The sequence below is a fragment of the Streptomyces sp. NPDC034049 genome, from assembly GCF_055575575.1.
In genome coordinates this window covers 1-56,368 of record NZ_JBVISJ010000001.1, presented here as the reverse complement: position 1 = coordinate 56,368, position 56,368 = coordinate 1, and the positions used below count along the sequence as shown (strand labels likewise).

54 protein-coding genes (1 of these 54 cut by a window edge) are annotated in these 56,368 nt (G+C 71.8%); 28 read left to right on the top strand and 26 right to left on the bottom strand.

The genetic code is table 11. The annotated features are described in order from the left end of the window. Both ACZ52C_RS00270 and ACZ52C_RS00265 read left to right on the top strand, forming a co-directional pair. Positions 1–1,322, top strand: partial view of an MFS transporter gene (locus ACZ52C_RS00270; RefSeq protein WP_469072663.1) — the 3' portion only. Its footprint begins 157 nt before the window's first position; the window shows 1,322 of its 1,479 coding nt (coding positions 158–1,479); its start codon lies beyond the left edge, outside the window; its stop codon occupies positions 1,320–1,322. 184 nt (positions 1,323–1,506) lie between these two features. Then, complete coding sequence (locus ACZ52C_RS00265) at positions 1,507–1,722, top strand: hypothetical protein (RefSeq protein ID WP_469072662.1); 216 nt, start codon at positions 1,507–1,509, stop codon at positions 1,720–1,722. Between the two features lie 18 nt (positions 1,723–1,740). On the opposite strand, the gene ACZ52C_RS00260 is transcribed toward ACZ52C_RS00265, so the two are convergent. Further along, entirely contained in the window at positions 1,741–2,145 is a 405-nt protein-coding gene (locus ACZ52C_RS00260; RefSeq protein ID WP_469072661.1) for an SRPBCC family protein, read from the bottom strand. Between the two features lie 16 nt (positions 2,146–2,161). Then, the gene (locus ACZ52C_RS00255; RefSeq protein ID WP_469072660.1) at positions 2,162–2,830 is read right to left on the bottom strand and encodes a CGNR zinc finger domain-containing protein; all 669 of its coding nucleotides are present in this window, start codon (positions 2,828–2,830) and stop codon (positions 2,162–2,164) included. A 21-nt stretch (positions 2,831–2,851) separates the two neighbouring features. Here ACZ52C_RS00255 and ACZ52C_RS00250 point away from each other — a divergent pair, with 21 nt between their 5' ends. After that, positions 2,852–3,316 carry a VOC family protein gene (locus ACZ52C_RS00250; protein WP_045557448.1) on the top strand — a complete coding sequence of 155 codons (465 nt, stop codon included), beginning with the start codon at positions 2,852–2,854 and terminating at the stop codon, positions 3,314–3,316. A gap of 37 nt (positions 3,317–3,353) precedes the next feature. On the opposite strand, the gene ACZ52C_RS00245 is transcribed toward ACZ52C_RS00250, so the two are convergent. The 3 genes from ACZ52C_RS00245 to ACZ52C_RS00235 form a co-directional block, all read right to left on the bottom strand. Beyond that, the gene (locus ACZ52C_RS00245; RefSeq protein WP_469072659.1) at positions 3,354–3,944 is read right to left on the bottom strand and encodes a TetR/AcrR family transcriptional regulator; all 591 of its coding nucleotides are present in this window, start codon (positions 3,942–3,944) and stop codon (positions 3,354–3,356) included. 26 nt (positions 3,945–3,970) lie between these two features. Continuing rightward, on the bottom strand, positions 3,971–4,975 hold the full coding sequence (locus tag ACZ52C_RS00240) for an aldo/keto reductase (protein WP_469073390.1): 1,005 nt from the start codon (positions 4,973–4,975) through the stop codon (positions 3,971–3,973). A gap of 83 nt (positions 4,976–5,058) precedes the next feature. Continuing rightward, positions 5,059–6,063 carry a DUF4394 domain-containing protein gene (locus ACZ52C_RS00235; protein WP_469072658.1) on the bottom strand — a complete coding sequence of 335 codons (1,005 nt, stop codon included), beginning with the start codon at positions 6,061–6,063 and terminating at the stop codon, positions 5,059–5,061. A gap of 246 nt (positions 6,064–6,309) precedes the next feature. Here ACZ52C_RS00235 and ACZ52C_RS00230 point away from each other — a divergent pair, with 246 nt between their 5' ends. Then, on the top strand, positions 6,310–7,422 hold the full coding sequence (locus ACZ52C_RS00230; protein WP_469072657.1) for an endonuclease/exonuclease/phosphatase family protein: 1,113 nt from the start codon (positions 6,310–6,312) through the stop codon (positions 7,420–7,422). A gap of 125 nt (positions 7,423–7,547) precedes the next feature. Here ACZ52C_RS00230 and ACZ52C_RS00225 read toward each other — a convergent pair whose 3' ends face one another. Continuing rightward, positions 7,548–8,930 carry a glycine--tRNA ligase gene (locus ACZ52C_RS00225; RefSeq protein WP_469072656.1) on the bottom strand — a complete coding sequence of 461 codons (1,383 nt, stop codon included), beginning with the start codon at positions 8,928–8,930 and terminating at the stop codon, positions 7,548–7,550. Between the two features lie 215 nt (positions 8,931–9,145). Here ACZ52C_RS00225 and ACZ52C_RS00220 point away from each other — a divergent pair, with 215 nt between their 5' ends. The 4 genes from ACZ52C_RS00220 to ACZ52C_RS00205 all read left to right on the top strand — a co-directional run bounded on the left by ACZ52C_RS00220 (position 9,146) and on the right by ACZ52C_RS00205 (position 12,347). Continuing rightward, complete coding sequence (locus ACZ52C_RS00220; RefSeq protein WP_469072655.1) at positions 9,146–10,108, top strand: metal ABC transporter substrate-binding protein; 963 nt, start codon at positions 9,146–9,148, stop codon at positions 10,106–10,108. A gap of 28 nt (positions 10,109–10,136) precedes the next feature. After that, on the top strand, positions 10,137–10,904 hold the full coding sequence (locus tag ACZ52C_RS00215; protein WP_469072654.1) for a metal ABC transporter ATP-binding protein: 768 nt from the start codon (positions 10,137–10,139) through the stop codon (positions 10,902–10,904). A gap of 13 nt (positions 10,905–10,917) precedes the next feature. Next, a complete protein-coding gene (locus ACZ52C_RS00210; RefSeq protein ID WP_469072653.1) occupies positions 10,918–11,862 on the top strand; it encodes a metal ABC transporter permease in 945 nt (314 codons plus the stop codon). 71 nt (positions 11,863–11,933) lie between these two features. After that, on the top strand, positions 11,934–12,347 hold the full coding sequence (locus tag ACZ52C_RS00205) for a Fur family transcriptional regulator (protein WP_469072652.1): 414 nt from the start codon (positions 11,934–11,936) through the stop codon (positions 12,345–12,347). Between the two features lie 150 nt (positions 12,348–12,497). On the opposite strand, the gene ACZ52C_RS00200 is transcribed toward ACZ52C_RS00205, so the two are convergent. The 4 genes from ACZ52C_RS00200 to ACZ52C_RS00185 form a co-directional block, all read right to left on the bottom strand. Next, positions 12,498–13,022, bottom strand: coding sequence for a YcxB family protein (locus tag ACZ52C_RS00200; RefSeq protein ID WP_192332576.1), 525 nt, complete (start codon positions 13,020–13,022; stop codon positions 12,498–12,500). Positions 13,023–13,025: 3 nt separating this feature from the next. After that, entirely contained in the window at positions 13,026–13,874 is an 849-nt protein-coding gene (locus tag ACZ52C_RS00195; RefSeq protein ID WP_469072651.1) for an isoprenyl transferase, read from the bottom strand. A 42-nt stretch (positions 13,875–13,916) separates the two neighbouring features. Continuing rightward, complete coding sequence (gene recO, locus ACZ52C_RS00190) at positions 13,917–14,666, bottom strand: DNA repair protein RecO (protein ID WP_045557459.1); 750 nt, start codon at positions 14,664–14,666, stop codon at positions 13,917–13,919. A 183-nt stretch (positions 14,667–14,849) separates the two neighbouring features. Next, complete coding sequence (locus tag ACZ52C_RS00185) at positions 14,850–15,080, bottom strand: hypothetical protein (RefSeq protein WP_060884773.1); 231 nt, start codon at positions 15,078–15,080, stop codon at positions 14,850–14,852. A 298-nt stretch (positions 15,081–15,378) separates the two neighbouring features. Between ACZ52C_RS00185 and ACZ52C_RS00180 the strand changes: the two genes are divergently transcribed. The 3 genes from ACZ52C_RS00180 to ACZ52C_RS00170 all read left to right on the top strand — a co-directional run bounded on the left by ACZ52C_RS00180 (position 15,379) and on the right by ACZ52C_RS00170 (position 20,428). Continuing rightward, entirely contained in the window at positions 15,379–15,990 is a 612-nt protein-coding gene (locus ACZ52C_RS00180) for an HD domain-containing protein (protein WP_469072650.1), read from the top strand. 231 nt (positions 15,991–16,221) lie between these two features. Continuing rightward, positions 16,222–19,350 carry an AfsR/SARP family transcriptional regulator gene (locus tag ACZ52C_RS00175; protein ID WP_469072649.1) on the top strand — a complete coding sequence of 1,043 codons (3,129 nt, stop codon included), beginning with the start codon at positions 16,222–16,224 and terminating at the stop codon, positions 19,348–19,350. 421 nt (positions 19,351–19,771) lie between these two features. Then, on the top strand, positions 19,772–20,428 hold the full coding sequence (locus ACZ52C_RS00170; protein ID WP_469072648.1) for a M15 family metallopeptidase: 657 nt from the start codon (positions 19,772–19,774) through the stop codon (positions 20,426–20,428). A 186-nt stretch (positions 20,429–20,614) separates the two neighbouring features. Here ACZ52C_RS00170 and ACZ52C_RS00165 read toward each other — a convergent pair whose 3' ends face one another. Next, on the bottom strand, positions 20,615–20,956 hold the full coding sequence (locus ACZ52C_RS00165) for a hypothetical protein (RefSeq protein ID WP_469072647.1): 342 nt from the start codon (positions 20,954–20,956) through the stop codon (positions 20,615–20,617). A 76-nt stretch (positions 20,957–21,032) separates the two neighbouring features. Here ACZ52C_RS00165 and ACZ52C_RS00160 point away from each other — a divergent pair, with 76 nt between their 5' ends. Further along, entirely contained in the window at positions 21,033–21,356 is a 324-nt protein-coding gene (locus ACZ52C_RS00160) for a hypothetical protein (protein WP_469072646.1), read from the top strand. A 124-nt stretch (positions 21,357–21,480) separates the two neighbouring features. Here ACZ52C_RS00160 and ACZ52C_RS00155 read toward each other — a convergent pair whose 3' ends face one another. Both ACZ52C_RS00155 and ACZ52C_RS00150 read right to left on the bottom strand, forming a co-directional pair. Further along, entirely contained in the window at positions 21,481–21,921 is a 441-nt protein-coding gene (locus ACZ52C_RS00155; RefSeq protein ID WP_469072645.1) for a phosphatase domain-containing protein, read from the bottom strand. Between the two features lie 3 nt (positions 21,922–21,924). Continuing rightward, positions 21,925–22,665, bottom strand: coding sequence for a FadR/GntR family transcriptional regulator (locus ACZ52C_RS00150; RefSeq protein WP_469073389.1), 741 nt, complete (start codon positions 22,663–22,665; stop codon positions 21,925–21,927). Between the two features lie 283 nt (positions 22,666–22,948). Here ACZ52C_RS00150 and ACZ52C_RS00145 point away from each other — a divergent pair, with 283 nt between their 5' ends. Genes ACZ52C_RS00145 through ACZ52C_RS00125 form a run of 5 tightly spaced genes read left to right on the top strand, consistent with a single transcriptional unit; the run spans position 22,949 to position 29,597 of the window. After that, positions 22,949–24,577 carry an ABC transporter substrate-binding protein gene (locus ACZ52C_RS00145; protein WP_469072644.1) on the top strand — a complete coding sequence of 543 codons (1,629 nt, stop codon included), beginning with the start codon at positions 22,949–22,951 and terminating at the stop codon, positions 24,575–24,577. A 1-nt stretch (position 24,578) separates the two neighbouring features. Then, positions 24,579–25,538 carry an ABC transporter permease gene (locus tag ACZ52C_RS00140; protein ID WP_469072643.1) on the top strand — a complete coding sequence of 320 codons (960 nt, stop codon included), beginning with the start codon at positions 24,579–24,581 and terminating at the stop codon, positions 25,536–25,538. 56 nt (positions 25,539–25,594) lie between these two features. Beyond that, a complete protein-coding gene (locus ACZ52C_RS00135; protein WP_469072642.1) occupies positions 25,595–27,601 on the top strand; it encodes a dipeptide/oligopeptide/nickel ABC transporter permease/ATP-binding protein in 2,007 nt (668 codons plus the stop codon). Continuing rightward, the gene (locus tag ACZ52C_RS00130; protein ID WP_469072641.1) at positions 27,598–28,635 is read left to right on the top strand and encodes an oligopeptide/dipeptide ABC transporter ATP-binding protein; all 1,038 of its coding nucleotides are present in this window, start codon (positions 27,598–27,600) and stop codon (positions 28,633–28,635) included. Before ACZ52C_RS00135 ends, ACZ52C_RS00130 begins: the two co-directional genes overlap by 4 nt. A gap of 26 nt (positions 28,636–28,661) precedes the next feature. Further along, positions 28,662–29,597, top strand: coding sequence for a dihydrodipicolinate synthase family protein (locus tag ACZ52C_RS00125; RefSeq protein ID WP_469072640.1), 936 nt, complete (start codon positions 28,662–28,664; stop codon positions 29,595–29,597). Positions 29,598–29,625: 28 nt separating this feature from the next. Here ACZ52C_RS00125 and ACZ52C_RS00120 read toward each other — a convergent pair whose 3' ends face one another. The 3 genes from ACZ52C_RS00120 to leuA all read right to left on the bottom strand — a co-directional run bounded on the left by ACZ52C_RS00120 (position 29,626) and on the right by leuA (position 33,323). Beyond that, complete coding sequence (locus tag ACZ52C_RS00120; protein ID WP_469072639.1) at positions 29,626–30,396, bottom strand: hypothetical protein; 771 nt, start codon at positions 30,394–30,396, stop codon at positions 29,626–29,628. Positions 30,397–30,650: 254 nt separating this feature from the next. Continuing rightward, on the bottom strand, positions 30,651–31,382 hold the full coding sequence (locus ACZ52C_RS00115; protein ID WP_469072638.1) for a TerB family tellurite resistance protein: 732 nt from the start codon (positions 31,380–31,382) through the stop codon (positions 30,651–30,653). A 219-nt stretch (positions 31,383–31,601) separates the two neighbouring features. After that, complete coding sequence (leuA, locus tag ACZ52C_RS00110) at positions 31,602–33,323, bottom strand: 2-isopropylmalate synthase (protein WP_469072637.1); 1,722 nt, start codon at positions 33,321–33,323, stop codon at positions 31,602–31,604. 417 nt (positions 33,324–33,740) lie between these two features. Here leuA and ACZ52C_RS00105 point away from each other — a divergent pair, with 417 nt between their 5' ends. The 5 genes from ACZ52C_RS00105 to ACZ52C_RS00085 all read left to right on the top strand — a co-directional run bounded on the left by ACZ52C_RS00105 (position 33,741) and on the right by ACZ52C_RS00085 (position 39,938). Then, positions 33,741–34,811, top strand: coding sequence for a M4 family metallopeptidase (locus ACZ52C_RS00105; protein ID WP_469072636.1), 1,071 nt, complete (start codon positions 33,741–33,743; stop codon positions 34,809–34,811). Between the two features lie 59 nt (positions 34,812–34,870). Next, complete coding sequence (locus ACZ52C_RS00100) at positions 34,871–35,137, top strand: protealysin inhibitor emfourin (RefSeq protein ID WP_469072635.1); 267 nt, start codon at positions 34,871–34,873, stop codon at positions 35,135–35,137. A gap of 88 nt (positions 35,138–35,225) precedes the next feature. Then, positions 35,226–36,560, top strand: a complete 1,335-nt coding sequence (locus ACZ52C_RS00095) for a GH1 family beta-glucosidase (RefSeq protein ID WP_469072634.1) — start codon at positions 35,226–35,228, stop codon at positions 36,558–36,560. Then, complete coding sequence (locus tag ACZ52C_RS00090) at positions 36,557–37,807, top strand: MFS transporter (RefSeq protein ID WP_469072633.1); 1,251 nt, start codon at positions 36,557–36,559, stop codon at positions 37,805–37,807. The genes ACZ52C_RS00095 and ACZ52C_RS00090 overlap by 4 nt, the downstream gene beginning before the upstream one ends. Positions 37,808–37,997: 190 nt before the next feature. After that, positions 37,998–39,938, top strand: coding sequence for a protein-arginine deiminase domain-containing protein (locus tag ACZ52C_RS00085; RefSeq protein ID WP_469072632.1), 1,941 nt, complete (start codon positions 37,998–38,000; stop codon positions 39,936–39,938). Between the two features lie 69 nt (positions 39,939–40,007). On the opposite strand, the gene ACZ52C_RS00080 is transcribed toward ACZ52C_RS00085, so the two are convergent. After that, a complete protein-coding gene (locus ACZ52C_RS00080; RefSeq protein ID WP_469072631.1) occupies positions 40,008–40,745 on the bottom strand; it encodes a bleomycin resistance protein in 738 nt (245 codons plus the stop codon). A 91-nt stretch (positions 40,746–40,836) separates the two neighbouring features. Next, positions 40,837–41,799 (bottom strand): GTPase Era, encoded by a 963-nt coding sequence (gene era, locus ACZ52C_RS00075; RefSeq protein WP_329899410.1) that lies wholly within the window; start codon positions 41,797–41,799, stop codon positions 40,837–40,839. 154 nt (positions 41,800–41,953) lie between these two features. Between era and ACZ52C_RS00070 the strand changes: the two genes are divergently transcribed. Then, a complete protein-coding gene (locus ACZ52C_RS00070; protein WP_469072630.1) occupies positions 41,954–43,285 on the top strand; it encodes an ammonium transporter in 1,332 nt (443 codons plus the stop codon). Positions 43,286–43,288: 3 nt separating this feature from the next. Beyond that, a complete protein-coding gene (locus ACZ52C_RS00065; RefSeq protein WP_469072629.1) occupies positions 43,289–43,627 on the top strand; it encodes a P-II family nitrogen regulator in 339 nt (112 codons plus the stop codon). Between the two features lie 71 nt (positions 43,628–43,698). Here ACZ52C_RS00065 and ACZ52C_RS00060 read toward each other — a convergent pair whose 3' ends face one another. Then, positions 43,699–44,175, bottom strand: a complete 477-nt coding sequence (locus ACZ52C_RS00060) for a hypothetical protein (RefSeq protein ID WP_469072628.1) — start codon at positions 44,173–44,175, stop codon at positions 43,699–43,701. 425 nt (positions 44,176–44,600) lie between these two features. Here ACZ52C_RS00060 and ACZ52C_RS00055 point away from each other — a divergent pair, with 425 nt between their 5' ends. Next, a complete protein-coding gene (locus ACZ52C_RS00055) occupies positions 44,601–46,181 on the top strand; it encodes an oxidoreductase (RefSeq protein WP_469072627.1) in 1,581 nt (526 codons plus the stop codon). Between the two features lie 17 nt (positions 46,182–46,198). Here the strand turns inward: ACZ52C_RS00055 and ACZ52C_RS00050 are convergent, their stop codons facing one another. The 6 genes from ACZ52C_RS00050 to ACZ52C_RS00025 form a co-directional block, all read right to left on the bottom strand. Then, on the bottom strand, positions 46,199–46,558 hold the full coding sequence (locus ACZ52C_RS00050; protein ID WP_469072626.1) for a cytidine deaminase: 360 nt from the start codon (positions 46,556–46,558) through the stop codon (positions 46,199–46,201). 49 nt (positions 46,559–46,607) lie between these two features. Next, entirely contained in the window at positions 46,608–46,967 is a 360-nt protein-coding gene (locus ACZ52C_RS00045) for an MmcQ/YjbR family DNA-binding protein (RefSeq protein ID WP_469072625.1), read from the bottom strand. Then, the gene (locus ACZ52C_RS00040; RefSeq protein ID WP_469072624.1) at positions 46,964–48,271 is read right to left on the bottom strand and encodes a hemolysin family protein; all 1,308 of its coding nucleotides are present in this window, start codon (positions 48,269–48,271) and stop codon (positions 46,964–46,966) included. The genes ACZ52C_RS00045 and ACZ52C_RS00040 overlap by 4 nt, the downstream gene beginning before the upstream one ends. After that, on the bottom strand, positions 48,268–48,765 hold the full coding sequence (ybeY, locus tag ACZ52C_RS00035) for an rRNA maturation RNase YbeY (RefSeq protein ID WP_469072623.1): 498 nt from the start codon (positions 48,763–48,765) through the stop codon (positions 48,268–48,270). Before ybeY ends, ACZ52C_RS00040 begins: the two co-directional genes overlap by 4 nt. Before the next feature lie 14 nt (positions 48,766–48,779). Next, positions 48,780–49,850 (bottom strand): PhoH family protein, encoded by a 1,071-nt coding sequence (locus tag ACZ52C_RS00030; protein ID WP_469072622.1) that lies wholly within the window; start codon positions 49,848–49,850, stop codon positions 48,780–48,782. 182 nt (positions 49,851–50,032) lie between these two features. Beyond that, complete coding sequence (locus tag ACZ52C_RS00025; RefSeq protein ID WP_469073388.1) at positions 50,033–50,821, bottom strand: IclR family transcriptional regulator; 789 nt, start codon at positions 50,819–50,821, stop codon at positions 50,033–50,035. A 108-nt stretch (positions 50,822–50,929) separates the two neighbouring features. Between ACZ52C_RS00025 and ACZ52C_RS00020 the strand changes: the two genes are divergently transcribed. The 3 genes from ACZ52C_RS00020 to ACZ52C_RS00010 all read left to right on the top strand — a co-directional run bounded on the left by ACZ52C_RS00020 (position 50,930) and on the right by ACZ52C_RS00010 (position 55,192). Continuing rightward, positions 50,930–52,255, top strand: coding sequence for a glucarate dehydratase family protein (locus tag ACZ52C_RS00020; protein WP_469072621.1), 1,326 nt, complete (start codon positions 50,930–50,932; stop codon positions 52,253–52,255). A gap of 251 nt (positions 52,256–52,506) precedes the next feature. After that, positions 52,507–53,616 (top strand): carbohydrate kinase family protein, encoded by a 1,110-nt coding sequence (locus ACZ52C_RS00015; RefSeq protein ID WP_469072620.1) that lies wholly within the window; start codon positions 52,507–52,509, stop codon positions 53,614–53,616. 382 nt (positions 53,617–53,998) lie between these two features. Beyond that, a complete protein-coding gene (locus ACZ52C_RS00010) occupies positions 53,999–55,192 on the top strand; it encodes an MFS transporter (protein ID WP_469072619.1) in 1,194 nt (397 codons plus the stop codon). Positions 55,193–55,219: 27 nt separating this feature from the next. Here the strand turns inward: ACZ52C_RS00010 and ACZ52C_RS00005 are convergent, their stop codons facing one another. Further along, positions 55,220–56,212 (bottom strand): adenosine deaminase, encoded by a 993-nt coding sequence (locus ACZ52C_RS00005; RefSeq protein WP_469072618.1) that lies wholly within the window; start codon positions 56,210–56,212, stop codon positions 55,220–55,222. Positions 56,213–56,368 lie beyond the last annotated feature (156 nt).

Genomic DNA, 56,368 nt, shown 5'->3' with positions numbered 1-56,368 from the left:
TCGACTTCTTCATCGTCAACGTCGCCCTGCCGACGATCGGCCGCGACCTTGCCGCGAGCGAGGCCGTGCTGGAGCTGGTCGTCGCCGGGTACGGGGTCTCGTACGCCGTGCTGCTCGTGCTCGGCGGCCGGCTGGGCGATCTGTTCGGCCGGCGGCGGCTGTTCCTGTGGGGCATGGCCGCCTTCGGCGTGACCTCGCTGGCGTGCGGCCTCGCACCGGACGCCTGGACGCTCGTCGCCGCGCGGGTCGCGCAGGGCGCCGCGTCCGCCGCGATGCTCCCGCAGGTGCTCGCCACCATCCAGTCCGCGACGGCCGGCGCCCGGCGCGCCCGCGCGATGAGCCTCTACGGCGCCACGGCCGGGCTCTCCATGGTGGCCGGGCAGATCCTGGGCGGTGTGCTGGTCTCGGCGGACCTCGCCGGCACCGGCTGGCGTTCCGTCTTCCTGGTCAATGTGCCGGTGGTCGTCCTCGGGCTGTTCCTCACCGCCCGCTCGGTGCCCGAGACCCGCTCGGCCCGTCCCGAGCCGGTGGACGGCCCCGGTACGGTCCTGCTGGCGCTCTCCCTGCTGACCCTGCTGGTCCCGCTCACCGAGGGCCGGGCGGCGGGTTGGCCGCTGTGGACCTGGCTGGGACTGGCCGCGTTCCCGTTCGTCGCGACCGCCTTGTATCTCGTCGAGCGGCGCGCCGACCGTCTGGGCCGTACGCCCCTGGTGCCGCCGAGCCTGTTCCGGCTGCTGTCGCTGCGCCGGGGGCTGGTGATGATCCTGCCGTTCTCGATCGGGTTCAGCGGGTTCATGTTCGTGATCGCGGTGGCGCTGCAGGAGGGCGCCCGGCTCGGGCCGACGGCGGCGGGGCTCGCCCTCTCGCCCATGGCGGTGGTGTTCTTCGTCGTCTCGCTGGCCGGGCCGCGGCTGGTCGCGCGGTACGGCACCCGCGTGGTGACGGCCGGCGGCCTGGTCCAGGGCGTGGGCCTCGCCCTCATCACCCTGGCCGTGGCGCGGGCCTGGCCGGAGCCGGACTGGCCGCTGCTGCTCACCGGCGTGGCGGTCGCGGGCGGTGGCCAGGCGCTGCAACTCCCCATCATCTTCCGGATCGTGCTCTCCGAGGTCCCGCCGGCGCGGGCCGGTGTCGGCAGCGGCGTGATGATCACCACCCAGCAGTCGGCGCTGGCGCTGGGCGTGGCGACGCTCGGCTCGCTGTTCCTCGGGCTGGTACCGGCGCTGGGGATGCGGGACGCGCTGGTGACGACCCTGCTGACCCAACTGGCCGGAGTGGTCCTGACGGTGGGCCTGAGCCTGCGGTTGCCGCGCGCGGTGGGGTGATCCCGGGGCGACGCGTGAGGTAACACCTGGGAGAACTCCTCGGGGGTTCCCTCCTGTTGATGTTGGTCTTGCCGCACACTCCTCACGGACCGCACGGACCGCACGGACCGCACGGAACTACGGACCGCACGGACCACACGGACTTCACGGGCACGGAACCGTGAGGGTGTCGGCTGGAGACGTCATGGCGCAGATCAACACGAGCAGGGTGAGCCGCTGGGACCAGCACGGCCGGGAGCACACCGTGCACGTCCGGCGCTCGGGCGTGCAGCGCACCCTCAACTGCGACACCTGCGGCTGGCGCCAGGGCGCGCAGTTCCTGCCGTGGCTGAAGGCCGAGGAGCACCTCGCCGAGGCCCACCAGGCGACGGTGGACCCGACCAACTCGTCGCCGCTGTAGGTCCTCCGGCCCCTGCCGTCAGGCCAGTCGGTCGAGTTCCTCGGCGACCCGTTCCATCACGCCCTGCCAGTGCGCCCGTTGCCGCTCCCGCTCCTCGGGACCCGCCATGCGCTCCTGGTGGAAGACGAGCACGGACCTGCCGCCGCCGGCCGCCGAGACGGCGACCTGGACGGTCGTGTCGCCGTACGTCACCCGGATACGGTCACCGGGACGATAGCCGCGCACCTCACCCGTGGCGCCCGCGTCGGTCTCGTATCCGGCACCGCGCTCGGGAGTGAGCCGCGCCCCGGCCCCGAGCCACAGCTCCAGCCCGCGCGGCCCGCTGATGAACTCCCAGACGGCCGCGGGTGACTGGGGCAGGGTGCGGGAGACACCGACCTGCCATCCGGCGTCCTTGGTGAGTCCGGTGGATCGAGCGGACATGAGGATCACCCTTTCTCTAGGACTTCTGCCGTACGCGATGGGCGCGGACCTTGTGGCGGTTGCCGCAGTGCTCCATCGAGCACCAGCGGCGGCGGCCCGGGCGTGAGGTGTCGACGTAGAGGAGGTGGCAGCGGTCGCCGGCGCACATCCGGATCCGCTGCGCGTACGGCCCGGTGAGGAGGTCGACGGCGTCGCGGGCGACGGTGGAGAGAAGCTGCGCGCCGGTCGCCGTACCGGCGGCCCAGCCCCGGGTGCCGTCCGGGCCGATCGCCGGGGCGAGCGGGGGCCGGGCCGCGGCGTCGTTGACGAGGTCGAGGTCGGCGGTGTCCGCCGCGGCGATGCCCAGCTCGGGGAGCCCGGCGCCGCCGACGACACGGGAGACGGCCGTACGGGTCAGCGCGTCGCGCAGCCGCCGGGCGTACGCCACGTCGTCCGCCGTGACATGGAGGGCGGGAGGCGTCGGGGTGAGCCGGCACTGTTCGGCCCATTCGACCAGGTCAGCGGGGGTGTGCAGCACCTCGTAGCGGGTCAGGGCGCCGGGGCCGCCGGTGACGAGCAGCTCCAGACACAGGGCGCCCGGATCGAAGCGGTAGACCTTCCCGGAGTGGGACCGGAGCCGGATGCCCTGCGCCGCCGACACTCCCGACACCCCCTGCACAGCCGATGCCCTGGACGTCGAACCCATGTAACCAATATAACCGGTTACATGGCTACGACCACCGCACTGAACTGGAAACTGGTCATCGACACCCGGGACGCCCAGCCCCTGGCCGACTTCTGGGCCGCGGCGCTGGGCTACGAGGTGGAGGACCCGAGCACCCTGATCACCCACCTCCTCGCCACGGGCGACCTCCCGGAGGCGGCCGTGGCCGAGCACGACGGCCACCATGTCTTCCGCGGCTACGCCGCCGTCCGCCACCCCGACGACCCGTACGACCCCTTCACGGGCATCGGCAAGGGCCGCCGGCTGCTCTTCCAGGACGTGCCGGAACCCAAGACGGTCAAGAACCGCCTCCACATCGACGTCCACGCGGGCCCCGACGGCCTGGAGGCCCTGGCGACCCGCCTGGAGACCCTGGGCGCCACCCGCGTCGAGGAGTTCGACCGGGGCCCGGCGGGCCACTGGTGGGTCATGCGCGACCCGGAGGGCAACGAGTTCTGCGTGGCCTAGCCCGCGCCGGTCGGGTGCCCCGGCCGGGGCGCCGGCCTCAGCGGGCGCGCAGGCCCCGCACCAGCAGTTCCACGACCGCCTCGAACTGTGCCTCGATGTCCGGCTGGCGCCAGATGGGGGCGTAGGAGGGGTCGTGGAAGCGGGCCGTGGCGTGGAAGACGGCCCGGGCGGTGCCGGCCGGGTCGGTGGAGGCGAACTCCCCGGAGTCCACGCCGGAGCGGACGATCCGGGTCAACTGGTCGGTCAGGTCGGCGATATGGGCGCCGACCACCTCGCCGTTCTCCTCCGTGAGGACCTGGTACGTGGCGAACAGCTCGGGGTCGTCGCCCGCCTTGCGGCGCTTGGCCTCGAAGAGCGCGGCCAGCCAGGCGCGCAGCCGACCCTCGGGATCGCGGTCCCCTGCGGCGAGGGCGGTCAGGGTGGCCGTCGTCCGGTCGAGCCAGCGCTTGGTCACCGCACCGCGCAGCACCGCCTTCGTCCGGAAGTGGCGGTAGACGCTGCCGTGGCTGACGCCGAGCGCGCGGGCCACGTCGACCACGGTGGCCTTGGCGGGCCCGTGGCGGCGCAGGACCTCCTCGGTCGCTTCGAGGATGCGCTCGGCGGTCAGGGTCTCGGAGGTCGGTGACATGGAGGGAACCGTACCCGGCGGCGGTATCAGCGCTCGCTGTCGAGGTGGGCCAGCTGGGCGGCCGGGTAGCGGTCGCCGGCCGCCGCGTCCGCCGGTACGGCGCTCTCGATCGCCGCGAGGTCGTCCGCGTCGAGGCGCACCTCCAGCGCGCCCAGCGCCTCCGCGAGGCGGTCCCGGCGGCGGGCCCCGACGAGCGGGACGATGTCCTCCCCGCGCGAGAGCACCCAGGCGATCGCGATCTGGGCCACCGACGCCCCCTTCTGGTCGGCGATCTTCCGCAGGGCCTCGACCAGGTCCAGGTTGTGCCGGAGGTTCTCCCCCTGGAAGCGGGGCGAGAGGGCCCGGAAGTCGCCGGGCGCCAGCTGCCGGTCGTGGGTGAAGTGGCCGGAGATCAGCCCACGGGACAGGACGCCGTACGCCGTGACCGCGATGCCCAGTTCGCGCGTGGTCGGCAGGATCTCCCGCTCGATGCCGCGCGAGATGAGGGAGTACTCGATCTGGAGGTCCGCGATCGGGGCCGTGGCGGCGGCGCGGCGGATCGTCTCCGCGCCCACCTCGCTCAGGCCGATGTGGCGGACGTACCCCTTCTCGACCAGTTCGGCGATCGCGCCGACCGTCTCCTCGATCGGCACGTCGGGGTCGACCCGTGCGATCCGGTAGACGTCGATGTGGTCGGTGCCGAGGCGCTGGAGGGAGTAGGCGGCGAAGTTGCGCACGGCCGCCGGGCGGCCGTCGTAGCCGAACCAGCCGCCGTCCGCGTCGCGCAGCGCGCCGAACTTGACGCTGGTCAGGGCCTGCTCCCGGTGGGCCGCGGGCGCGGTGCGCAGGGCTTCGCCGATCAGCAGTTCGTTGTGGCCCATGCCGTAGAAGTCGCCGGTGTCCAGCAGGGTGACCCCGGCTTCGAGGGCCGCGTGGACGGTCGCGAGCGACTCGGTCCGGTCGGCGCTGCCGTACAGCGCGGACATGCCCATGCAGCCGAGGCCTAGGGCGGAGACCTGGGGGCCGGTGGATCCGAGGGTGCGGGTCTGCATCGTCGTCGTCATGGCTCCACGATGACATGACAGCTGACAGATTTCAATATCTGTCATCTGTCACTTGTCGGCCCCGCTCGTCGTCAGCCCTGGCGCAGCGGTATCGCCAGGTCCACCACCTGGCGGCCCTTCGGGAAGGTGCCCGCCGAACTCGCCTTCCCTGTCAGCAGGTTGACGGTGAAGAGGCGCGACCCCGTCACCGCGTACCCGGCGTTCACCCCGCTCCGCGCCGAGCTGTAGATGTCGAACCCGGTGTTCAGCGGGGCGTCCACGCCGAGCCTGCCCGTGGGGGCGAGGTTGCCCGCGTTGGCCGGGGACTGGAGGGAGATCCGGTCCTGGGCGGTGTCGAGGTCGAAGAGGGTGGTCGCGGTGGCGGTGTCGAGGTCGTTGTTCGTGTACGCCGCCCCGGTCACCCCGCGCGCGGTGACGCCGGCCGTGGCGGGCGGGACCGGCGGGTCGGTGAGGGTGCCGTCGACGGCCGTGGTGCCGGCGGCCGGGGCGCCCTGGGGGTCGTCGAGGTTGTGGCGGAGGTTCTGTCCGGTGTCGCTGATCACCCGCAGACGGTTGGCGGCGGGGTTGAAGTCGACGCCGTACGCCGTGCCCCGGAGGGCGACGGTGAGCTGGGAGACCTTGGTGGCCTTGGCGCCCACCTCGCGGAGGGTGTAGACGCCGCCCTTGTCGCCGACGCCGTACAGCTTGTCGTTCTGGACGCGGTGGTCGATGCCGACGAGCCGGGTGTCGCCCTCGAGGCCGCGGACCCTGCCGAGCGGGACGACGACACCGGGCTTGTCGACGCGGAAGACGACGAGCCGCTGGTCGCTGGTGAGCCCGACGGCCTTCAGACCGCCGGGCACCTTCGCCCCGCCGCCGAGGAGCCCGCCCTTGGACTCGACGCCGGCCCCGGCACCGACGGAGTCGCCCGCCGAGACCCCCGCCGACGCCGACGAACTGCTCGGCGCCCCGGATCCGCCCGACGAACCCGATCCCCCCAGCGCGTCGGATCCGCCCAGTGCCCCGGTTCCCACGGCACCGACCGTGCCGATCGCCACCGCCATGGTCAGTACGCCGATGACCGCTTGCTTGCGCATGAACGCCCCCGTGAAGATGCGCGGCCCGCCCTCTGCGGGCCGTGTGCCCTCTCCTTCGGCGCGGGGAAGGGTCCGGATTGGTGCTCTGTACGGAAATTCTCATGATGTTCCGGAAATTCTCCCTGCCGCTCCGTTGGACACGGATCACCCCTTCTCGGACACTTTTGATTGTCGGGGCGCAGTCAACCCGGAGCGGCGCCTGCGCCCCGGCCGCGCGATCACCTGCGCCGCCCCGAGGAGGGCGCCATGACCGTCCGTATCGCCACCTACAACGTCGAGAACCTGTTCCGGCGCCCCGAAATCTTCCGGGTCGCGAACGAGCAGGACCGGGAGAAGGTCCTCCGGGACTTCAACACGCTGGTGGACCTCCTCGACAAGGAGGTCTACTCGGAGGACGACAAGGCCCGGATCGCCGGGCTGGTCAAGGAACACCGCGCCTTCGACATCGATCCGGAGACCCGGGGGCCGATCTTCGTCAACCAGCTCAAGGGATCGGGTGCCAAGCTCTTCACCCAGCGCGGGGACCCGGACGACCCGGTCATCAAGATCGTGGCCAAGGGCCGTACGAAATGGTCGGGTTGGGCCGAGCTGGTGCGCGGCGACCTCAGCCTGGAGTCCATACGGAACACCGCGCGGGTGATCAAGGAGGTCGACGCCGACATCGTGGTCACGGTCGAGGTCGAGGACCGCCTCACCCTGGAGCGCTTCAACGAGCAGATCGTGGGCGGTGTCCCCGGGGGCAAGCCGTACCCGTTCAACATGCTGATCGACGGCAACGACCGGCGCGGCATCGATGTGGGCATCCTCAGCCGGCACCCCGTCACCTCCGTCCGCTCCCACATCTTCGACGTGCGGAACGGCTCCACGGACCGGCTCTTCAGCCGGGACTGCCCCGAGTTCGAGATAGCGCTGGGCGGCACCCCGCTCTGGATCCTCGGCAACCACTTCAAGAGCCAGATAGGTGGCGGCGGGAGCCTGCGCCTGGACCAGGCACGGAGGGTGCGGGAGATCTACGAGGCCGCCCTGGACCGCTCGGACCGGGTGATCGTCGCCGGTGACCTCAACGACTCACCGACCAGCGACCCGATCAAACACCTGCTCGCCGCCGGCCTCCAGGACGCGATGAGCCACCCCAGCTACGACGGGGAGCTCCCGGGCACCCACGGCACGGCGACCAGCCCGAAGGACAAGATCGACTACCTGATGTTCTCGCCCGAGCTGTTCGATCGGGTGCGGAACGTGGAGGTGGAGCGCCGCGGGGTCTGGGCGCCGAACACCTTCCCGCACTTCGACACGGTGACGTCCCATCTGACCCAGGCCTCCGACCACGCGACCCTCTTCGCCGACCTGGACCTGTAACCGGCCCTGCGGAAAGCCGAGTTCCCCGCACCCCGAGGGGCCGAAGGCCCCAGAGGGGCGCGGGGAACCGCGCGACCGGCCACGACGAACCCGCAGCCGGTCAATCACTCGAGCGAGGCAACCCCTCAGGCGCCCACGAGCCGAGCCGCCAGGTACCCCTCGATCTGGTCGAGAGACACCCGCTCCTGCTTCATCGAGTCCCGCTCGCGCACGGTCACCGCGTTGTCGTCGAGCGTGTCGAAGTCCACGGTCACGCAGTACGGCGTACCGATCTCGTCCTGGCGGCGGTAACGCCGCCCGATCGCACCCGCGTCGTCGAACTCGATGTTCCAGTTCTGCCGCAGCGCCGCCGCGAGCCCCTTCGCCTTCGGGGACAGCTCGGGGTTGCGGGACAGCGGAAGGACCGCCACCTTCACCGGGGCGAGACGGTGGTCGAGGCGCAGCACCGTGCGCTTCTCCAGCTTGCCCTTGGCGTTGGGGGCCTCGTCCTCGGTGTACGCGTCGAGGAGGAACGCCAGCATCGTGCGGCCGACACCGGCCGCCGGCTCGATGACGAACGGCGTGTAGCGCTCGCTCGCCTCCTGGTCGTAGTACGACAGGTCCTGGCCGGAGGCCTTGGAGTGCGCGCCGAGGTCGTAGTCGGTGCGGTTGGCGACGCCCTCCAGCTCACCCCACTCGCTGCCGCCGAACTGGAAGCGGTACTCGATGTCGGCGGTGCGCTTGGAGTAGTGGGAAAGCTTCTCCTGCGGGTGCTCGTACCACCGCATGTTCTCCTCGCGCAGACCCAGGCCGGTGTACCAGTTCCACCGCTCCTGCATCCAGTACTCCTGCCACTTCTCGTCCTCACCCGGCTTGACGAAGAACTCCATCTCCATCTGCTCGAACTCGCGGGTGCGGAAGATGAAGTTGCCGGGCGTGATCTCGTTGCGGAAGGACTTGCCCATCTGCGCGATGCCGAACGGCGGCTTGCGGCGCGAAGTGGTCTGCACCTGGGCGAAGTTGGTGAAGATGCCCTGGGCGGTCTCGGGGCGCAGGTAGGCGATGGAGCCGGTGTCCTGCGTGGGGCCGAGGTGGGTGGAGAGCAGACCCGAGAACTGCTTGGGCTCGGTGAACTGGCCCTTGGTGCCACAGTTGGGGCAGTTGATGTCCGCGAGGCCGTTCTCCGGCACGCGGCCCTTCTTCTCCTCGTACGCCTCTTCCAGGTGGTCCGCGCGGAACCGCTTGTGGCAGGAGGTGCACTCGGTGAGCGGGTCGGAGAAGGTGGCGACGTGGCCGGAGGCGACCCAGACCTCGGAGGCCAGGATGACGGACGAGTCGATGCCGACCACGTCCTCGCGCGACGTCACCATGTAGCGCCACCACTGACGCTTGATGTTCTCCTTGAGCTCGACACCCAGCGGTCCGTAGTCCCAGGCGGCCCGCTGGCCGCCGTAGATCTCGCTGCACGGGAATACGAAGCCACGGCGCTTGCTCAGGCTGACGATGGTGTCGATCTTGTCGGCGGCCACGGTGCTCTCTTCATTACGACGACGGGCGACGAAGCGATGCGCTCCTGGAGGAAGCGGACGCGCTTCAGAGCGAATGCTTCAGGTTACCGGCGGGGCGGCCCCTCGGATCAAATCGGTTCGGGGAAGGAGACGGCCGAGAGCGGACAAAGGCCTTACCTTGGGCTTACCACCAGGCTTGTTGACAATCGTTTCCAGAAAAGATGAAAATGACTGTCATGAACGTAGTACGACGACGCCTTCTGATACCCGCGGCGGCGACCGCGGCCGCCGCCCTCGGCCTCACCACTCTCACGGCCTGCGGCGGCGACAGCGCCGCCGCGGGCAACACCGACAAGTTCGACGTCGTCGCGTCGTTCTACCCGATGGCCTTCCTCGCCGAGCAGATCGGCGGGAAGTACGTGAACGTCACCAGTCTGACCCAGCCCGGCCAGGAGCCGCACGACCTGGAGATCAGCGCCAAGCAGACGGCCGCGCTCCAGGAGTCGGACGCCGTGCTCTACCTCAAGGGCCTGCAGCCCTCCGTCGACGAGGCGGTCGAGCAGTCCGGCGTCAAGACGGAGATCGACGCCGCCGCGCTGACCTCCATGGAGCACCACGGCAACGAGGTCGGCGGTCACTCGGCCGAGCACGACGACCACGAGAACGAGGAGCTGGAGGGCAAGGACCCGCACATCTGGCTCGACCCCGTGAAGTACGCCGAGGTCGCCAAGGGGGTCGGCGCCGCCTTCGAGAAGGCCGACCCGGACCACGCGGACACCTACAAGACCAACACCGAGGCCCTGGTCGAGAAGCTGGGCGCGCTGAACGACCAGTTCGAGAACGGGCTGAAGGACACGAGGACCAAGGTCTTCATCACCACCCACGCCGCCTTCGGCTACCTCGCCGAGCGCTACGGCCTCACCGAGGAGGCCATCTCCGGCCTCGACCCCGAGTCCGAGCCGAGTGCCGCCCGGGTCAAGGAACTTGAGAAGATGGCGAAGGCCGACGGCGTGACCACGGTGTTCTACGAGACACTGGTCAGCGACAAGACCGCGAAGACCATCGCCGCCGACGCGAACCTCAAGACCGACGTCCTCGACCCGATCGAGGGCATCACGGAGAAGTCGCGCGGCAAGGACTACTTCTCGGTCCAGGAAGCCAACCTCAAGGCCCTCCAGACGGCCCTGGGAGCCAAGTGACCTTGTTGATCATCCGGAGGCAGCAGGCATGACCGAGCCCGTCATCTCGTTGCGCGGCGTCCGCGCCGAACTGGGCTCGCGCACCGTCCTGCGCGGCATCGACCTCACCGTGCACCGCGGTGAGGTCGTCGCGCTGCTCGGCGCCAACGGCTCCGGGAAGTCCACCGCCGTCCGCACCGTGATCGGGCAGGTACCCGTCAGCGACGGGGAGATCGAGCTGTTCGGCACCCCCCGGCGCCGCTTCCGCGACTGGCGGCGCCTCGGGTACGTCCCGCAGCGCACCACGGCGGCCGGCGGCGTCCCGGCGACGGTGACGGAGATCGTGGCCTCGGGCCGGCTCTCCCGCGCCCGCTTCGGCATCCTGCGCGGAGCCGACCGCGCGGCGATCCGGCACGCCCTGGAGATGGTCGGCATGGCGGACCGCGCCAAGGACTCGGTGAACGCCCTCTCCGGCGGCCAGCACCAGCGCGTCCTCATCGCCCGCGCCCTCGCCTCGGAGCCCGAACTCCTGATCATGGACGAGCCCATGGCGGGCGTCGACCTGGCCAGCCAGGAGGTGCTGGCCGCGACCCTGCGCGAGCAGGTCGCCAAGGGCACCACCGTGCTGCTGGTCCTCCATGAACTCGGCCCGCTGGAGCCGCTGATCGACCGCGCGGTCGTCCTGCGCGACGGCTGCGTCACCCACGACGGCCCGCCCCCGAAGGCGGTCGGCCAGCACGCGCTGCCCGGCCACGACCACGTCCACCCGCACGCGGCACCGGGCGCCGAGCCCGTCCGTACGGGCCTGCTGAGCTGAGAAGGCACCCACGATGGAATTCCTCGACTACGCCTTCATGCAGCGGGCCCTGCTCGCCGCCGTCCTCGTCGGCATCACCGCCCCCGCGATCGGCATCTACCTCGTCCAGCGCCGCCAGGCCCTCATGGGCGACGGCATCGGCCATGTCGCGATGACCGGCGTCGGCCTCGGGTTCATGCTCTCGTGGTCGCCGGTGTGGATGGCGACGCTGGTGTCCGTCGTGGGCGCCGTGCTGATGGAGCTGATCCGCTGGTACGGGAAGACACGCGGCGACATCGCGCTCGCCATGCTCTTCTACGGCGGCATGGCCGGCGGTGTGATGCTCATCAACCTCGCGCCCGGCGGTACCAACGCCAATCTGATGTCGTTCCTCTTCGGCTCGCTGTCGACCGTGTCACAGGAGGACATCACCGCGATCTGCGTGCTCGCCGCGTTCGTGATCGTGATGACGCTGGCGCTGCGCCGGCAGCTCTTCGCGGTCAGCCAGGACGAGGAGTTCGCCCGCGTCACCGGCCTGCCGGTGCGGGCGCTGAACCTGCTCACCGCGGTCACGGCGGCGGTGACCGTGACGGTCGCCATGCGCGTCGTCGGCCTGCTGCTGGTCTCCGCGCTGATGGTCGTCCCCGTCGCCGCCGCGCAGCAGCTCACCCGCAGTTTCGCGGCGACCTTCGCGATCGCCGTGGCCCTCGGGGTGTCCGTGACGATCGGCGGCACGATCACCTCGTACTACCAGGACGTGCCGCCCGGCGCGACGATCGTGCTGCTCGCCATCGCCGCCTTCATGGTGCTCACCGCGCTGGCGACTCCGCTGGCCAGGCGCCGTGCGCGGGCCCTGGAGACCGCCGTCGGGGACCCGGCGGAGTGCGGGATCCCCACGGCCCGGGAGACCGCCGGGGCGGGGGCCGCGAAGGACACGGTTCCGGCCGCCCGGAGCTCCGCCCGGGGGTCCGCCGGGTGACCGGCGGCTGAACGGGTCCGGCGGGGGCTGGCACAATGGCCCCCGCAAGACCGCTACGTGAGGAGGCAACGGTGACGACCGCCGGACCTGTACGAGGTCGTTCCACCCGGCAGCGGGCGGCCGTGGCCGCGGCACTGGACGAGGTCGACGAGTTCCGCAGCGCGCAGGATCTCCACGACATGCTCAAGCACAAGGGCGACTCGGTCGGGCTCACCACCGTGTACCGCACGTTGCAGTCCCTCGCCGACGCGGGCGAGGTCGACGTCCTGCGCACCTCCGACGGCGAGTCGGTGTACCGCCGCTGCTCGACCGGCGAGCACCACCACCACCTGGTCTGCCGGGTCTGCGGCAAGGCCGTGGAGGTGGAGGGCCCGGCGGTCGAGAAGTGGGCCGACGCGATCGCCGCGGAGCACGGCTTCGTGAACGTCGCCCACACCGTGGAGATCTTCGGCACCTGCGCGGAGTGCGCGGCGAAGGCGTCGTAGGGCGCCCTGGGCCCACCGGGCCCGTCTCCCGCGCCCCGGATGCGTCGGCAGGTGCGGGTGCGTGGGGCTTCTCGCGCCCACGCGGCGGAGCCGCATGTCGATACGGCCCCGCGCCCCCAAAAGGCCGGGGCTCCGCCCCGTGCCTTTCCCCTACAGCCGGGTCAGGCCCTCGCGGGCGAGGACGGCGCGGAGCCGGTCGGCGTCCGCCGGGGTCGCCAGGCCCCGCTTCGGCAGCACCGTGAGGCGAAGCGCGTGGGCGCCGCCGAGGAGGACGAAGGTGTGCGGGGTCTCCGCGTACCGGGACACCTGGGACCAGCGGGCCGGACGCTCGGTGCCGTGGTCGTGCGCGACCGTGACGCCCCACGGGTCCAGCACGGCGCGGTGCAGCCCCAGGGCCGCCGCCCGCCGGTGCAGGAGGCGCGCCTGGAGCCGGGGCAGCAGGACGAGGGCGCCGAGCGCCGCCACCGGCATCACACAGGCCTGCGCGTCGGGCGTGGTGCCCAGGGCGAGCGCCACGGCCGTGACGAAGAGGCCCGCCCCGGCGCAGAACAGCAGCAGGCCCTGTCCCCACCGGCCGGCGGCCGAGGCGCGCGCGGACACGCGCACCGCCTCGCGGAAGTCCCCGACCGCCGCCCGGTACACCAGCTCGACGTTCTCCCCACCGGCCTCGGCCACGGGTCAGTCCTCCGTCCGGCCCTCCATCGCGGCTTCCATCGCGAGCAGCTCCTCGTTCGGGACGGCGCCGCCGAAGCGGCGGTCGCGGGAGGCGAACTCCACGCAGGCCCGCCACAGGTCACGGCGGTCGAAGTCGGGCCACAGCACGTCCTGGAAGACCATCTCGGCGTAGGCGCTCTGCCAGAGCAGGTAGTTGGAGGTGCGCTGCTCGCCGCTGGGGCGCAGGAAGAGGTCGACGTCCGGCATGTCCGGGTAGTAGAGGTACTTCGCGAAGGTCTTCTCGGTGACCTTGGAGGGGTCGAGGCGGCCCGCGCGGATGTCCTCGGCGAGTGCCTGGGCCGCGTCGGCGATCTCGGCCCGGCCGCCGTAGTTCATGCAGAAGTACAGCGTCAGCAGGTCGTTGTCCTTGGTCTGCTCCTGGGCGACCTGGAGTTCCTTGGCGACCGACTTCCACAGCTTCGGCATCCGGCCCACCCAGCGGACCCGGATGCCGAGTTCGTCGAGCTGGTCGCGGGTCCTGCGGATGAAGTCGCGGTTGAAGTTCATCAGGAAGCGGACCTCGTCGGGCGAGCGCTTCCAGTTCTCGGTGGAGAAGGCGTAGAGGGAGATGTTGCGCACGCCGATCTCGATCGAGCCCTGGAGGACGTCCAGGACGCGCTCGGCGCCGACCTTGTGGCCCTCGGTGCGCGGCAGCCCGCGCTCCTTGGCCCAGCGGCCGTTGCCGTCCATGACGATCGCCACGTGCTCGGGGACCAGCTCGCCGGGGAGCTTGGGCGCGCGGGCGCCGGACGGGTGCGGCGTCGGCGCCCTGTACTCGCGGCGCTGACGTCCCAGGAACCCGCGTACCACCATGTGCTTCTCGTCTCCTCTGTGGTGCCGGTGGATCGGTCGTGCCTACGACTTCTCCACGTACCGAAGGGAGCGCAGCCCGCGCTCCAGATGCCAGTGCAGATAGGCGGACACCAGCCCGCTGCCCTCCCGCACGTGCCGCGGCTCGCTCGCGTCCGCGGTCTCCCAGTCTCCCGTAAGGAGCGCGGCGAGCAGTTCCAGCGTCTGTGGCGAGGGTACGACGCTGCCGGGCACCCGGCAGTCCACGCAGACGGAGCCCCCGGCGGCGACGGAGAAGAACCGGTTCGGGCCGGGCATGCCGCACTTGGCGCAGTCGCTGAAGGTGGGGGCGTAGCCATTGACGGCGAGGGAGCGCAGCAGGAAGGCGTCGAGGACGAGGTGCGGGGCGTGCTCGCCGCGGGCGAGGGTGCGCAGCCCGCCGACGAGCAGCAGGTACTGCTGCACGGCGGGCTCGCCCTCGTGGTCGGTGAACCGCTCCGCGGTCTCCAGCATGGCCGTCCCGGCCGTGTAGCGGGCGTAGTCGCTCACGATGCCGCCGCCGTACGGAGCGATGGTCTCGCTCTGGGTGCACAGAGGGAGGCCGCGTCCGATCAACTCGCTGCCCCGCGCGAAGAACTGCACGTCGACATGGGAGAAGGGTTCGAGCCGCGCCCCGAACTTCGACTTCGTCCGCCGTACCCCGCGCGCCACGGCCCGCACCCGCCCGTGCCCCCGGGTGAGCAGGGTGATGATCCGGTCCGCCTCACCCAGCTTCTGGGTACGGAGCACGACCCCGTCGTCGCGGAAGAGACTCATCGCCCGCCCCCGGGGGTCCGCCGGGGGTACGGGGGCCGTCCCCCGGGAGACCGCGGCATGATCCGGTCCGCTTCACCCGGCTTCCGGGTGCGCGGGACGACGGCGTCGTCGCGGAACAGGCTCATGCCGCCCATTCTCGCCTACGGCCGGCCCCCGGCGGGACCTCGGCCCACAGTCACGCCTTCAAGGGACCTCCCCCCGGCTGCGGGCGTTCTCGTAGGCGGTCGCGGCACGCAGGCGTTCTATGGTCGTGGCGGCCCGTACGACCTCGGGGGCGCAGTCCCACTCCCTCCCGCCGCCGACCGGCCGCAGTTGGACGTAGGGCCCCTCGTGGCCCATGACGCGGCCGACCTTCCCGGTGCGGGTGTCGACGGCGTAGGTGCCGATCGCCGGCTTCTTCCCGTTCCCGCTCACCGCAGGGCCGCCGCCGAAAAGACCGGTGACGGCAGAACAATTCCCGCTTTTTCGGCCGTCCGCCGCAATTCCTCCACCAATTCCTCCGCCTCTTCGGCGCGCCCGCCGAGTACCGTCCCCCGAGCCCTTCTCCACCTGCCTTCACGGTGCTCCCCCACCCCGTCGAATTTCACTCTTCGCATCTCCTCGATGACCTGCCGTGTCTAAACTCGGCTGGAGTCTGTCCCGTACAACTCCTGGTCGGCACAGAAGCGTTGGACCTTGACCGGCGAGCCCGGCCGAGCGGTATACAGAAGCCGTGCACGCGTCGCGCCCCGCCCACCCGACCGACCCCACCGATCCCCTGACCGCCGTCACCGACCCGCCCCTGCGGCCCCTGCCGGAGCGGGCCGCCGCGCTGCTGCGGAGCCTCGGTGCGCCACCCCGGCTCGCGGCGCATCTGCGGCTCGTGCACGACGTGGCGCACGAGCTGGCCGACTGGGTGGAGCGCCGCTGCCCGGAGCTGCCGTTCGACCGCGCGGCCGTCCTCTTCGGCGCGGCCACGCACGACATCGGCAAGGTCGCCCACACCGGGGAGCTGTCGGGCCCGGGGTCCGCGCACGAGGAGGCGGGACGGCGGCTGCTGCTGGAGCACGGGGTCGAGCCGGAGTGGGCCAGGTTCGCGGGGACGCACGCCGCGTGGGCGGAGCCGGGCACCGGGACCGAGGACCTGCTGGTCTCGCTGGCGGACAAGGTGTGGAAGAACAAGCGGGTGCGGGAGCTGGAGGACCTCGTGGTGGGCCGGCTGGCGGAGGCGAGCGGCAGGCCCGTCTGGGAGGAGTTCCTCGCCCTCGACGACCTCCTCGAACCGCTCGGCGCCGGCGCGGACCGCCGGCTGGCCTTCCAGGCGTCGTACCCCGTGCACCCGTAGGCCCGTGCTCGCGACAGCCACGGGCGGGTTCTCACAGCATCGTCACAGGTGGTCCTCACCTACGCGGGGAATCTCCGCGTCGTCCACCTAAGATTCCCTTCGGTTGCCCCGTTTTCCGACAACTCCGCGGCGCATCGCGCGTCCTGGGAAACCACACGCCGTACATGAGCGTCGAACGGTGCGTGAGCAACCGCTGTCCCGGCGGTCCGACAGCACGGAAGATGGGGACCCGTGGAGCTGGAATTCCGACTGCTCGGCCCGGTCGAGGCATGGCACGGTGACAGACCCCTGCGGCTGGGCGGCCCGAAACCGCGCGCGCTGCTGGCCGTGCTGCTGCTGCGGGCCGGACAGGTGGTGCCCGCCGACGCGCTCGTGGACGTGATCTGGGGGGACGAACCCCCGGACACCGCGCGGGCGCTGGTGCAGACGTATGTGTCGGCGCTGCGCCGGGCGCTGCCGCCCGAGGCGGCGGACGCGATCGAGACCAGGCCACCGGGATACGTGATGCGGCCCGGGGTCGGCCGCGTCGACCTGGCGGAGTTCGAGGCCCGCACGGCGGACGGACGGCGGGCCGCCGCCGAGGGCGACCACGCGGAGGCCGCGCGGCTGCTGCGCCGGGCGCTGGAGCTGTGGCGCGGCCCGGCGCTCGGCGGCGTCGGGGAGGCGCTGCGGGGCGAGGCCGGGCGGCTGGAGGAGGCCCGGCAGGCGGCCCTGGAGGAACGCATCGCCGCCGAGCTGGAGGCCGGCGGGCACGAGGCGGAGCTGGTCACCGAGCTGACCGCGCTGGTCGGCGCGCACCCGGCCCGGGAGCGGCCGCGCGGGCAGCTGATGCTGGGCCTGTACCGGCTCGGGCGGCAGGCCGAGGCGCTGGCCGTCTACGCGGAGGGGCGGGCGGTGCTCGCCGAGGAGCTGGGGCTCGACCCGGGTCCGGAGCTGAACCGCCTGTACGAGGCCATCCTGCGGGCCGACCCCGCCCTGCTGGCCACCACCACCCCGGCTCCCGCTCCCCGGCCGGCCGCCGCGCCGACGCCCCGGCCGGTGTCGCTCCTGCCGCCCGCCATCGGCGACTTCACCGGCCGGGAGGAGGAGCTGGCGCGGGTCGTCGAGGGGCTGACCGGCGCGCGGGAGGCGATGCCCGTCGTCGTGGTCTCGGGGGCTGCCGGGGTCGGCAAGTCCGCGCTCGCCGTGCAGGCCGCGCACCGGGTCGCCGGTGAGTACCCCGACGGGCAGCTCTACGCCGAACTGCACGGCTTCAGCGAGCCCGTGCCGCCCGCCGAGGTCCTCGGCCGGCTGCTGCGGGCGCTCGGCGCGGACCCGCCGGAGGACACCGCCGAGCGCGGCGACCTGTTCCGCAGCCTGGTCGCCGGGCGGCGGATGCTGCTGGTCCTGGACGACGCGAACGGTGAGGCCCAGGTACGGCCGCTGCTGCCGGGCAGCGCCAGCTGCGGGGTGCTGGTGACCTCGCGGGCCCGGCTCGGCGGACTCGTCGGGGCCCGGCGCACCGACCTGGACGTCCTGGACGACGCCCGCGGCCTCGAACTGCTCACCAGGGTCACCGGCCCCGACCGCACCCCGGACGACCCGCTCGAACAGGCCGCGGCCCGCCGGATCGTCGAGCTGTGCGGCGGGCTGCCGCTGGCCCTGCGGATCGCCGGCGCCCGGCTGGCCACCCGGCGGCACTGGACGCCCAGCGTGCTCGCCGAGCGCCTCGCGGACGAACACCGGCGCCTCGACGAGCTGTCCGTGGGCGACCTGGAGGTCCGGGCCGGTCTCGGCCTCAGCTACCAGGCCCTCGACGTGTGTGCCCGGCGCGTCCTGCGCCGTATCGCCACCCTCGGCTCGGCCGATGTCGCCGTATGGGCGGTCGCCGCGCTCTCCGGCACCTCGGAGGACGAGGCCGAGGAGATCCTCGAACGCCTCCTGGACGCCCAGTTGATCACCTGCCCGGGCCGGGATCAGGTGGGCCAGCCCCGCTACCGCCTGCACGACCTGGTCCGCGTCTACGCCGCCGAACGCGCGGAGGCCGAGGACCCGTCCGACGACCGCACGGCAGCGGTGGGCAGGGCACTGAGCGCGGGCCTGTGGCTGATGGACCGGGTGACGGAGAAGTCCCCGTCGGGCGCGGTCACTTTGCGACAGGGCTTCACCCCAAAGGGGCGCGGGGCCGTGACACATGCGGCTCCGCCGCGCGGGCGCGATCAACCCCACACAACCGAAAGCCGCGAACCGACCGCACCCCCCACCCCCGTAGGCGCCCAAACCACCCACCGCGCCCTCACCGACCCCTTCGCCTGGTTCGACGCGGAAGCCGACACCCTCACCACCGCGGTAGAGCGCGCGGCGGCGATGGGCCTGCACACCCTCGCCTGTGAAGCGGCAGCGGCGTTGTGCTCCTCCTCGTTCGCCATCAAGAACCGCTTCGACGCCTGGTGGCGCAGCCACGACGCGGCCCTCGCGGCGGCCCGCCGCGCCGAGGACCGCTCGGGCGAGGCCCTGCTGATCATCGGCCTGGGACAGCTCCGCTACGAACAGGACCGCATCGCCGAGTCGCAGGAGTACTTCCGCACCGCCGAGCGCGTCTGCACCGAACTCGGCGACGTGCGCGGCCGCTCCGCCGCCCTCGCGGGCCTCGGCAGCGCCTGCCGCGAGGTCGGCGAACTGCGGGACGCGGAACGGGCGTTGACCGACGCCGCCGACGGCTTCCGGCGGATCGGCGACGACACCGGTGTCGGCGTCGCCTGCCGGTACGGCGGTTCCGTGCGCCTCGAACTCGGCGACCAGCAGGGCGCGTTCCCTCTGCTCGACGAGTCGCTGCGGGCCTACCGGCGGCTCGGCAGCCGGCGCGGCGAGGCGCTGGCGCTGCGCACGCTCAGCCTGGTGCACCGCTCGCTCGGCGCGTACGAGGAGGCCGCGCGCGTGGCCGAGCAGGCGCTGGAGATCCTGCGCGACCTCGGTGACCCGCACATGGCGGCGTACGCGCTGCGGGCCCGCGCCAAGGCCCGGATGCGGCTGGGGCACGTCCGGGAGGCGGAGACGGAACTGCACGAGATCCTGGAGGTCTGCCGGACCCACGAGGACCGCTTCGGCGAGGCGCTGACGCTGCGCACGCTCGGCGAGTGCGCGCTGGCCGACGGCCGGCTGACGGACGCGGAGGGGCTGCTGACCGCCTCCGCCGCCCTGTGGGGCGTCCTCGCGCTGCCCCTGCCCCGGGCCCGCGCCCTGCGGAATCTGTCGGTGGTCCGGGCCGCGCTCGGGGACCGGGACGGGGCGCAGGCGCTGCGCGCCGAGGCCATGGCGGTGTTCCACGCCTGCGAGGCGCGCGAGCGGCACGAGCCGTGGCCGTGGGTCCACTCCCCCTGACGCCGTAGGGGACCGGCCGGGGCGGCAGGCCGATCTGAAGCGCGTACGGGGATAGGTGAACACGGGTGCCGGAGGCGCGTTCTGGACTGTCGCGCAGGCCGAAACCCGCTTGCGGCCGACTTGCAGAGAACTTCCAGCGGAGTGCGCCATTCTCGTTGTTCTCGGGGGAACAACGGATCGGCCGGGCGACCACCGCCCGGCCGGTCGGCCCACCGGAGCGCACAGGGGACGGACCGGTGGGAACGTGACAACAGTGGGATCGCACGCGCAGGACGGGCTGGGGGGACGCCCGGAGCCAGGCCACGAACCACCACTCAAGGGGGGAAGCCCCCGGGGAGGGACATCAGGGGATCAAGTCCCTCCCCGGGGTGCTGCCACACACCCCGACGCATCGCATCTCCCGCCCGGTGGAAGACGACGTATGCCTTCGATCATCCTCATGAGCGACCCCGAGGTCGCCGGTGTCCCGGTCCAGGAGTGCGGTGAGCCCCTCGTCGATCTGAGGGAGCTGCCCTTCGTGGTGGTCGACTCCCGTCAGGCCGACCCCGAGGGGGCGTACGCGCACCTGCGCGAGGGCGTCGCCTGGCGCCTCGCGCGCGCGGCCCGGCTGCTGCCGGACGGGCTGCGGCTGCTGGTCACCGAGGGGTACCGGCCGCTGGAACTACAGATCGAGTACTTCGAGCGGTACGCCGCCGAGCTGCGGCTCGCCAACCCGGACTGGTCGGAGGAGTACCTCCACGTCCAGACCAGCCGTTCCCTCTCGCCGCCGGAGATCGGGCCGCATGTCGCGGGCGCCGCGGTCGACCTCACCCTGTGCACGGCCGCCGGGGAGGAGCTCGACATGGGCACGCGGCTGGACGCCAGCCCCGAGGAGAGCGACGACGCCTGCTACACCGACGCGCCGAACATCTCCGACACCGCCCGCCGAAACCGGCGCACGCTCGCCGCGGCGCTCAGCACGGCCGGGCTGGTCAACTACCCCACCGAGTGGTGGCACTGGTCGTACGGGGACCGGTACTGGGCGCTGATGACGGGCGCGCCGAACGCGCTGTACGGCCCCGCGAGCACCGGCCCCTAGCCGCGTCCGCCACCTCACCGGCCCGCCGGGCGACCCGGGCTCCCGGCCCCGTCACCCCTACCCGTCCCATCCCTGAGGGCTGCACCCCGTCCTCCCTGCCGCCTCGGCGGCAAACCCCGTAGCGGGGGTCAGGGGCAGCACCTTGTGGATGGGACGGGCAGGGGTGGCGGGGAGGGACCGCCGGCCTCAGCGGACCTTCTCCAGAGAGGCGTGCACCGTCTGCTCGGAGCCGTCGACCTTGGCACCCGTGTAGGCGAAGTCCAGCGTGCCGTCCGGCATCGGGGTGAGGGTGATCCGGCCGCCCTTCACACAGTTGCCGGACTCGATGTACTCGCCGAGGGAGAGGGCCTCGCTGACCGCGTCCACCGCCCACAGGGTGAGGTCGCCCTGGCAGCGGGAGCCCTGCATCTCGTAGTGGACCTCGCCGATGTCCTCGGTGACGGCGCCCCCGGTCAGTTCCAGCCGCACGCGGTAGGAGTCGGTCGAGTCGCCGTTCGACCCGCTGTCGGACTCCGTGGCGATCCCCACCCAGGTTCCGGCCAGCTCCGGCGGCAGCCCTTCCGACCGGATGACGGGCTGCGGGGGTGTGGGCGTAGGGGTGGGCGTGGGTGCGGGTTCGGGCGTCGAGGGCGGTGTCGATATCGCGGAAGGGGTGGGGGTGGGGGTGGCGATCGGGGTGGGTGACTGCGCCGGCGCCGACGTCCGGCCGGACGAGGGCGCCGCCTCGGGCCCGCTCTTCTCGGTGTCGGCGCTCATCAACCCCGCCGTGACGGTCGCCGCCGCGGTGATGACGGCCGCGACGATGATCCCGACGGTGTGCCATCGGGAGTCGGACGGGGAGGGTGGCGTGGGCGGAGAAGGGGGTGTCGTCACTGACGGCCTCGGAGGTGGGTTCGACGGGCGTGTTCCGGCCGGATCGCCGGAGTGATCTCCGCCTCATGGTGCCGCCCGAACTCACCTCACGGACCGCTTTCCTCGGATTACCTGCCGAATATCGGGAAGAGGCCATGAAGAAACGATTTACCGGTCTCGCCCCGGTCGCCCCACGAGGTTCAGCCGAATCTCCGTACGTACCGCCGCTGCCACGGCGTCTCCACCGCGTGCCGGTCGTAGTGCCGGCGTACGTACGCCACGGCCTCCCCCGGCGGTACGCCGTCGAGGACCGCGAGACAGGCCAGCGCCGTGCCGGTGCGGCCCCGGCCGCCGCCGCACGCGAGCTCGACCCGGTCGACGGCCGCCCGTTCCCAGACCTCGCGCAGCACCCCGGCCGCCTCCACCCGGTCGCCGGGCAGCCGGAAGTCGGGCCAGCGCAGCCAGCGGGACTCCCAGGGGACGCCGGGCGGTTCCTTGCCCAGGAGGTACACGGCGTAGGTGGGGGCGGGGCCGTCGGGGAGCGGCCGGCGCAGCCCCCGGCCGCGCACCAGCCGCCCGGAGGGCAGCCGCAGCACACCGGCGCCGGCGGGGTCCCACGGCTCGACCGAGGAGCGCTCCATGGCCTAGCCCACCCCCCGCGAGGCCTGCGCCGCTCTCGCCTCGATGCCCCGGAAGTGGTCGGACATCGCCCGCTGGGCGCCCTCGACGTCGCGGGCGCGGAGCGCGGCCACGATGTCCCGGTGGCGGCGGACCGTCAGCTCGGGCGTGGGGTCGTCGGTCCAGCCGCGGGCGCCCGCGACCCGCCGGAAGACGGTCCAGAAGGCGCCGAGGAGCTGGGGGACGAGGGCGTTGCCGAGGGAGGCGTAGAGGAGTTCGTGGAAGTCACGGTCGAGTTCGGCGACGGGTTCGCCCGCCTTCCCGGCCGCCTCCATCCGGTCGACGACGGCTTCGAGGGCGTCCAGTTCGTCGTCCGTGAGGGTGCCCGCGACCCGTCGTACGAGGCCGTCCTCCAGGACTTCGCGGACCTGGAGGATCTCGGCGAGGGCGGCGGTGTCGCCGTCGGGCCGGGCCAGGGTGCGGAAGGTCAGGCCGTCGACGAAGGGGGTGAGGGAGGCCTCGCCGACATAGGTGCCGTAGCCGTGCCGGATGTCGACTATGTCGAGGGCCTGGAGGGCCTTGAGTGCCTCGCGGACGGAGTTGCGGCTGACGCCGAGGTCCTCCATCAGCTCCGTCTCGGTGGGCAGCGGCGCTCCCGCCTGGAGCCTGCGGTCGAGGATGAGCTGCATGACCTCGTGCTGGATCTGGCTGCTCACCCGCCGCTCGGGCCGGCGTGTGCCGCCGCTCTCCTGAGACATGCGCCGCATCGTACGCTCGCCGGACATCCGACGTCCCACCTCCGGACGGGAACCGCGTGGACTGGCCAGGGGAACGCCAGGTTAACGCCCCGTGATCAGCCTGGGAAACCCTCTCCCAACGGACCCTCAACTGTCGTTATTTCCTACCGCAGTTGATCCGCCATTGGTCGCACCTCTGGCACGTACGCCATTCGTGTGCGCTCTCTTGACCGCCCCCACGGGCGCTCCTAAGGTCACGCTGCCCCCTGTAGGACGTAGGACGTCGTATCTCCTCTCCCCCTCTGGAGGAACCGTGCGCGACGTGATCCGTGACGCCCCGGCGCCGAGCCGCCGCTCGCTCCTCAAGCACTCCGGCGCGCTGGGCGCGGCCGCCGCCGTCTCCTCGTCGCTGGCCGCCTGTTCGGCCGGGCCGGAGTCCACCAACGACACCGGTGACCCGGGCGGCGGGAACGGCACCCTGACGGCCGTCATCGGCTACGGCAACGACGGCAGCTGGGACCCGACCCAGACCGCGTCCGCCTTCTGCATGGCCGCCAACCACCACATCTACGAGGGCCTCCTCGACACCGACCCGCTCTCCCGCGAGCCGTACGCGGCGCTCGCGACGGCCGTGCCGGGCGACGTCGGCGGCACCTCCTGGCGGTTCGAGCTGCGGCCCGGCGCCACCTTCCACGACGGCACACCGGTCACCGCCGACGACGTCGTCTTCGTCTACGACCGCATCCTCGACCCCGGCACCCAGACCCTCGCCAAGGGCTTCTTCGCGAGCTGGTTGAAGGAGGTCAGGAAGATCGACGAGCGGACCGTGGAGCTGGTGCTCAGGTTTTCCTTCCCGGACGGCCTCGCGCGGCTGACGCTGGCGAAGATCATGCCGAAGCACGTCTTCTCCCGGCCGGGCGCGTGGGAGGAGGCCATCAAGGGCAAGGCGATCGGTTCGGGACCGTACCGGCAGACCGCGCACCACCCGAAGTCCAACACCACCTTCGAGGCGTACGCCGACTACAACGGCCCCCGCCCGGCCGCCTTCGGGAAGATGAACTGGCTGACCATCGTGGACGCGGCCCCCCGCGTCGCGAAGATCTCCGGGGCGAGCGCGGGCGCGCAGATCGCCGACAACATCCCGTACGCCAACATCGGACAGCTGGAGAAGAGCGGTATGTCCGTCCAGGGCGGCTCCGGGATGAACAACCTCTTCCTCATGTTCAACACCGCGCGGAAGCCCTTCGACGACGTACGGGTGCGGCAGGCTCTGCACCACGCGATCGACCGGGACAAGATGATCGAGGTCGCGCTGAAGGGGCACGGGAAACCGGCGAGTTCCTTCCTCGACGAGGGCAATCCGAGCCACCGGCCGGCGAAGAGCGTGTACGCGTACGACCCGGACCGGGCGAAGGCCCTGCTCGCGGAGGCCGGGGTGAAGGGGTTGCGGATCGAGATCCTGGCGGTGAACGTCAGCTGGATCGTGGACTGCCTGCCGACGATCAAGGCGTCCTGGGACGCGATCGGGGTCGCCACGACGCTCTCGCCGCAGGAGACCACCGCCGTCTTCACGAAGCTGGACCAGAAGCAGGACTACCAGGTGGTGGCCGCCGCCTCGAACCCCAATCAGTTCGGCCTCGACGCGGATCTGATCATGCACTACAACTACGGCCCGCAGAACCTGTGGATGCGGTACGCGCGGTGGGCCGACGATCCCGTGGCCAGGGCGCTCTTCAAGGACATGGACCGCGCGACGCGGGAGCCGGACGCCGACCGGAAGAGGGCGATGATCCAGGACTACATCGACGTCGTCGCCGAACAGGCCGTGCTCTACCCGGTGGTGCACAACGAGCTGATGACCGCGTGGAACCCGAAGCGGCTGTCGGGGATAAGGGCACAGCCGTATCCGGGGATCAACCTGCTCCAGGCCAAGTGGGTCTAGCGTGGTCGCCGTCGTGCGCATCCTGCTGCGGCGGATCGCGCTGCTCGTCCCGCTGCTGCTCGGGATAGTCCTGTTCGTCTTCGTCGTCATGCGGTTCTCGGACGTCGATCCGGCGTCCGCGTTCTTCCAGGGGGCCAATCCCACACCGGAGCAACTGCACGCGTTCCGCGAGGAGAACGGACTGCTGGACCCCCTGCCCGTGCGGTACGCCGGATTCGTCGGCGATCTGCTGCACGGGGACATGGGGATCAGCGCGCTCACCCGGGCGCCCGTGCTCGACCAGGTGACGACCGCGCTGCCGCTCACGCTCCAGCTGACCTTCCTCGGGCTGGGCATCGCGGTCGTGCTGGCGCTGCTCGGCGGGGTGACGGCGGCGATCCACCGGGACCGGCTGCCGGACCAGCTCATCCGGGTGGTGTCGCTGACCGGGGTGGCCGCGCCCGGGTTCTGGCTGGCGCTGCTGATGATCCAGTACCTGGCGGTGGAGGCGGGCTGGTTCCCGACGGGCGGGTACGTCAATCCGGCGGACTCCCTCACCGGGTGGCTGGAGACGATGACCCTGCCGGCGCTCGCGCTGTCGCTGCCGGTGGCGGCGCAGCTCACCCGGATCGTGCGGACGGCGGTCGTCGAGGAGTTGGACAAGGACTACGTGCGGACGGCGATCGGGAGCGGCCTGCCGCCCCGGGTGGTGGTGGGCCGCAACGTGCTGCGGAACGCCTTGATCAATCCGCTGACCGTGCTGGGGCTGCGCGTCGGCTATCTGCTCGGCGGCGCGGTCGTCATCGAGACGATCTTCTCGCTGCCGGGCATGGGCAAGCTGATGATCGACGCCGTGAAGAACGGCGATCCGGCGGTCGTCCAGGGGGTCGTCCTGACCACGGCCTGCGGCTTCGTGGTCGTGAACCTCGTCATCGACGTCCTCCATCTGCTGGTGAACCCCCGCCTGAGGGAGGCGAGTTGACGCCCATCGAGGGATGCGGTCCGCTGTCCCGACGCCCGGACGGGAGCTGATGCCCGATGTTCGGTCTGATCGTGACCACGCGCAGGCGCCTGACCGAGGCCCTCTCCCGGCCCGGTGTCCGGGCGCGCTCCTGGCGCGGGCTGCCGCCGCTGACCCGGATCGCGGTCTGCTTCCTGGCGGTCGTGGTCCTCACCGCGCTCCTCGCCCCGTGGCTCGCGCCGCACGACGCGCTCGACCAGCAGACCCTGGTCGGCGGCACCGGCGCGCCGTCCGCCGGCCACTGGATGGGCCAGGACAGCCTCGGCCGGGACATCCTGAGCCGGCTGATGTACGGGGCCCGCTGGTCGCTGGCGATCGGGCTCGGCGCGACCGGGCTGGCACTGGTCGTGGGGGCGGTCGTCGGGGCCGTGGCCGCGACCTCGCGCAAGGCGGTCGACGAGACCCTGATGCGCTGCCTGGACGTGGTCATGGCGTTCCCCGGCATCGCGCTGGCCGCCGTCCTGGTGGCCGTCTTCGGCGGCGGAATCACCGTGCTGATCTGCGCGATCGCGTTCCTGTTCACCCCGCCGGTCGCCCGGGTCGTCCGGGCCAACGTCCTCGACCAGTACGGCGAGGACTATGTGACCGCCGAGCGGGTCATAGGGGCGCGCACCCCGCACATCGTGATCCGGCACGTGGCGATCAACTGTGCCGCCCCGGTGCTCGTGTTCTGCACCGTGCAGGTCGCCGAGGCCATCGTCTTCGAGGCGTCGCTCTCCTTCATCGGCGCGGGGGTGCGGCCGCCGGACCCGTCCTGGGGCAGTGTCATCGCGGACGGCAAGAACATGGTGCTGACCGGCGGCTGGTGGGCGACCGTCTTCCCCGGCCTGCTGATGCTGGTCACGGTGCTCTGTCTGAACATCCTCTCCGAGGGCGTCTCCGACGCGTGGGCCGCGCCGGCCGCACGGGAGACGGGGCCGGTCTCAGGTGAGCCGGGGCCGGTCGCACGGGAGGCGGGGCCGATCTCACGGGAGCCGGGCGGCGACGAGGTCACGGAGCTGCCCGGCCTGACCGAGGCGGCCGCGCGACTGCGCGCGCGGGCCCGCCCCCTCCCCGAGGGCCCGCCGGTGCTGTCCGTACGGAACCTCGCGATCGGCTTCGACGCCCGGCACCGGGGCGTGGACATCGTCGACGGCATCGGCTTCGAGGTCCGCCCCGGTGAGGTCCTGGGCCTGGTCGGCGAGTCGGGCTGCGGCAAGTCGCTGACCGCGCTGACGGTGATGGGCCTGCAACCGAAGGGCGCCCGGGTGCGCGGACAGGTCCTCTTCGGGGAGCGGCAGTTGGTGGGCGAGCCGATGCGGGCACGGCGTCGGCTGCTCGGCCACGAGATGGCGATGGTCTACCAGGACGCCCTGTCCTCCCTCAACCCGGCGATGACGATCCGCGCCCAGCTGAAGCAGGTGGTGCGCCGGGGCGGCACGCGCTCCGCGCCCGAACTGCTGCGCCTGGTCGGCCTGGACCCCGACCGCACCCTGCGGAGCCACCCGCACGAACTCTCCGGCGGCCAGCGCCAGCGCGTCCTCATCGCGATGGCGCTGTCCCGCGACCCCCGGCTGATCGTGGCCGACGAGCCCACCACCGCGCTCGACGTCACCGTCCAGGCGCAGATCGTGGAACTGCTGCTGCGGCTGCGCGAGGAGCTCGGCTTCGCGCTGATCCTCGTCTCGCACGACCTGGCCCTGGTCGCGGACGTGACCGACCGGGTGGTGGTGATGTACGGCGGGCAGATCGTCGAGACGGGCGTGACGGCGGACCTGGTGGAGCGGCCCGCCCACCCCTACACGCGCGGGCTGCTGGGCAGTGTCCTGTCGCTGGAGTCGGCGGCCGAGCGGATGACCCAGATCAGGGGTGTCGTCCCCGCCCCCGCCGACTTCCCGACGGGCTGCCGCTTCGCCGACCGCTGCCCCCGGGCGAGCGCGGTCTGCCGTACGGGGGCTCCCGCCCTGCTGGGCACCCGTACGCACACGGCGGCCTGCCACCACCCGGCGGTGGACCTCGGGGACGGCGGGGAGGTGACCAGGTGAACGCGCTCGTGGAGGTCTCCGGCGCCCATGTCGTGCACCGGGCGCGCGGCGGCGGGGTGTTCACCCGAGACCGGGTGTACGCCCTGACCGGCGCCGATCTGGTGATCGCGCCCGGCGAGACGGTGGGCGTGGTGGGCGAGTCGGGGTGCGGCAAGTCGACGCTGGCGAAGCTGCTGGTGGGCGTGGACCGGCCGACGTCCGGGACGGTGGCGTTCCGGGGGCGGGACCTGTGGTCCATGTCGGCGGCCGAGCGCCGGACGACCGTCGGCGGCGGCACCGGCATGATCTTCCAGGACCCGTCGACGGCCCTGAACCGCCGGCTGACCGTCCGCCGGATCCTGCGGGACCCGGTGGATGTGCACCGGCGCGGCACCCCGGCCGAACGTGAGGACCGGGTACGGGAGTTGATGGCCCTGGTCGGCCTGCCCCCGGCACTCGCGGACGCCCTGCCCGGACAGCTCTCCGGCGGCCAGCGGCAACGCGTCGCGATCGCACGGGCGTTGGCGCTCGACCCGGAGCTGGTGGTGGCGGACGAGCCGACGAGCGCGCTGGACGTCTCCGTCCGCGCCCAGATCCTCAACCTGCTGCTGGACCTCAGGGAACGCCTCGGCCTGGCGCTGGTCTTCGTCTCGCACGACATCCAGACGGTACGGCGGATGAGCGACCGGGTGATCACCATGTACCTGGGCCGGATCGTGGAGGAGACCCCGGCGGCCCTGGTCACCGGCAGCGCCCGGCACCCGTACACCCGCGCCCTGTTCTCGGCGACGCCCGGCCTGCTGGATCCGATCGACCCGATCCCCCTGGTGGGGCCCGTCCCGTCGGCGACCCGGCCGCCGAGCGGCTGCCCGTTCCGTACCCGCTGCTGGAAGGCGGACGAGGTCTGCGCGGAGATCGTGCCGGACCTCACGGCCGCGTCGGCCCCCGGACACCGCTTCCGCTGCCACCATCCTGTGCGGGAGACGGACTCGACGCGCGACCTGGTCGCCCAGGCGGTGGCCGCGTCGGCGCCGGGATCCGTACCCGACGCGTAGCGATGTCCTAGCACCAGGGAGCCGCCATGACCTTGCCCACCCCGCTGACCGGTGTCGTCCCGCCCGTCTGCACGCCCCTGACACCGGACCGCGAGGTGGACGTCGCCTCGCTGGTCCGGCTGGTCGACCATCTCGTGGCGGGCGGTGTGGACGCGCTGTTCGTGCTCGGCTCGTCGTCGGAGGCGGCCTTCCTGACGGACGCGCAGCGGCGCGTCGTCGTCGAGACGGTGGTCGGTCACGTCGGCGGGCAGCTCCCCGTCCTCGCCGGGGCGATCGACATGACCACACCGCGCGTCCTGGACCACGTCCGGGCCGTGACCGCCGCCGGAGCGGAGGCCGTCGTGGCGACCGCCCCCTTCTACACGCGCACCCACCCGGCGGAGATCTCCCGCCACTACCGGCTGCTCGCCGCAGGCTCCCCCGTCCCGGTCCTCGCCTACGACATCCCGTCCGCCGTGCACTGCGGGCTGCCCGCCGAGGTGGTCCTGGAGCTGGCGGCGGACGGGGTGCTGGCCGGCCTGAAGGACTCCAGCGGCGACCTGGCCGCGTTCCGCAGGGTCGTCACCGGCGCCCGCACCGACCCCGCCGTCACCGGCTTCAGCGCCCTCACCGGCTCCGAGCTGCTCGTCGACTCCGCGCTCGCCCTGGGCGCCGACGGCGCGGTGCCGGGGCTGGCGAACGTCGACCCCGCCGGCTACGTCCGCCTCTTCCGCCTCTTCCGTGCCGGTGACCTGGACCGCGCCCGCGCCGAACAGGAGCGCCTGTGCGCCCTCTTCGCCATGGTCACCGTCGGAGACCCGACCCGCATGGGCGGCTCCTCCTCCGCGCTCGGCGCCTTCAAGGCCGCCCTGCACCTGCGCGGTGTCATCGCCTGCCCGGCCACGGCGGACCCCCAGATCCCCCTGTCGGAGGCGGAGACCGAGCGGGTCGGCAAGCACCTGGCGGCGGCGGGCCTGCTCTGAGGCGCCGTGCGCGGGGGAGTGACCCGGTCTACGTCACCGTCGGAACCCTGAAGGAGAGCACGTCGATCGCACCGACGGACCGCCACTGGTGAGCGCCGTAGCCGTCCCAGCCATCGGCCGCGCGGTCCCTGGCGAACCTGTCCGCCTGCTCGCGCGAGACCAGACACACGTAGTAGATCTCGGTGATGCCCTTCGCCCCGTCATACCCGACCTGCCGTTTCGTGTCCTCCCAGCAGCCGTCGCCGTCCGGGGTCACGAGAGCGGCCGGATAGTACTGATGCGAGCCGGGGCGGCCTTCCTCGTCCCGCGTGTTCCTGTCCGGCTGCCGTACCAGGTACAGGACCTGACCGTCGGGCACGGACACCTGGAGCCGGCCCCGCACACTGATACCGGGGTTCGCGTCGCCGTCCACCCTGGTGAGCACGCTCGGCTTCCGGTCGGCGAGCAGCTTGGGGTGCGGTCGCTGGGCGGCGGGCCGGGCCCAGGCGTCCTCCGCGCCCTCCAGCCGGTCGAGATCACACGGGTCGCTGCTCGGCGTCGCGGAGACGGTGGCCTCGGGACCATTACCAGAACTCTCCTCGGAACCGCCGATCATGTCCGGAAGCACTTGGATCGCCGCCGCCACGACCGCCGCCAACGCGCCGATGACGGCGATCAGAACGGCTATGCCCTTCTTCCCGGAACCGGCGTCCTGGCTTCCGCCGTCCCCACCGTCCCCGCTTGCCCCTCCACCTCCGTTGCCCGGAGTCAGCCCGTTCTGGTCGGCACCGCCACCCGACCCCGCACCCGTCTGCGACATGGTCCTCCCCGTTCCCGAGGGATCATTGATACCGCAGCATTTCGCGCCCGCCCAGCCGCGCACGGGGGCGCGGTTTCCGGCCGCTGTTCACTCTCTCGCGCCCCCAGCGTGCGCCCGAGTGGAAGCCGGGCGGGGACCGGCGCAGAGCGCGCGTACGACTTCGGTACGTGGGTGTGAACGACGGCAGCCGGGACCGGGGCCCCGTCAGCGGCTGTGGCTGTGGCCGTAGCCGCAGGGGTGGTGATGGCTGGGCGCTAGGACGGGGTCCGGGCCGTCGCGAGGAGTCGGGTCACGTCGTCCGCGCAGATGGTGAGCGCCGCGCCCACCGTGGCCAGCGCGTCCCGTTCCGCCGGGGTGTACGGCCCGTCCGCGAGGGCGATGCGCGCGCCCTGGAGCAGGATCGCCTCGCGGCCGGTCGGGGCGAGGTGCGGTGCCAGCGGGTCCAGGGCCTCGTGGAGCTCTATGGCCAGACCGGGGCCGCAGGGTTCGCCGTGGACACGGCCGGTGTCGGCGGCCAAGGCCTCGACCAGGGCGCCGAGTTGGTCCTCGGTGCAGTCGTCGAACCCGGCGGAGCGGACGGCGGTGGCGGCGACGGCGAGCGAGGTGCGGGACGAGGCGCCGCCGGCCGCGAGGACGGCGAGGGCGACCGTGTGGACGGCGTCGCGGAGCATCGCGGAGAAGCGGGTGGTGGTGGGGTGGTCGAGGACGTCGAGGGTGTAGTGGTGGCGACAGGCCGCGCATTCGACCACGGGCCCGGTCTCGCCGCGGGGCAGCACGGGGACGCCGAGGAGGGTGAAGCGGCGGCGGCCGGTCAGGCGCTGGTAGTTGCGGTCGCCTCCGCAGCCGGGGCAGAAGAACTCGCCGTCACCGACGCCCGTCCACGCGATCCGGGTGCCCAGCACGCGCGAGAAGCCGGTGGCACGGCTGGTCCGCCCGTCGCGGGCGAGCGCGGCGGCACGGCCGATCGGGTCCCGTCCTGGCAGCACGTCGCACCTCCGTCACTCCCCCACACACGGCCCTTTGGGCGCGGGAAGTGCCCCCTCGGCATCATCGCCGCGCTTGCGTGATGTTAGCCACATCGGTGAGGCGCAGTCAGTACTCCGGACGAGCCCTACCCGCGACCTGCACAGGGTTTGGCCGGTAAACGACGGGCCCCGTCCGCCGGAATCCGGCGAACGGGGCGTTCAAACCGCCGGTCAGGCTGGTCAGCGGGCCGCGCGGTTGACGGCGGAGACGACCGCCTTCAGCGACGCACGCGTCGTGTTCGCGTCGATCCCGATGCCCCACAGGACCTTGTCCTCGATGGCGACCTCGATGTAGGAGGCGGCCTGCGCGGAGGCGCCCTCGCTCATCGTGTGCTCCTGGTAGTCCAGCAGGCGGGCGTCGATGCCGATGCCCTGCAGCGCGTGGAAGAACGCGGAGATCGGGCCGTTGCCGGTGCCGACCAGGGTGGTCTCCACGCCGTCGACCTCGGCCTCCACGGTCAGCGTGTCCACGCCGTCCGCGTCGGTGGTCGACTGGTTGGTGCGGACCTGGACCCGGCCCCAGGGGTTCTCGGGGTTCGGCAGGTACTCGTCCTGGAAGACGGCCCAGATGTCGGAGCCGGTGACCTCGCCGCCCTCGGCGTCGGTCTTCGCCTGGATCAGCTTCGAGAACTCGATCTGCATCCGGCGCGGCAGGTCCAGCTTGTGGTCGTTCTTCAGGACGTAGGCGATACCGCCCTTGCCGGACTGCGAGTTGACCCGGATGACGGCCTCGTAGGACCGGCCGACGTCCTTGGGGTCGATCGGCAGGTACGGGACGGCCCACTCGATGTCGTCGACCGTCTTGCCCTGCTCCTGCGCGGACGCCTCCATGGCGTCGAAGCCCTTCTTGATGGCGTCCTGGTGGGAGCCGGAGAAGGACGTGTAGACCAGGTCGCCCACGTACGGGTGGCGCGGGTGGACCTCCATCTGGTTGCAGTACTCCCACGTGCGACGGATCTCGTCGATGTCGGAGAAGTCGATCTGCGGGTCGACGCCCTGGGAGAACAGGTTCATGCCCAGGGTGACCAGGTCGACGTTGCCGGTGCGCTCGCCCTGCCCGAACAGACAGCCCTCGACTCGGTCGGCGCCGGCCATCAGCGCCAGTTCGGCGGCGGCGACGGCGGTGCCGCGGTCGTTGTGCGGGTGGACGGAGATGCAGACGTGCTCGCGGCGGGAGATGTTGCGGCCCATCCACTCGAAGCGGTCCGCGTGCGTCGACGGCGTCGAACGCTCCACCGTGGCGGGCAGGTTGAGGATGATCTCGCGGCCCGGACCGGGCTGCCAGACGTCCATGACCGCCTCGCAGACCTCCAGCGCGAAGTCCAGCTCGGTGTCGGTGAAGATCTCGGGGCTGTACTGGTAGCCGAACTCGGTCTCGGGGCCCAGCAGCTTCTCCGCGTACTCCATCACCAGCCGTGTGCCGTCCACGGCGATCTGCTTGATGTCGTCCTTGGAGCCGCGGAAGACGACCCGGCGGAAGACGGGGGCGGTGGCGTTGTACAGGTGGACGGTCGCCCGCTTGGCGCCCTTCAGCGACTCCACGGTCCGCTCGATCAGGTCCTCACGGGCCTGGGTCAGTACGGAGATGGTGACGTCGTCCGGGATGACGCCCGGCTCCTCGATGATCGACCGTACGAAGTCGAAGTCCGTCTGTCCCGACGCGGGGAAGCCGACCTCGATCTCCTTGTAGCCCATCTTGACCAGCTGGTCGAACATCCGGCGCTTGCGCTCGGGCGACATGGGGTCGATCAGGGACTGGTTGCCGTCACGCAGGTCGGTGGAGAGCCAGCGGGGGGCGACGGTGATCCGGTTGTTCGGCCACGTGCGGTCGGGGATGTCGACCTGCTCGTAACGCCCGTACTTGTGAATCGGCATGGACGTGGGCTGCTGGCGGTTCGCCATGATGCGTGGGCTCCTCGATGGTCCGGTCACTGCCGGGAAGGACGGCCGACGACACAACGCCAAAGCACCGCGGGGAGGGGGTCGGCCTCTAGTACAGGCCCTCGCCGCGGCAGCTAAGGAGAAGCAGCCCGAAACGCATGATGCGGAGCAGCTTAGCCGAGCCGTTTCTGCCGTGCGGGGTCGTATCAGTATGCGGGACCAGAGAACCGATCCGGACAAAAGGTGCGCAAGACCACACAGGCCGACAGGAGCGCCCCGCCAGGGGCGCGGGGAACTGCGCGAGAAGCCCCACACGGGAAAGCCCGCCCTCGACCCTCAGTAACACGGCGATGACGATTCGCGACCCATACGGCGACATTTCACCAATCATGGTTGCCTCTAGTGACACGCCCCTAACGGAGTGCAATCGTGCGAGACATGACCACCACCGGGGGCCACGAGCCCGTCTTCTGCACGGTCGTCCCGCCACACGTCCTCGACAAGCTCTCCCAGGCCGACGACCCGACACTCGCCAACGCCGCACGCCGCACCCTGGAGCGCGACGCACTCGAACGCACCCACCGCCGACTGACCACCGTCATCGGCGCCCCGAGCATCACCGCGCCCGTCGGCGCCGAGGAGGGCACACCGCACCGCACGATCCACGACGCCCGCCACGGCACGGACCTGCCCGGCAGGAAGGTGCGCGGCGAGGGCGACGCGCCCGGCAAGGACGCCACGGTCAACCGCGCGTACGCGGGCCTGGGCGCCACGTACGAACTGTTCTGGAAGTCCTTCGCCCGCGACTCGATCGACGGCGACGGCCTGCCGCTGAACGCGACCGTGCACTACGAGCGCGACTACAACAACGCCTTCTGGAACGGCGAACAGATGGTGTTCGGCGACGGGGACGGCGAGATCTTCCTCGACTTCACCATCCCGATCGACGTCATCGGCCACGAACTCAGCCACGGCGTCACCCAGTACACGGCGAACCTCACGTACTTCGGCCAGCCGGGCGCGCTCAACGAGTCGATGTCGGACGTCTTCGGCGCCCTCATCAAGCAGTACACGCTCGGCCAGACCGCCGCGGAGGCGGACTGGCTGATCGGCGCCGGTCTGCTCGCGCCCCGTGTCACGGGGGTCGCGCTCCGCTCGATGAAGGCCCCGGGCACGGCGTACGACGACGACGTCCTCGGCAAGGACCCGCAGCCGGCGACCATGGACGACTTCGTCCGCACCGGCCGCGACAACGGCGGTGTGCACATCAACTCCGGTATCCCCAACCACGCGTTCTACCTGGTGGCCACCGCGCTCGGCGGCCACGCCTGGGAGCGCGCCGGACAGATCTGGTACGACGTCCTCACCGGCGGCGCACTCGACAAGCAGGCCCTCTTCGTCGACTTCGCCACGCTCACGGTCAAGGCCGCGAAGGACCGCTACGGCCAGGGTGACGAGCTGACGGCGGTGCTGAAGGCCTGGGAGCAGGTGGGCGTACGGACGCTGTAGGCGTGCGCGGCGGCGGTGCGGTGCTGCGCCGCGGCCCCGTTCCGTACTACACATGACGCATGCGTATCGAAGTGCGGCGCACGGGCGGTTTCGCGGGCATCGAGCGGCACGCGGTCGTGGACACCGCCGGACGGCCCGATGCCCAGGACTGGCACGCCCTGGCCGAGCGGGCCCTCACCGCCGGCCGGGGCTCACCGCCGCTCGGGGTGCCGGACGGCTTCTCGTACGAGATCACGGTGGACGGCCGGACCGTGCACTGCGCGGACCCCCGGCTGTCCGAGGCGCAGCGGGAGCTGATCAGAAGGGTGCTCAAGGAGGGGGCATGAGCAGCCCCGCGCGGGCACCAGGGGCGCGTAACGGGCACTTCACCCTCGGGCGTTGACTTCCGTTACCCGTGGTACGGATGATCCGCCCATGGCGACGAACGCGACCAACCCGATACCCCGGTTCCCGGCAGGCTTCCTGTGGGGCGTCTCGACCTCCGCGCACCAGATCGAGGGGGCAGCGGGCGAGCGCGAGCCGTCCGTGTGGGACGCCTTCTCGGCCGAGGCGGGCCGGATCAAGGACGGCTCGACGGCGGCGGTGGCCTGCGACCACTTCCACCGCTACCCGGAGGACGTGGCCCTCCTGCGCGACCTGGGTGTCGGCGCGTACCGCTTCTCGATCTCCTGGCCGCGGGTGAACACCCCGAACGGCCTGGACTTCTACGACCGTCTGGTGGACGAGCTGATCGGCGCCGGTGTGCGCCCCGTCCCGACCCTCTTCCACTGGGACCTGCCGTCGTCGCTGGCGGAGAGCGGTGGCTGGCTGAACCGGGACACCGCCGAGCGGTTCGCCGAGTACGTCGCCGTCGTGGCCGCCCGGCTCGGCGACCGCGTCGGCAAGTGGATCACCCTCAACGAGCCCGCCGAACACACCCTGCTGGGCCATGCCCTCGGCACCCACGCGCCCGGCAAGCAGCTGATGTTCGACGCGCTCCCGGCCGCCCACCACCAGCTGCTGGGCCACGGCCTGGCCGTACGGGCCCTGCGCGCGGCCGGCGTCACGGACGTCGGCATCGCCAACTCGCACGGCCCGACCTGGGCGGCCTCCCAGGAGCAGGCGGACGTGGAGGCGGCCGGCTTCTACGACCTGCTCCTCAACCGTCTGTTCGCGGAGCCGGTCCTGTTGGGCGAATACCCGGAGGGGATCGGTGAGTTGATGCCGGGCACGGACATCGACTCCGACCTGAAGATCATCTCCGAGCCGATCGACTGGTACGGCGTCAACTACTACGCGCCGACCCGGGTCGGGGCCCCCGAGGGTGAGGACATCGAGTTCGGCGGGGTCTCCATCCCGGCCGAACTCCCCTTCACCGTCAAGCAGATCGAGAACGTCCCGACCACCGACTTCGGCTGGCCGGTGGTCCCCGAGGGCCTCACCGAACTCCTCACCACCTTCCACGACCGTTACGGCGACCGGCTGCCCCCGGTCGTGATCACCGAGAACGGCTGCTCCTACGAGGGCCTCGACGACCAGGAGCGCATCGCCTACCTGGACGGCCATGTGCGCGCGCTGCACGCCGCCTCCGAGGCGGGCGTCGACCTCCGCGGCTACTTCGTGTGGTCGCTGCTCGACAACTTCGAGTGGGCCGAGGGGTACGCGCGGCGGTTCGGCCTGGTCCACGTGGACTTCGAGACGCTGGAGCGGACCCCGAAGGCGTCGTACGCCTGGTACCGGGACCTGCTGCGGGCGCAGAGCAGAGGATGACGACGACACAGCCGACGGACGCCCTCGCCGAGCCCTCGGAACGGGTCGGCGGGGGCTGGACCTCCGCCCTGGCTCTGGCCAACGGGGCGATCTGGGTGGGCTGGTACGGCCCGCTGCAGATCCTGCTGGCCTCCCAGGCGGAGGAGTTCGCGCCCGGCGCGGGCATGTCGAAGGAGTCCATGCTGGCGTGGGTGACCGGCGCCGGGGCGGTCGTCTCACTGCTGGCCACGCCGCTGTTCGGGGCGCTGTCGGACCGGACGGCGTCCCGCTGGGGCCGCCGTACGCCGTGGATCGTCGTGGGGTCGGCGGGCGGGGCGGTGTCGCTGCTGCTGCTCGCGGGCGCGGGCGGGCTGTGGACCATGGCGGCCGGCTGGTGTCTGGTGCAGTTCACCCTGAACGCGTCCTGGGCGGCGGTCACCGCCGCGGTCCCGGACCAGGTGCCGCGTCTCCAACGGGGCTCGGTGGGTGGCTGGTTGGGGGCGGCGCAGATCCTGGGCGTGGTCGGCGGCACCGGGCTGGCGACGCTCGGCGGGGGCGTCGGCGCGGGGTACGCGGCGTGCGCGGTGTTCACGCTGGTGGGCGTGTTGCCGTACGTGCTGGGGCACCGGGACCCGCGACTGCCGGCGGCGGCCCGGCCGTGGTCGTGGCGGGGGTTCCTGGTCGGCTTCTGGCTGAGCCCGCGGCGCCATCCGGACTTCGCGTGGGCCTGGCTGACGCGTTTCCTGATCAATCTGAGCAACAGCGTCGGCCTGCTCTACCTGCTGTTCTACCTGCGGGACCGGGTCGGGTACCCCGACCCGGAGGAGGGCGTGCTGATCCTCACCGTGGTGAACGCCTCGACGCTGCTGGCGACGGTGGTGGTCTCCGGGGTGTGGTCGGACCGGGTGGGGCGGCGCAAGCCGTTCGTGTACTGGTCGGGGATGGTGATGGCGGCCGCGACCGGTCTCATCGCCCTCTGGCCGACCTGGCCCGGCGCGATCGTCGCCTCGGCCCTGCTCGGCCTGGGCTTCGGTGTGTTCACCTCGGTCGACTTCGCCCTGATGACCGACGTCCTCCCGGCGGCCCTCGACCGGGGCAAGGACCTGGGCGTGATCAACGTGGCCAACTCCCTCCCCCAGGTGGCCGCTCCGGTGCTGGCGGCCCCGATCGTGACGTATGCCGGCGGCTACCGGACGCTGTACCTGGTGGCGGCGGTGATCGGACTGGCGGGGGCGGTGTTGGTGGGGCGCATCCGGGGCGTGGAGTAGCTCGCGCGCACCCGGGCGGGTCCGGCGTGCGGCGTGCGGCAGATCACGTGTTTCACAGCGGGCGCACAGACAACGGTTGCGCGCTTTCCGCCGTCTTCAGTGCTGACCACCCCCGCCGCCGAAGGGACGCCCTGTGCCTACGCGTTCAACCAGACCATCCCGAACCCGCCCCGCACGGCAGGCGATAGCCGTGCTGGCGGTGTCCGGCACGCTCCTCGCGACGCCGTCGCTGGCGGTGCCCTCGGCGTTCGCGGCCGGGGCGCCCCCGACCGATCTGCGCGTCGACACCAACCGCGACGGCAAGGTCGACGTCACCGGCACCACCGACACCTCCGGCGAGAACGGCTGGACCGTCACCCGCGGCGCCCTGATGCTGCCCAACATCGACGACGACACCCGCCGTTGCCCGGCGACCGGCCCCAAGGGCAAGCCCCTCTCGGACGCCAAGCTGGCCGCCTGCAACGACGCCTCCGACACCAAGGTGAACGGCACCGCCGACGCCGCCGACCTGGCCCGCGTACGCTCCGTGCCGATGGCGAGCGTCCCCGCCGGGGCGCAGGGCAGCGTGAAGGTCACGGCGGGCGCCCAGCAGACCCGGGTGTTCGTCAAGCGGGGCACGAAGTGGGAGCCCGTCACCACCAAGACCCGTCTGTCGCGGGCCGAGTTGAAGGCCGGGGTGGAGTTCGGCGTCGAGGCCAAGGACGTCATCCGGGACACCGCGAAGTGGGACGGGACGGCCCGGGTCCGGCTGACCGTGAAGTCCTCCAAGGGCACCACCGCCGACTCCGTCACCCTGCGCGTGGCCCCGCTGCTGACCCACCACCACCTGCAGAACGCCCAGCAGTTGCTGGTCACCAAGATCTCCGGCGGCAACTACGGCAAGCTCAACCGCGCCTTCCGCGAGGGCCTGGACAAGGCCGCCAAGGACGCCGGCATCACCCGGCCGACGGTGAACTTCACCAAGTACGGCGACATCTGGGCGCAGGACTTCGTCGAGCCCGCGTACGTCAGCATGACCGGCGCGGACGGCAAGCGGCAGGCCATGCGGGTGATGCTGCGCTCCGCCCAGCTGGACCGTGAGTCCGGCCGGGAGCTGTTCGAGAAGATGCGCGGCCCGAACATCGGTGCCGTGCAGGTGACGGGCGCCAAGGACTCGGAGGAGTGGACGCTCAACTCCATGGGCAACCTGGAGACCATTCCGCCGTACGCCCACGGCGACCGTTCCTTCCCGGCGGGCCGGATCATCATGGGGCAGCGCCCGGACGTCGGCTCCAAGCCGGCCAAGGTGATGCGGACGTTCCTGAAGTCCCAGGGCATGCAGGACCCGCTGTTCCTCGACACGTCCTGGCTGCACGTGGGCCACGTCGACGAGTTCGTGCAGTTCCTGCCCGCCGACACCCCGCGCGGCTGGAAGATCGCGATCGCCGACCCCGAGGCGGGGCTCCAGCTGCTGCGTGACGCGAAGGCCGCGGGCCACGGCTCGACGAAGATGTTCTCCCTGAAGCTCGGCCCCACGGAGACCATCAGCAAGGCCCTCGCCTCCAAGACCCTGGTCTCCGACAACAACCTCGCCACCCGCCGCATCGAGGCCAACCTCGCGGTGCTCAAGCGCGAGACCGGCGTCACCGACGCCGAGATCGTCCGGGTCCCGGCCCTCTACACCCAGGGCACCGAGCAGGTCGGCGAGACGCAGTCGGGCGGCGACGACAAGACCCGTCTCCCCCGTCTGACCCGCCTCGGCGCCGGCGCCGAACTCCCGGACGTGGCACGGGACTACGGCCAGCAGCGCCGTCTCGACGAGACGACGGCGGACCAGGGCTCGAAGAGCCCGGAGGGCTTCGGTGCCGCGTCCCCCGCGGCGCCCGCGCCCTCGGTCATGACCAGCGCGTACGTCCCCGGCGCGGTCAACGGCATCGTCCTCAGCCGCACGCACTACCTGGCGCCGCGCCAGTGGGGCCCGGTCATCGGCGGCAAGGACATCTTCACCGAGGCGGTGACGGCCGCGTACACGGGCGCCGGCATGAAGGTGTCGTACCTGGACGACTGGGAGACGTACCACCTCGGCATGGGTGAGATCCACTGCGGCACCAACACCCTGCGGAGCACCTCCGCGGCCTGGTGGACGCGCTGACCCCGGCGACCGCCCGCCCCCGCACGACCTGACGGCCGCCGCCCCGGAGCACCGGGGCGGCGGCTTCTCTCATGCCCGCTCCCGGCCCCGCAGGTCCTCCAGCCGCACCAGCGCGTCGTGCGCCGTGCGCCGTTCCTCGTCGGTGAGTTCGACGGCTGCCACCCGCGCCAGCGCGACCGCAGCCGTCTCCTCGTCGCCTGTGCGGGCGGCGACATCGGCACGCATCACGAGCAGCCGCACCAGCTGGGACGCCGTGGGGGCCGGTCCGCCCGGTCCGCCCGGTCCGCCCGTCCCCGGCCCGAGCACCCGGTCGATGACCTTCGCCGCGGCCGCCGGGTCGTCCCGGGAGTCGGCCAGCAGGGAGGCGTGGTGCAGGGCCCGCGCGTAGGTCTCCCGTGGGGCGGGCCGGTGGTGCTGGTCCTCGCTCGTCGGCTGCCCCACCCGTACGCAGTTGCCGCCCGGATCGGTCATCAGGAACTGCCGCATGCCGTACGACATGTCCTTCAGCGGCCCGATGCGGGGCAGCCCCCGCGTCGGCACCCGCCCGTACGCCTGCCGGAGCCCGGCCCGGAACGCGGCGTACAGGCCGTCGACGTCGTCGCTGACCACGTAGCAGGTGCTGATCGAGGCGGTCGGCTCGTAGCTCTTCAGGCCGAAGAACTGCAGCTCGATACGGCCGCGTTCCACCACGGCGTACGGGTTGGGGCTGCGCTGCTCGAAGGTGACCTCGAAGCCGAGCGCCGTGTAGAAGTCGAGGAGCGGCTCGAGGCTCTGACAGGGAAGGATCGGAATCGTCTTCTCGCCCATGCCGCAACGCTAGTCAAACTTGACCAGAGGGGCGACCGTTTAAAGCGCGACCGTTCGCACGGTCACCCTCCGCACGGAGTCTCGCCGTCCCTCAGAACCCCAGCTTCCGCAGCTGGCGCGGATCGCGCTGCCAGTCCTTCGCCACCTTCACATGGAGGTCGAGGAAGACCGGCGTGCCCAGCAGCGCCTCGATCTGCTTCCGCGACTTGATGCCGACCTCCTTCAGGCGCTTGCCCTTGGGGCCGATGATGATGCCCTTCTGGCTGGGACGCTCGATGTAGACGAAGGCGTGGATGTCCAGGAGGGGCCGGTCGGCGGGACGGTCCTCACGGGGGAGCATCTCCTCCACGACCACGGCGATGGAGTGCGGCAGCTCGTCGCGCACGCCCTCCAGGGCCGCCTCGCGGATCAGCTCGGCGATCATGACCTGCTCGGGCTCGTCGGTGAGGTCGCCCTCGGGGTAGAGGGCCGGGCCCTCCGGCAGCAGGGGGACGAGCAGATCGGCCAGCAGGTCCACCTGCTTGTCGGCGACGGCCGAGACGGGCACGATCTCGGCCCACTCGAAGCCCAGCTCCTTGCCGAGCTGGTCGATGGCGATCAGCTGCTCGGCCAGCGCCTTGCTGTCCACCAGGTCGGTCTTCGTGACGATCGCGATCTTCGGCGTCTTCTTGATGGACGCCAGTTCCTTGGCGATGAACCGGTCACCGGGACCGAGCTTCTCGTTCGCGGGCAGGCAGAAGCCGATGACGTCGACCTCGGCCCACGTCGTGCGGACCACGTCGTTGAGGCGCTCACCCAGCAGGGTGCGCGGTTTGTGCAGCCCCGGGGTGTCGACCAGGATCAGCTGCGCGTCCGGCCGGTGCACGATGCCCCGGACCGTGTGCCGCGTGGTCTGCGGCTGGTTCGCCGTGATCGCCACCTTCTGGCCGACCAGAGCGTTCGTGAGGGTGGACTTGCCCGCGTTGGGGCGGCCCACGAAGCAGGCGAAGCCGGCGCGGTGGGCGGCCTCGGCCGGCTGCTCGGATGACTGGGTACGGACGCTCATGGCGCCCATTCTCCCTGATCCTCGGAGCCCCGCCGCACCCACCACGGACCGTGAGCTTTCCGAAACCCTCACGCAACGAAACGTCACGGAAACACACCCGTACGCGTCCCGAAACGCACGCCGATCACCCTCTGACGAGCCCCCGCACCCGTTGGAGTCCACCGTGCCCACCGTGCCCCTGGCCGCGTCCCTCGCCGCACCGGCCGTCGACACCGGCGACACCGCCTGGCTGCTCGCCGCCACCGCCCTGGTCCTGCTGATGACACCGGGCCTCGCCCTCTTCTACGGCGGCATGGTCCGCACGAAGAGCGTCCTTAACATGCTGATGATGAGCTTCGTCTCGATCGCGCTGGTCACCGTGGTGTGGCTGGCCGCCGGCTACTCGCTCGCCTTCGGCGACGACGCCTTCGGCGGGCTCATAGGCGGCCTCGACCACCTCGGCATGAGCGGTGTCGGCCCCGCGAGCGTCCACGGCACCGTCCCCACCGTCCTCTTCGCCACCTTCCAGCTGACCTTCGCGATCATCACGGCCGCGCTGATCAGCGGCGCGATCGCGGACCGCGCGAAGTTCGGGGCGTGGCTGGTCTTCGTACCGGTGTGGGCGCTGCTCGTATACGTTCCGGTCGCCCACTGGGTGTGGGGTCCGGGCGGCTGGATCCTCAGCGACCTCGGCGCCCTGGACTTCGCGGGCGGACTGCCGGTGGAGATCACCTCCGGCGCCTCCGGACTGGCCCTGTGCCTGGTCCTCGGCCCCCGTCTGGGCTTCAAGAAGGACGCCATGCGCCCGCACAACCTGCCGATGGTCATGCTGGGCGCGGGTCTGCTCTGGTTCGGCTGGTTCGGCTTCAACGCCGGCTCGGCGCTCGGCGCCAACGGCCTGGCCGCCGCCGCCTTCCTCAACACGCTCGCCGCCGGCTGCACCGGTCTGCTCGGCTGGCTCTTCGTCGAGCAGAAGCGCGACGGCCATCCGACGACGCTGGGCGCGGCCTCCGGCGCGGTGGCCGGTCTCGTCGCCATCACTCCGTCCTGCGGCTCGGTCTCACTGCTCGGCGCGCTGGTCATCGGCCTCGCCGCGGGTGTCGTCTGCTCCTACGCGGTGGGCTGGAAGTTCCGGCTGAACTACGACGACTCGCTCGACGTCGTCGGCGTCCACCTGGTCGGCGGGGTCATCGGCACGGTCCTGATCGGTGTCTTCGCCGCCCGGTCGATGACCGGCGGCGCCGAGGGCCTCCTGTACGGCGGCGGTCTCGCCCAACTCGGCAAGCAGGCGGTGGCCGTGGTCGCCGTCGGGACGTACGCGTTCCTCGTGACGTACGGCATCGGGAAGCTGATCGACAAGGTGCTGGGCTTCCGCGCGGAGGAGGAGCACGAGCACACCGGTCTCGACCTTACGGTGCACGCCGAGACGGCATACGATCACGGCGTCCTGGGCCACGGCGCCCCGGTCAGCTCGTCCGTCCCGTCCCCGTCCCCCACGCAGAAGGCCAAGGCTTAAGGCATGAGACTCATCACCGCGATCGTCAAGCCGTACCGCCTCGACGCGGTCAAGACCGCCCTCCAGGAGATGGGCGTGCACGGTCTGACCGTCAGCGAGGCAAGCGGTTACGGCCGGCAGCGCGGTCACACCGAGGTGTACCGGGGTGCCGAGTACCAGGTCGACCTCGTGCCCAAGGTCCGGATCGAGATCGTCGTCGAGGACGCGGTGTGCGACGACGTCATCGACACCATCGTCAAGGCCGCCCACACCGGCAAGATCGGCGACGGCAAGGTGTGGGCCCTGCCGGTGGAGACGGTCGTACGGGTGCGGACGGGAGAGCGGGGTCCCGACGCGCTCTGAGGCGACGGAACCGAACAGGAGGGGTGGTGCGGCCCGCGGGCGGCGCCACCCCTCACTCATGGGCGCTCGGCTCAGTCGAAGACGAACGGTCCCGGCGACTGCGGTCCGCTCGCCGTGCAGCTCACGGTGATGCCGAAGACCACCATCTGCAGGGAGCCGCCGAACGCCTCCAGGCTGTCGCCGGGGGCGACGGTGCCGGTGAGCGGGCCCACCACCATGCCGTCGCCGGCGGCCAGGGCCGGGTTCTCGGTGCCGGTGAAGGCCGTCGTGCCGCCGCTCGCCTTGACGAAGGTGAGCGTGGACTGGATGGAGTCCTCGGCGAGGGCGATCGGAGCGGTGATCTCCTCGGAGGAGAGGGTGACCGTGGCGGTCGTACCGGTCTGGGTGGCCGTGAGCGTGGCCGTGCCGGAGCCGCCGATGGTGCAGCTGGCGTTGATGGTCGCGGTCTCGGGAGTGACCGCGAGGGCGGTCGGCGCGAACGCGAGTCCGGTGACGGCCAGCGTCCCTGCCGCGAGCGCCGCGCCGACTCCGAGTCGTATGCGTGTCATCGAGCGAATTCCCTTCCCTGGTACGGGAGGTGCACGGGGCCTGGGGAAGCCCCGTACGTCCCGGTACGGGCGTTGCCATGTGGGGGTGCACTGCGCGGCCGCGCGGCGGAATGTGACGGTCCGCCAAGAGAACGGCTCCATTGAGGCGTGCGCGGGCCGAGATTGCAAGAGATGCTCCGGCGGTTGCGGCAAGGGTCGGCGAAAGTGGCCGAAGCCGTTCGCTGACGGTGCCGGCCGACTCCGCGCCGAGGTGGCGGCGGGCGCCGATCTGTCCCGCGCCGCACGCTTTCGCCGGTAGCGCGGCCCCGATGTCCACTCGCCCGCGCATGATTTTCATGCAGCTCGCAGGGCTGTTACCGGCCGTAACACTATGCGGCGAGCGCCCGCCGCTCCCCCGCCGGACCGAAGATCACTACGCTGTACCGGTGCTCACCTACGAGGAGTTGACGGGGCCGGAACGTGAGCTGTGGGACGCGTTTCCGGAAGGACGGCGGGTCGACCTCAGGACCGGGGTGCCCGAGGAGGACGGGGTCGCCGGCGGCGAGGGCTGGGGGCCCGAGCGCACGGTACGGGCGACGGTGATCATGGCGCTGCTGCTGGGGGCCAACGCCGCCCAGCGGCCCGGCGCGGTCGGCTCGCTCTCCCTCGCCGGCGCGCGGATCTCCGGCCATGTCGACCTGGCCGGCGCCCGGATCGAGCATCCCCTCTGGCTGGAGGGCTGCTGGTTCGAGCAGGAGGTGAACCTGTACGGGGCGGAGACCCGGACGGTCGCGATCATGGGCAGCCGGGTGCCCCGGCTGGAGGCCGGGGCGAGCCGGATCGGCGGACGCCTCGACCTGCACGGCACCCAGGTGGAGGCCGGGCCGCCGTCCTCCCCCTTCCACCGCGCGAGCACCGCCCTGTCGCTGGTCAACGCCCATGTGGCCGGCGGCATCATGCTGAACAGGGCGCGGCTGATCGCACCCGGCGGCTGGGCGATGGCCGCCGGCGGCCTGGTCGTCGAAGGCGGCCTCTTCTGTCGGCGCGGCTTCGTCGCCGACGGCGAGATACGGCTGCTGGGCGCCCAGTTGCCCGGCGGACTGTTCCTCCAGGGGGCCCGCCTGGAGCGGCCCGGCCCGCACGGGGTGACCCTCGCCCTGGACAACGCGGTCGCCCAGACGGTCGACTGCTCCGAGGGATTCGTCTCCCACGGCACCGTCCGCCTGCGCGGCGCCCGGATCACGGACAACCTGTCCTTCGAGGGCGCCGTTTTGAACGGACCACCCGGCGACGACGGCGAAACGGGCACCGGCCCGGCCCTGATGGCCATGCTCATGCAGGCCGCCGACTTCGACTTCGCCCTGGCCAGGCGGCCGACGGGTGCGGTGGATCTGCGGGGCGCCCAGGTGTCGTACCTCCACGAGAGCGCGCACAGCTGGCCCGAGGTGGTGGAGCTGGACGGCTTCGTCTACGGCTCGATCAAGACCGCGGAGACGAACGGTGAGCGGAGGGAGGCGGTGAGCGGTCCGGCGACCGTGCGGCGCCGCGTGGAGTGGATACGCCGCAGCCCGGGCTACAGTCCGCAGCCGTACGAGCAACTCGCGGCCTGGTACCGCAAGGTCGGGCACGACGACGACGCCCGCCGGGTGCTGCTGGCCAAGCAACGGCACCGGCGGAGCACGCTCTCCCCGGCGGCCCGCGTCTGGGGCCACCTCCTCGACGCGACCGTCGGCTACGGCTACCGCCCCTGGCTGGCCGGTGTCTGGCTGCTCGCGCTGATCCTGCTGGGGACGACGGCGTTCGACACCGCCACCCCCACCGCGGTGAAACAGGACGAGGGCGCGCCCTTCCAGCCGCTCGTCTACACCCTCGACCTGCTGGTCCCCATCGGCGGCCTGGGCCAGCGCACGGCCTGGTACTGGACGGACGGCACCCTCCAGTGGCTGGCCTACGCCCTGATCGCCCTCGGCTGGATCCTCACGACGGCCGTCATCGCGGGAGTGACCCGCACCCTGCAGAAGAACTAGAGCGTCGCCGGGACGCCTCAGCCCGCCGTCACCGTCGCGCGCACCGACCCGTCCGGCCCCGCCAGCAGGACCGGGGTCTCCGGCCCGCCGAGGTCCCGCACGGCGGCCCGGTCCTCGTCGGAGACGGTCTCCGCGGCGGTCACCACGGCCGCCGCCTCCAGGGACTTCGCGCCGGAGGCCACCGCCATGGCGACGGCCGTGCGCAGCGCGCTGAGCCGCAGGGAGTCGAGTGCCACGGTCCCGGCGACATACGTCCGGCCCGTCTCGTCGCGTACGGCCGCCCCCTCGGGCACCCCGTTGCGGGCCCGCGCGGAACGGGCCAGGGTGACGATCTTCCGGTCCTCGGGGTCGAGGTCGTGCGCGCTGCTGTCGGTCATGAACCGAGCATACGGAGACCCGGCCGGTCCGCCGCGCGCCGGGGTCCGGTCATCCCCGGTCCAGCCGCAGGCGCTCCGCGCGGGGCAGACCCGCCACCACCAGGTCGTACGAGTCCTCGATCAGCTCCTCGACCAGGCGGCCCGGGAGGCCCGCGTCGAGGGCGACGGTGTTCCAGTGACGCTTGTTCATGTGGTAGCCGGGGGTGACGAGGCCGGGGTGCTCGGTGCGCAGCCGGACCGCGTCCTCGGGGTCGCACTTGAGGTTGACCTTCAGGGGCCGCTGGTCCGTCCAGCTCAGGGCGAACATCTTCCCGAGGACCTTGAAGACGGAGATCTCGGGACGGAAGGGGAAGTCCTCGACGGCCTCGTCGAAGGAGAGGCAGAAGGCACGCAACTCCTGTGGTGTCACTCGGACTTCTTCTCCTCCTCCGGCGGCCCGGCGGGGCCGATCGGCTCCACGAGCACGGTGACGATCTTGTTCCGGCGGCCGGCGGCGGCCTCGGCGGTGAGCCGCAGTTCGCGCTCGTCCGGCAGGGCGACGACCGAGGAGGCGCCGGCGATGGGGACACGGCCCAGGGCCTTGGCGAGGAGGCCGCCCACGGTCTCCACGTCCTCGTCGTCATAGGCGTCGAGGCCGTACAGCTCGCCGAGGTCGGTGATGTCGAGGCGGGCGGTGACGCGGTAGCGGTCGTCGCCCAGCTCCTCCACCGGCGGCAGCTCCCGGTCGTACTCGTCGGTGATCTCGCCGACGATCTCCTCCAGGATGTCCTCGATGGTGACGATGCCGGCGGTGCCGCCGTACTCGTCGATGACGACGGCGACGTGGTTGCGCTCCTGCTGCATCTCGCGCAGCAGGTCACCGGCGTTCTTGGTGTCGGGGACGAAGACGGCCGGGCGCATGGCCGTGGACACCAGTTCGCTCTCGGCGTCCCGGCTGATGTGCGTCTTGCGGGCCAGGTCCTTCAGGTACACGATCCCGACGATGTCGTCCTCGTTCTCCCCCGTGACCGGTATGCGCGAGAAACCGGAGCGCAGGGCGAGGGTGAGGGCCTGACGGATGGTCTTGTACCGCTCGATGGCGACCAGGTCGGTGCGCGGGACCATCACCTCGCGCACGAGGGTGTCACCGAGTTCGAAGACCGAGTGCACCATGCGGCGCTCCTCGGCCTCGATCAGGGACTCCTTCTCCGCGAGGTCGACCAGCGCCCGCAGCTCGGCCTCGGAGGCGAACGGGCCCCGGCGGAAGCCCTTGCCGGGCGTGAGCGCGTTACCGATGAGGATGAGCAGGTTCGGGATCGGGCCCATGATCCGGGCCAGCGGCAGCAGCACGTACGCCGCCGCCGTGGCCGTGTTCAGGGGGTGCTGGCGGCCGATGGTGCGCGGGGAGACGCCGACGGCCACGTAACTGACGAGGACCATCACCCCGATGGCGACGACCAGGGCCTCCCAGGTCGCGTCGAACTGCTTCAGACAGGCGTAGGTGACGAGCGCGGCGGCGGCCATCTCGCAGGCCACGCGCACCAGCAGCGCCACGTTCAGATAGCGGGTGGGGTCCGCCGAGATCTGGGCGAGCTTCGCGCTGCCGCGCTGCCCGGCCCGTACGGCCTCCTCGGCACGGAAGCTGGAGACGCGCGCGAGGCCCGCCTCCGCGCAGGCGGCGAGCCAGGCGACGACGACCAGGGCGACGGCACCACCGATGAGAGTCGCGCTCATGACACGGTCGGCGCCGGGGAGGGGCCGGTGAAGCCCTTCTCCGCGCGCCAGCCGTCCACGATGGCGGCCTGGAGGCCGAACATCTCGGCCTTCTCGTCCGGCTCCTCGTGGTCGTACCCCAGCAGGTGCAGCACCCCGTGGACGGTGAGGAGCTGGAGCTCCTCGTCCATGGAGTGCTGCGTCTCGGCTTCCCTGCCCTGCTTCTCGGCGACCTCGGGGCACAGCACGATGTCGCCGAGCAGGCCCTGCGGCGGCTCGTCGTCGTCCTTCGACGGCGGCCGCAGCTCGTCCATCGGGAAGGACATGACATCGGTCGGACCGGGGAGGTCCATCCACTGGATGTGCAGCTGCTCCATGGCGTCGGCGTCCACCACGATCACCGACAGCTCGGAGAGGGGGTGGATGCGCATCCGTGTCAGCGCGTAGCGGGCGATGTCGAGGATCGCCTGCTCGTCGACCTCGGTTCCGGACTCGTTGTTGACGTCGATCGACATGGTGCTGTGCTTGTCTACTTCCCCTTGGGCCCGGCCTTGCCCCGGCCGCCCTTGTGCGTGCCGTTCTCCGTGCCGTGCGTGGTGTCGTACTTCTCGTACGCGTCGACGATACGGCCGACGAGCTTGTGCCGTACGACATCCTGGGACGACAGCCGGGAGAAGTGCACGTCGTCCAGGCCCTCCAGGATGTCCTGCACCTGGCGCAGACCGGACTTCGTGCCGCTCGGCAGGTCGACCTGCGTCACATCACCCGTGATCACGATCTTCGAGTCGAAGCCGAGGCGGGTGAGGAACATCTTCATCTGCTCGGGCGAGGTGTTCTGTGCCTCGTCGAGGATGATGAAGGCGTCGTTGAGCGTGCGACCGCGCATGTACGCCAGCGGCGCGACCTCGATGGTCCCGGCGGCCATCAGCCGGGGGATCGAGTCGGGGTCGAGCATGTCGTGCAGCGCGTCGTACAGCGGACGCAGGTAGGGGTCGATCTTCTCGTAGAGGGTGCCGGGGAGGAAGCCGAGGCGTTCGCCGGCCTCGACCGCCGGGCGCGTCAGGATGATCCGGTTGACCTGCTTGGACTGCAGGGCCTGGACCGCCTTGGCCATGGCGAGGTACGTCTTGCCGGTACCGGCCGGGCCGATGCCGAAGACGACGGTGTGCTTGTCGATGGCGTCGACGTACCGCTTCTGGTTGAGCGTCTTGGGGCGGATCGTGCGGCCACGCGAGGACAGGATGTTCTGTGTCAGCACCTCGGCCGGGGTCTCCTGGCCTTCGCTCTTCCCGTTCTCGCTCGCCCTCAGCATGGCGATCGAGCGTTCCACCGCATCCTCCGTCATCGGCTGTCCGGTGCGGAGCACCAGCATCATCTCGTCGAACAGGCGCTGGACGAGAGCGACTTCGGGGGCGTCGCCGACCGCGCTGATCTCATTGCCCCGGACATGGATGTCGACCGCCGGGAAGGCCTTCTCGATCACGCGCAGGAGGGAGTCGCCGGAACCCAGCACGGTCACCATGGGGTGCGCCGCGGGGACGGTGAACTGCGCTCTCGCCTTGCCCTGCGCGGGGGTGTGAGCTGTGCGTGTCTGAGTCATGGGCCGGCTCTGTAGGCCGCGGTTCCTCCTCTTGGCCGTGGGGCTCGTGTTGCCCTTTTCCAGAGTACGACGCGGTGGTGACAGTGCCGTAGGGCTTTTACCGGGGGAGCTCGGGGCCGCGTGTACGTCGCGGTCTGCGGCCCGGTGGGGCTTCTCGCGCAGTTCCCCGCGCCCCTGGCCCTTCAGCGCCAGGCCGGCGCGCCGCCGACCGCACCCGGGGTCGTCGCCTCGATCTTCGTTCGGATCTCTCCCATCACCGTCACGATCCGTTCCTCGTGCTCCGGGGTGAGGCGGGTGACCGGGACCGAGCAGCTGATGGCGTCGGTGGTGGGGATCTCGGTGCGCAGGGCGAAGCCGAAGCCGACGATGCCGGGCACGCCCTCCTCGCGGTCGACGGCGTAGCCGCGGGCACGGACGGTCGCGAGATCCGCGGCCAGGGCGGCGCGGGTGGTGCGGGTGCGGGGGGTGAGCGCCTCGTAGGGGCCGTCGGGGAGGTCGGTGTCGGGGCGTTCGGCGAGGAGGGCCTTGCCGAGCGCGCCGGCGTGGGCGGGGAGGCGGCGGCCCACACGGCTGATCGTGCGCAGGTACTCGTGCGACTCGCGGGTCGCCAGGTACGCGACGTCCCTACCGTCGAGACGGGCGAGGTGGATGGTCTCGCCGAGCGCCTCGGACGCCTCGTCGAGGTAGGGCCGTACGGCGCGTACGCGCGGGTCGGAGTCCAGGTAGCCGGTGCCGGTGAGCAGGGCGCGGATGCCGATGCCGTAGAGGGACCCGGTGGTGTCCGTACGGACCCAGCCCCGGCCGATCAGGGTCTGCAGCAGGGCGTACATCGAGCTGCGCGGGACCCGCATCTCGTCCGCCAGCTCCTGGAGGCGGGCGGGGCGGTCGCCGCGCGCGGCCAGCAGTTCCAGCAGGTCGACCGTGCGCGCCGCGGACTTCACCTCACGGACGCCGCCCTCTGTTTCCGACATGGTTTCCGGCATGCGCCGATCGTAGGAGACGACGCGGCGCCATTGACCTGGCTCGTTCGCGTACCTAACCTCCATCTCCATACGTAGACAAGTGACGTGCACGCTTGGATGACCTCTGGCAGGAGCCGCCCCGTGACCGCGACCCGTGACCTGACCATCGCCGAGGTCCGGCTGACCCCGATCCTCGTCGCCGACCCGCCGCTGCTGAACACCCAGGGCGTGCACCAGCCGTACACCCCCCGGCTGATCGTGGAGGTGGTGACCGCCGACGGGACCACGGGCCTGGGCGAGACCTACGGCGACACCAAGTACCTGGAGCTGGCCAGGCCGTTCGCGCAGAAGCTGGTGGGCCGTCCGGTCAGCGATCTGAACGGGCTGTTCACGCTCGCCGACGAGGTGGCCGTCGACGGGACGCGGGTCTCCGGACAGGTCGACGTGGGCGGCCTGCGCGGTGTCCAGACGGCCGACAAGCTGCGTCTGTCGGTCGTGTCCGCGTTCGAGGTCGCCTGTCTCGACGCGCTCGGCAAGGCGCTGGGGCTGCCCGTGCACGCGCTGCTCGGCGGGAAGCTGCGGGACACCGTGGAGTACAGCGCGTACCTCTTCTACAAGTGGGCCGACCACCCCGAGGGCGTCGTGGGCGAGCGGGACGACTGGGGGGCCGCCGTGGACCCGGCCGGGGTGGTGGAGCAGGCCCGGCGGTTCAAGGAGCGGTACGGGTTCACCTCGTTCAAGCTCAAGGGGGGTGTCTTCCCGCCGGACGAGGAGATCGCGGCGATCCGTGCGCTGGCCGAGGCGTTCCCCGGACATCCGCTGCGGCTGGACCCGAACGGGGCCTGGTCGGTGGAGACCTCGCTGAAGGTCGCGGACGCGCTGGGGGACGTGCTCGAGTACCTGGAGGACCCGGCGCTCGGGACGCCCGCGATGGCCGAGGTGGCGTCGCGGACGTCGGTGCCGCTGGCCACCAACATGTGCGTGACGACCTTCGCGGAGATCGAGGAGGCGTTCACGAAGGGGGCCGTACAGGTCGTCCTCTCCGACCACCACTACTGGGGCGGACTGCGCAACACACGTGAACTGGCCGCGATCTGCCGCACGTTCGGCGTCGGGGTGTCCATGCACTCCAACACCCACCTGGGGATCAGCCTCGCGGCGATGACCCAGGTGGCGTCGACCGTGCCGAACCTGCACCATGCCTGCGACTCCCACTACCCGTGGCAGTCCGAGGACGTCCTCACCGCGCGCCTCACCTTCGAGGACGGCGCGGTACGGGTTTCCGACGCGCCGGGTCTCGGCGTCGAACTCGACCGTGACCAGCTGGAGTTCCTGCACCGGCGGTGGCTGTCCGACGACGGTTCCCTGCGGGAGCGGGACGACGCGGCGGCGATGCGGGTGGCGGAGCCGGGGTGGGTGACGCCGACGGTGCCTCGCTGGTGAGGCCGGTTGTTCGTCTGCGGGCGAGTGGGGGCTGGTCGCGCAGTTCCCCGCGCCCCTGAAAAGCAGGGGCTGCGCCCCGTGCCTTTCGGCCCGAAAGGGCCGTAGGCCCTTGAGGGGCGCGGGGAACTGCGCGAGAAGCCCCACCGGGCCCGCACCCGACAACACACCGAAGCCCCCACCACCGCACCCGCCCCACCCAGCGGAGCGGTGGGGCAGACTGGCTGGATCCGCACCACGCCAGGGAGCACATCGTGACCGCGTTCAAGGGAGAGCGACCGCACCGGCCCCAGGTCGACCCGCTGAGGGCCCTGCGCGCACCGGATGACCCGCCCTGGGACGTCTATCTGACCGGCACCGTCTTCCTCGACATCATCTTCACCGGCCTGGACTCCGCGCCGGTGCGCGGAACCGAGTCCTGGGCCCGCGGCATGGGGTCCAGCCCCGGCGGTGTGGCCAACATGGCCACGGCCCTGGCCCGGCTGGGCCTCAGGACCTCCCTCGCGGCGGCCTTCGGCGACGACCACTACGGCGAGTACTGCTGGGACACCCTGGAGCAGGGCGAGGGCATCGACCTCTCCCCCTCCCGCACGGTCCTCGGCTGGCACTCCCCGGTCACCGTCTCCATGGCGTACGAGGGCGAGCGCACGATGGTCTCCCACGGCCACGAGGCGCCCCCGGAGGAGTCCGCGCCGGAGTGCCCGCCCCCCGCGCGCGCCGCCGTCGCCTCCCTCACGCCCGGCGTACGCGCCCCCTGGATCGCCCAGGCCGCGAGCAAGGGCACCCGGATCTTCGCGGACGTCGGCTGGGACGAGACCGGCGCCTGGGACCTGGCGGGGCTCGCCGATCTCGCCCACTGCGAGGCGTTCCTGCCCAACGCGGCCGAGGCGATGCGGTACACCGGCGCCGAGTGCCCGAGGGCCGCCGCCCGCGCGCTGACCGAGCACGTCCCGGTGGCCGTGGTGACCCTGGGCGCGGAGGGCGCGTACGCCGTGGACGGGCGGACCGGTGAGACGGCGGAGGTGCCGGCCATCGCGGTGGAAGCCCTGGACCCGACGGGCGCGGGGGACGTGTTCGTGGCCGGATTCGTCACCGGCACGCTGGCGGACTGGCCGCTGGCGGACCGGCTGGCCTTCGCGGGGCTGACCGCGGCGCTGTCGGTCCAGGAGTTCGGGGGGTCGCTGTCCGCGCCGGGCTGGGCGGAGATCGCGGCGTGGTGGCGGCGGGTGCAGTCGCTGGACGGGCAGGATCCCGCGGCGCTGCGCCGGTACGCCTTCCTGGAGGACTTCCTCCCGAAGGACCACGTCAGCCCGTGGCCGCTGCGGCGGGCGGTCCCCACGATCGGCTTCCGCCGCTCGGCCTGAGACCGGGCGCGTCATAGCTCGGGGGTACCTGTCTCGTCGGCGGGTGCGGGTGGATCGTGGTTGCTCGCGCAGTTCCCCGCGCCCCTGAGAAGCAGGGGCTGCGCCCCGTGCTTCTCAGGCCCGCCGCCGGTCGCCTTTCAGGGCCACGGGGGCCTGGTCTTTCAGGGGCGCGGGGAACTGCGCGAGAAGCCCCACGCATCCGCACCCGCCGACGAAACAGGCACCCCCGAGCTACTGGGCGCACCCAAAAACTCACGCGCCTACCCACCAATCCCCACCCCAAACGCGCCGTGATACAAATTCTCCGCGCGTCCCTGTCCGTCGACAGCCAGCCGCCCAACCCCCCTCATCGAGCCGCACCTTCGCACGCCCAGGAACGCCCGTGTCCCCCCGCACCACCACCCCGCCCTGGCCCCTCGTCGCCCTTTTCACGGCCGGGTATCTCGCCGCGTACCTCCTGCCCACCACCGTGGGCAGACTCGACGCCGCGCTCCCCCTCACCACCACCGAGGCCGGCGCCGTCGGCAGCGCGCTGCTGCTCGGCTCGGCCACGGCCGGCTTCACGCTCGCCGCCCACGTGGAACGCCTCGGCCCCCGCCGCCTCGCCCGGGCGGGCCTGACGCTCGCCGCCGTCGGCTACGGCACCGCCGCGCTCACCACCGCCCTGCCCGCCGTGGTCGCGGGCGCGGTCCTCGGCGGCTTCGGTTCCGGCACGGCGACCGCCGTCGCCGCGACCGGGATCGCCGCGCAGCGCGACCCGCACCGGGTGTCGACGACGGGCCTGCTGAGCGTCTCGGCGCTGGCCGGCGCGCTGTATCTGACGATTCCCCGCCTGGGCCCCGGCCACGGCCTCCCCCTGGCCGCCCTCGCCCTCACGGCCCTGCTCACCCTCCCGGCGACCTCCCGGCTCGCCGAACCCGTGGCCACCGCCCACGTCGCCCGGGACCGGCGCCCGCTCCCCCACCTGCGCCACGGCCTGACCCTGGCCGTCACGCTCCTGCTGTGGTCCCTGGCGCAGAACTCCCTCTGGGGCGTCAGCGGCCGGATCGGCACCACCCAGGCCGGGCTCTCCGAGGTCACCGTCGGCGCGGTCTTCGCGACGGCGCTCGGCGCGGGCCTGCTCGGGGTGATCGGGGCGAGCGCGCTGGGCGTGCGCTTCGGCCGCGCGCTCCCCATCGGCGCCGGCACCGCCCTCATCTCCGGCTGTATCGCGCTCAGCGCCACCGCGACCGACCTGCCGACCTTCGCCACCGGCGAGATCGCCTGGAACGCGCTCTACCCGGTCGTCCTGTCGTACCTCATCGGCCTCGCCGCCTCCCTCGACCCGCGCGGCCGCTGGGCGGTCCTGATCGGCTCCGCGTCCTCGCTCGGCACGGCCGCCGGGCCCCTCGTCGGCAGCCTGCTCTCCGCCCACGCCGGCTACCCGGCGATGGGCGCGATCCTGGCGGTGGGCCTGCTGCTCATCACGGCCCCCATGACCTGGGTGGCCCTGCGCACGACCGCGCCCACCACGGAACACGCCCGCTACCAGGAGCAGTCGACCGCCGGGCTAGCGGAGTACCGCCCGGCGGCCTAGGCGTGAGCGCCGTGGCCCCCGCCCCGGTCACCCGAACTCGTACGCGTCCACCTCGGCGAGGTACCGGGCCCGCCGCTCCTCGTCGTGCTCCAGGAAGGACGCGGTGAAGGAGTTGCGGGCCAGCTCCCGCAGCCGGTCCTCGTTCAAGCCGAGGGTCCGGCGTACGGCGTCGTAGTTGTCGCCGGCGTATCCGCCGAAGTAGGCGGGGTCGTCGGAGTTGACCGTGCAGAGCAGGCCCGCGTCGAGCATGGCGGGCAGCGGGTGGTCGGCGAGGGTGTCGACGGCGCGCAGCCGGACGTTGGAGAGCGGGCAGAGCGTCAGCGGGATCCGCTCGCGCACCAGCCGTGCGACGAGGTCCGGGTCCTCCATGCAGCGCAGCCCGTGGTCGACGCGCTCGACCCCGAGGACGTCGAGGGCCTCGGTGATGTACTCCGGCGGGCCCTCCTCCCCCGCGTGCGCGACGCGCCGCAGTCCGAGCGCCGCGGCCGCCTCGTACACCTCACGGAACTTCACCGGCGGATGCCCGACCTCGGCCGAGTCCAGTCCGATCCCGACGATCCGGTCGAGATACGGCTTCGCGGCCTCCAGCGTGTCGAGGGCCGACTCGGCGGACTCGTCCCGCAGGAAGCAGAGGATCAGCTGCGTGGAGATCCCGTGCCGCTCCTCGCTCCTGCCCAGCGCCCGCCACAGCCCTTCGACGACCGTTCCCATCCCCACGCCCCGCGCGATGTGGGCCTGCGGGTCGAAGAAGATCTCGGCGTGGCGTACGCCCTGGGCGGCGGCGCGGGCGAGATAGGCGTCGGCGAGGTCCGCGAAGTCCTGCTCGGTGCGCAGGACCGCCATCAGCTCGTAGTACAGGTTCAGGAAGGACTGGAGATCCTCGAACTCGTAGGCCTTGCGGAGCGCTTCCGTGTCCGCGTACGGCAGCGCGACCCCGTTCCGGGCTGCCAGCGCGAACGCCAGCTCCGGCTCCAGGGTGCCTTCGATGTGCAGGTGCAGTTCAGCTTTGGGGAGGGACATCAAAGCATCGTACGGCCGCTCTAGCTGTATTGATCACGAGCGTTGTTAACGTCGGTCGGATTTGATCGTGGCGAAGGCCTCCGTGTGTGGTGGAGGTGTCGAATCTTCACCGCACGGAGGCCTTCGTGTCCCACCGTAATGCCCGGCTGACCATTC

Coding starts and splice junctions, on each gene's coding strand:
- ACZ52C_RS00020 (WP_469072621.1), top strand. CDS start 50,930: ATGACCTCTGGCAGGAGCCGCCCCGTGACCGCGACCCGTGACCTGACC.
- ACZ52C_RS00065 (WP_469072629.1), top strand. CDS start 43,289: ATGAGACTCATCACCGCGATCGTCAAGCCGTACCGCCTCGACGCGGTC.
- ACZ52C_RS00095 (WP_469072634.1), top strand. CDS start 35,226: ATGGCGACGAACGCGACCAACCCGATACCCCGGTTCCCGGCAGGCTTC.
- ACZ52C_RS00250 (WP_045557448.1), top strand. CDS start 2,852: ATGGCTACGACCACCGCACTGAACTGGAAACTGGTCATCGACACCCGG.
- leuA (WP_469072637.1), bottom strand. CDS start 33,323: ATGGCGAACCGCCAGCAGCCCACGTCCATGCCGATTCACAAGTACGGG.
- ACZ52C_RS00255 (WP_469072660.1), bottom strand. CDS start 2,830: ATGGGTTCGACGTCCAGGGCATCGGCTGTGCAGGGGGTGTCGGGAGTG.
- ACZ52C_RS00265 (WP_469072662.1), top strand. CDS start 1,507: ATGGCGCAGATCAACACGAGCAGGGTGAGCCGCTGGGACCAGCACGGC.
- ACZ52C_RS00125 (WP_469072640.1), top strand. CDS start 28,662: ATGACCTTGCCCACCCCGCTGACCGGTGTCGTCCCGCCCGTCTGCACG.
- ACZ52C_RS00235 (WP_469072658.1), bottom strand. CDS start 6,063: ATGCGCAAGCAAGCGGTCATCGGCGTACTGACCATGGCGGTGGCGATC.
- era (WP_329899410.1), bottom strand. CDS start 41,799: ATGGGCGCCATGAGCGTCCGTACCCAGTCATCCGAGCAGCCGGCCGAG.
- ACZ52C_RS00080 (WP_469072631.1), bottom strand. CDS start 40,745: ATGGGCGAGAAGACGATTCCGATCCTTCCCTGTCAGAGCCTCGAGCCG.
- ACZ52C_RS00230 (WP_469072657.1), top strand. CDS start 6,310: ATGACCGTCCGTATCGCCACCTACAACGTCGAGAACCTGTTCCGGCGC.
- ACZ52C_RS00260 (WP_469072661.1), bottom strand. CDS start 2,145: ATGTCCGCTCGATCCACCGGACTCACCAAGGACGCCGGATGGCAGGTC.
- recO (WP_045557459.1), bottom strand. CDS start 14,666: ATGAGTCTCTTCCGCGACGACGGGGTCGTGCTCCGTACCCAGAAGCTG.
- ACZ52C_RS00135 (WP_469072642.1), top strand. CDS start 25,595: ATGTTCGGTCTGATCGTGACCACGCGCAGGCGCCTGACCGAGGCCCTC.
- ACZ52C_RS00090 (WP_469072633.1), top strand. CDS start 36,557: ATGACGACGACACAGCCGACGGACGCCCTCGCCGAGCCCTCGGAACGG.
- ACZ52C_RS00005 (WP_469072618.1), bottom strand. CDS start 56,212: ATGTCCCTCCCCAAAGCTGAACTGCACCTGCACATCGAAGGCACCCTG.
- ACZ52C_RS00210 (WP_469072653.1), top strand. CDS start 10,918: ATGGAATTCCTCGACTACGCCTTCATGCAGCGGGCCCTGCTCGCCGCC.
- ACZ52C_RS00030 (WP_469072622.1), bottom strand. CDS start 49,850: ATGACTCAGACACGCACAGCTCACACCCCCGCGCAGGGCAAGGCGAGA.
- ACZ52C_RS00170 (WP_469072648.1), top strand. CDS start 19,772: ATGCCTTCGATCATCCTCATGAGCGACCCCGAGGTCGCCGGTGTCCCG.
- ACZ52C_RS00025 (WP_469073388.1), bottom strand. CDS start 50,821: ATGTCGGAAACAGAGGGCGGCGTCCGTGAGGTGAAGTCCGCGGCGCGC.
- ACZ52C_RS00100 (WP_469072635.1), top strand. CDS start 34,871: ATGCGTATCGAAGTGCGGCGCACGGGCGGTTTCGCGGGCATCGAGCGG.
- ACZ52C_RS00050 (WP_469072626.1), bottom strand. CDS start 46,558: ATGACCGACAGCAGCGCGCACGACCTCGACCCCGAGGACCGGAAGATC.
- ACZ52C_RS00195 (WP_469072651.1), bottom strand. CDS start 13,874: ATGGTGGTACGCGGGTTCCTGGGACGTCAGCGCCGCGAGTACAGGGCG.
- ACZ52C_RS00120 (WP_469072639.1), bottom strand. CDS start 30,396: ATGTCGCAGACGGGTGCGGGGTCGGGTGGCGGTGCCGACCAGAACGGG.
- ACZ52C_RS00240 (WP_469073390.1), bottom strand. CDS start 4,975: ATGCAGACCCGCACCCTCGGATCCACCGGCCCCCAGGTCTCCGCCCTA.
- ybeY (WP_469072623.1), bottom strand. CDS start 48,765: ATGTCGATCGACGTCAACAACGAGTCCGGAACCGAGGTCGACGAGCAG.
- ACZ52C_RS00245 (WP_469072659.1), bottom strand. CDS start 3,944: ATGTCACCGACCTCCGAGACCCTGACCGCCGAGCGCATCCTCGAAGCG.
- ACZ52C_RS00220 (WP_469072655.1), top strand. CDS start 9,146: ATGAACGTAGTACGACGACGCCTTCTGATACCCGCGGCGGCGACCGCG.
- ACZ52C_RS00150 (WP_469073389.1), bottom strand. CDS start 22,665: ATGCGGCGCATGTCTCAGGAGAGCGGCGGCACACGCCGGCCCGAGCGG.
- ACZ52C_RS00040 (WP_469072624.1), bottom strand. CDS start 48,271: ATGAGCGCGACTCTCATCGGTGGTGCCGTCGCCCTGGTCGTCGTCGCC.
- ACZ52C_RS00060 (WP_469072628.1), bottom strand. CDS start 44,175: ATGACACGCATACGACTCGGAGTCGGCGCGGCGCTCGCGGCAGGGACG.
- ACZ52C_RS00105 (WP_469072636.1), top strand. CDS start 33,741: ATGACCACCACCGGGGGCCACGAGCCCGTCTTCTGCACGGTCGTCCCG.
- ACZ52C_RS00215 (WP_469072654.1), top strand. CDS start 10,137: ATGACCGAGCCCGTCATCTCGTTGCGCGGCGTCCGCGCCGAACTGGGC.
- ACZ52C_RS00155 (WP_469072645.1), bottom strand. CDS start 21,921: ATGGAGCGCTCCTCGGTCGAGCCGTGGGACCCCGCCGGCGCCGGTGTG.